Origin of the sequence: Pseudomonas sp. GD04015, from assembly GCF_029837675.1 — a bacterium.
Taxonomy (GTDB): Bacteria; Pseudomonadota; Gammaproteobacteria; order Pseudomonadales; family Pseudomonadaceae; genus Aquipseudomonas; species Aquipseudomonas paralcaligenes.
Window position 1 is genome coordinate 1 of sequence record NZ_JAOEEE010000006.1, and the last position, 57,671, is coordinate 57,671.

47 protein-coding genes (1 of these 47 running past the window's edge) are annotated in these 57,671 nt (G+C 67.4%); 30 read left to right on the top strand and 17 right to left on the bottom strand.

Annotation, left to right across the window (positions count from 1 at the left end):
• From N7640_RS06675 to N7640_RS06725, 11 genes are all read left to right on the top strand, one after another.
• A partial coding sequence (locus tag N7640_RS06675) for an LLM class flavin-dependent oxidoreductase (protein ID WP_279906188.1) occupies window positions 1–771 on the top strand: 771 nt, incomplete at its 5' end.
• An 89-nt stretch (window positions 772–860) separates the two neighbouring features.
• Window positions 861–1,916, top strand: coding sequence for an NADP(H)-dependent aldo-keto reductase (locus N7640_RS06680; protein ID WP_279902367.1), 1,056 nt, complete (start codon window positions 861–863; stop codon window positions 1,914–1,916).
• 16 nt (window positions 1,917–1,932) lie between these two features.
• A complete protein-coding gene (locus N7640_RS06685; RefSeq protein WP_279902368.1) occupies window positions 1,933–2,817 on the top strand; it encodes an ABC transporter permease in 885 nt (294 codons plus the stop codon).
• Window positions 2,814–4,472, top strand: coding sequence for an ABC transporter ATP-binding protein (locus N7640_RS06690; protein ID WP_279902369.1), 1,659 nt, complete (start codon window positions 2,814–2,816; stop codon window positions 4,470–4,472). The genes N7640_RS06685 and N7640_RS06690 overlap by 4 nt, the downstream gene beginning before the upstream one ends.
• Window positions 4,450–5,874, top strand: coding sequence for an LLM class flavin-dependent oxidoreductase (locus N7640_RS06695; RefSeq protein ID WP_279902370.1), 1,425 nt, complete (start codon window positions 4,450–4,452; stop codon window positions 5,872–5,874). The genes N7640_RS06690 and N7640_RS06695 overlap by 23 nt, the downstream gene beginning before the upstream one ends.
• 77 nt (window positions 5,875–5,951) lie before the next feature.
• On the top strand, window positions 5,952–7,154 hold the full coding sequence (locus N7640_RS06700; protein ID WP_347815575.1) for an acyl-CoA dehydrogenase family protein: 1,203 nt from the start codon (window positions 5,952–5,954) through the stop codon (window positions 7,152–7,154).
• Between the two features lie 124 nt (window positions 7,155–7,278).
• On the top strand, window positions 7,279–8,613 hold the full coding sequence (locus N7640_RS06705) for an MFS transporter (RefSeq protein WP_347815576.1): 1,335 nt from the start codon (window positions 7,279–7,281) through the stop codon (window positions 8,611–8,613).
• 252 nt (window positions 8,614–8,865) lie between these two features.
• Complete coding sequence (locus N7640_RS06710) at window positions 8,866–9,411, top strand: GNAT family N-acetyltransferase (RefSeq protein ID WP_279902372.1); 546 nt, start codon at window positions 8,866–8,868, stop codon at window positions 9,409–9,411.
• 32 nt (window positions 9,412–9,443) lie between these two features.
• Window positions 9,444–11,276 carry an ABC transporter ATP-binding protein gene (locus tag N7640_RS06715; protein ID WP_279902373.1) on the top strand — a complete coding sequence of 611 codons (1,833 nt, stop codon included), beginning with the start codon at window positions 9,444–9,446 and terminating at the stop codon, window positions 11,274–11,276.
• A gap of 96 nt (window positions 11,277–11,372) precedes the next feature.
• The gene (locus N7640_RS06720) at window positions 11,373–12,380 is read left to right on the top strand and encodes an aldo/keto reductase (protein WP_279902374.1); all 1,008 of its coding nucleotides are present in this window, start codon (window positions 11,373–11,375) and stop codon (window positions 12,378–12,380) included.
• Window positions 12,377–12,838, top strand: coding sequence for an AAA family ATPase (locus N7640_RS06725; protein ID WP_279902375.1), 462 nt, complete (start codon window positions 12,377–12,379; stop codon window positions 12,836–12,838). Before N7640_RS06720 ends, N7640_RS06725 begins: the two co-directional genes overlap by 4 nt.
• Here the strand turns inward: N7640_RS06725 and N7640_RS06730 are convergent, their stop codons facing one another.
• Entirely contained in the window at window positions 12,839–15,418 is a 2,580-nt protein-coding gene (locus tag N7640_RS06730) for a PAS domain-containing protein (protein ID WP_279902581.1), read from the bottom strand. It lies immediately after the preceding gene.
• A gap of 213 nt (window positions 15,419–15,631) precedes the next feature.
• Here N7640_RS06730 and N7640_RS06735 point away from each other — a divergent pair, with 213 nt between their 5' ends.
• From N7640_RS06735 to N7640_RS06765, 7 genes are read left to right on the top strand one after another with little or no spacing between them, the layout of a single operon-like run.
• Window positions 15,632–16,108, top strand: coding sequence for a chemotaxis protein CheW (locus N7640_RS06735; protein WP_279902376.1), 477 nt, complete (start codon window positions 15,632–15,634; stop codon window positions 16,106–16,108).
• Window positions 16,095–17,585: a CheR family methyltransferase gene (locus N7640_RS06740; protein WP_279902377.1), complete on the top strand. Its 1,491-nt coding sequence runs from the start codon at window positions 16,095–16,097 to the stop codon at window positions 17,583–17,585. The genes N7640_RS06735 and N7640_RS06740 overlap by 14 nt, the downstream gene beginning before the upstream one ends.
• Window positions 17,582–18,208, top strand: a complete 627-nt coding sequence (locus N7640_RS06745) for a chemotaxis protein CheW (RefSeq protein WP_279902378.1) — start codon at window positions 17,582–17,584, stop codon at window positions 18,206–18,208. The genes N7640_RS06740 and N7640_RS06745 overlap by 4 nt, the downstream gene beginning before the upstream one ends.
• Window positions 18,209–18,221: 13 nt before the next feature.
• A complete protein-coding gene (locus N7640_RS06750; RefSeq protein ID WP_279902379.1) occupies window positions 18,222–19,850 on the top strand; it encodes a methyl-accepting chemotaxis protein in 1,629 nt (542 codons plus the stop codon).
• A 7-nt stretch (window positions 19,851–19,857) separates the two neighbouring features.
• The gene (locus N7640_RS06755; protein ID WP_279902380.1) at window positions 19,858–22,056 is read left to right on the top strand and encodes a response regulator; all 2,199 of its coding nucleotides are present in this window, start codon (window positions 19,858–19,860) and stop codon (window positions 22,054–22,056) included.
• 10 nt (window positions 22,057–22,066) lie between these two features.
• On the top strand, window positions 22,067–23,131 hold the full coding sequence (locus tag N7640_RS06760; RefSeq protein WP_279902381.1) for a chemotaxis protein CheB: 1,065 nt from the start codon (window positions 22,067–22,069) through the stop codon (window positions 23,129–23,131).
• A 2-nt stretch (window positions 23,132–23,133) separates the two neighbouring features.
• Window positions 23,134–26,775, top strand: a complete 3,642-nt coding sequence (locus N7640_RS06765) for an EAL domain-containing protein (protein ID WP_220814053.1) — start codon at window positions 23,134–23,136, stop codon at window positions 26,773–26,775.
• Here N7640_RS06765 and N7640_RS06770 read toward each other — a convergent pair.
• The 4 genes from N7640_RS06770 to N7640_RS06785 form a co-directional block, all read right to left on the bottom strand.
• The gene (locus tag N7640_RS06770) at window positions 26,720–27,229 is read right to left on the bottom strand and encodes a DUF4142 domain-containing protein (protein ID WP_279902382.1); all 510 of its coding nucleotides are present in this window, start codon (window positions 27,227–27,229) and stop codon (window positions 26,720–26,722) included. The two genes, N7640_RS06765 and N7640_RS06770, sit on opposite strands and share 56 nt — an antisense overlap.
• Window positions 27,230–27,784: 555 nt before the next feature.
• The gene (locus tag N7640_RS06775) at window positions 27,785–28,555 is read right to left on the bottom strand and encodes an alpha/beta fold hydrolase (protein WP_279902383.1); all 771 of its coding nucleotides are present in this window, start codon (window positions 28,553–28,555) and stop codon (window positions 27,785–27,787) included.
• Window positions 28,542–29,651, bottom strand: coding sequence for a DUF3182 family protein (locus N7640_RS06780; RefSeq protein ID WP_279902384.1), 1,110 nt, complete (start codon window positions 29,649–29,651; stop codon window positions 28,542–28,544). Before N7640_RS06780 ends, N7640_RS06775 begins: the two co-directional genes overlap by 14 nt.
• Complete coding sequence (locus tag N7640_RS06785) at window positions 29,636–30,064, bottom strand: hypothetical protein (RefSeq protein ID WP_262880220.1); 429 nt, start codon at window positions 30,062–30,064, stop codon at window positions 29,636–29,638. The genes N7640_RS06780 and N7640_RS06785 overlap by 16 nt, the downstream gene beginning before the upstream one ends.
• A 203-nt stretch (window positions 30,065–30,267) precedes the next feature.
• Between N7640_RS06785 and N7640_RS06790 the strand changes: the two genes are divergently transcribed.
• Together N7640_RS06790 and N7640_RS06795 are read left to right on the top strand one after the other, a co-directional pair.
• Window positions 30,268–30,597, top strand: coding sequence for a DUF2513 domain-containing protein (locus N7640_RS06790; protein ID WP_279902385.1), 330 nt, complete (start codon window positions 30,268–30,270; stop codon window positions 30,595–30,597).
• A 10-nt stretch (window positions 30,598–30,607) separates the two neighbouring features.
• Entirely contained in the window at window positions 30,608–33,061 is a 2,454-nt protein-coding gene (locus N7640_RS06795; RefSeq protein WP_279902386.1) for a glycogen/starch/alpha-glucan phosphorylase, read from the top strand.
• 132 nt (window positions 33,062–33,193) lie between these two features.
• On the opposite strand, the gene N7640_RS06800 is transcribed toward N7640_RS06795, so the two are convergent.
• A complete protein-coding gene (locus N7640_RS06800) occupies window positions 33,194–33,538 on the bottom strand; it encodes a 50S ribosome-binding protein YggL (RefSeq protein ID WP_279902387.1) in 345 nt (114 codons plus the stop codon).
• A gap of 197 nt (window positions 33,539–33,735) precedes the next feature.
• Between N7640_RS06800 and dacB the strand changes: the two genes are divergently transcribed.
• Window positions 33,736–35,169, top strand: a complete 1,434-nt coding sequence (gene dacB, locus N7640_RS06805) for a D-alanyl-D-alanine carboxypeptidase/D-alanyl-D-alanine-endopeptidase (RefSeq protein WP_279902388.1) — start codon at window positions 33,736–33,738, stop codon at window positions 35,167–35,169.
• A 94-nt stretch (window positions 35,170–35,263) separates the two neighbouring features.
• Here dacB and N7640_RS06810 read toward each other — a convergent pair whose 3' ends face one another.
• Window positions 35,264–36,469, bottom strand: coding sequence for a benzoate/H(+) symporter BenE family transporter (locus N7640_RS06810; RefSeq protein WP_279902389.1), 1,206 nt, complete (start codon window positions 36,467–36,469; stop codon window positions 35,264–35,266).
• A complete protein-coding gene (locus tag N7640_RS06815) occupies window positions 36,469–37,083 on the bottom strand; it encodes a LysE family translocator (protein WP_279902390.1) in 615 nt (204 codons plus the stop codon). Before N7640_RS06815 ends, N7640_RS06810 begins: the two co-directional genes overlap by 1 nt.
• A gap of 138 nt (window positions 37,084–37,221) precedes the next feature.
• On the opposite strand from N7640_RS06815, the gene N7640_RS06820 reads away from it, so the two are divergent.
• Window positions 37,222–37,845 carry a hypothetical protein gene (locus N7640_RS06820; RefSeq protein WP_279902391.1) on the top strand — a complete coding sequence of 208 codons (624 nt, stop codon included), beginning with the start codon at window positions 37,222–37,224 and terminating at the stop codon, window positions 37,843–37,845.
• Here N7640_RS06820 and N7640_RS06825 read toward each other — a convergent pair whose 3' ends face one another.
• Entirely contained in the window at window positions 37,846–38,298 is a 453-nt protein-coding gene (locus N7640_RS06825) for a MarR family transcriptional regulator (RefSeq protein ID WP_279902392.1), read from the bottom strand.
• 82 nt (window positions 38,299–38,380) lie between these two features.
• Here N7640_RS06825 and N7640_RS06830 point away from each other — a divergent pair, with 82 nt between their 5' ends.
• Together N7640_RS06830 and N7640_RS06835 are read left to right on the top strand one after the other, a co-directional pair.
• Window positions 38,381–39,541 (top strand): PLP-dependent aminotransferase family protein, encoded by a 1,161-nt coding sequence (locus tag N7640_RS06830; protein ID WP_279902393.1) that lies wholly within the window; start codon window positions 38,381–38,383, stop codon window positions 39,539–39,541.
• 2 nt (window positions 39,542–39,543) lie between these two features.
• Window positions 39,544–40,146 (top strand): glutathione S-transferase family protein, encoded by a 603-nt coding sequence (locus N7640_RS06835; RefSeq protein ID WP_279902394.1) that lies wholly within the window; start codon window positions 39,544–39,546, stop codon window positions 40,144–40,146.
• A 342-nt stretch (window positions 40,147–40,488) separates the two neighbouring features.
• Here the strand turns inward: N7640_RS06835 and N7640_RS06840 are convergent, their stop codons facing one another.
• The 3 genes from N7640_RS06840 to folE all read right to left on the bottom strand — a co-directional run bounded on the left by N7640_RS06840 (window position 40,489) and on the right by folE (window position 46,454).
• A complete protein-coding gene (locus N7640_RS06840; protein ID WP_279902395.1) occupies window positions 40,489–40,887 on the bottom strand; it encodes a hypothetical protein in 399 nt (132 codons plus the stop codon).
• Window positions 40,888–40,890: 3 nt separating this feature from the next.
• Window positions 40,891–44,235 (bottom strand): RHS repeat-associated core domain-containing protein, encoded by a 3,345-nt coding sequence (locus N7640_RS06845; RefSeq protein ID WP_279902396.1) that lies wholly within the window; start codon window positions 44,233–44,235, stop codon window positions 40,891–40,893.
• A gap of 1,655 nt (window positions 44,236–45,890) precedes the next feature.
• The gene (folE, locus tag N7640_RS06850; RefSeq protein WP_220814069.1) at window positions 45,891–46,454 is read right to left on the bottom strand and encodes a GTP cyclohydrolase I FolE; all 564 of its coding nucleotides are present in this window, start codon (window positions 46,452–46,454) and stop codon (window positions 45,891–45,893) included.
• A 279-nt stretch (window positions 46,455–46,733) separates the two neighbouring features.
• Between folE and N7640_RS06855 the strand changes: the two genes are divergently transcribed.
• The gene (locus N7640_RS06855) at window positions 46,734–47,144 is read left to right on the top strand and encodes an MAPEG family protein (RefSeq protein WP_220814070.1); all 411 of its coding nucleotides are present in this window, start codon (window positions 46,734–46,736) and stop codon (window positions 47,142–47,144) included.
• 45 nt (window positions 47,145–47,189) lie between these two features.
• Here N7640_RS06855 and N7640_RS06860 read toward each other — a convergent pair whose 3' ends face one another.
• Window positions 47,190–47,480: a hypothetical protein gene (locus N7640_RS06860; RefSeq protein ID WP_220814071.1), complete on the bottom strand. Its 291-nt coding sequence runs from the start codon at window positions 47,478–47,480 to the stop codon at window positions 47,190–47,192.
• 127 nt (window positions 47,481–47,607) lie between these two features.
• A complete protein-coding gene (locus N7640_RS06865) occupies window positions 47,608–47,880 on the bottom strand; it encodes a hypothetical protein (RefSeq protein WP_220814123.1) in 273 nt (90 codons plus the stop codon).
• 145 nt (window positions 47,881–48,025) lie between these two features.
• Between N7640_RS06865 and N7640_RS06870 the strand changes: the two genes are divergently transcribed.
• The 4 genes from N7640_RS06870 to htpG all read left to right on the top strand — a co-directional run bounded on the left by N7640_RS06870 (window position 48,026) and on the right by htpG (window position 52,233).
• Complete coding sequence (locus tag N7640_RS06870; protein WP_279902397.1) at window positions 48,026–48,487, top strand: PaaI family thioesterase; 462 nt, start codon at window positions 48,026–48,028, stop codon at window positions 48,485–48,487.
• Entirely contained in the window at window positions 48,487–48,933 is a 447-nt protein-coding gene (locus tag N7640_RS06875) for a PaaI family thioesterase (protein WP_220814125.1), read from the top strand. The genes N7640_RS06870 and N7640_RS06875 overlap by 1 nt, the downstream gene beginning before the upstream one ends.
• A gap of 32 nt (window positions 48,934–48,965) precedes the next feature.
• Window positions 48,966–50,219 carry an MFS transporter gene (locus tag N7640_RS06880; RefSeq protein ID WP_279902398.1) on the top strand — a complete coding sequence of 418 codons (1,254 nt, stop codon included), beginning with the start codon at window positions 48,966–48,968 and terminating at the stop codon, window positions 50,217–50,219.
• A 94-nt stretch (window positions 50,220–50,313) separates the two neighbouring features.
• Entirely contained in the window at window positions 50,314–52,233 is a 1,920-nt protein-coding gene (htpG, locus tag N7640_RS06885) for a molecular chaperone HtpG (RefSeq protein WP_279902399.1), read from the top strand.
• Between the two features lie 772 nt (window positions 52,234–53,005).
• Here the strand turns inward: htpG and N7640_RS06890 are convergent.
• Complete coding sequence (locus tag N7640_RS06890; protein ID WP_279902400.1) at window positions 53,006–53,311, bottom strand: hypothetical protein; 306 nt, start codon at window positions 53,309–53,311, stop codon at window positions 53,006–53,008.
• 339 nt (window positions 53,312–53,650) lie between these two features.
• Here N7640_RS06890 and N7640_RS06895 point away from each other — a divergent pair, with 339 nt between their 5' ends.
• A complete protein-coding gene (locus tag N7640_RS06895) occupies window positions 53,651–54,079 on the top strand; it encodes a hypothetical protein (protein WP_279902401.1) in 429 nt (142 codons plus the stop codon).
• Between the two features lie 116 nt (window positions 54,080–54,195).
• Here the strand turns inward: N7640_RS06895 and N7640_RS06900 are convergent, their stop codons facing one another.
• On the bottom strand, window positions 54,196–55,584 hold the full coding sequence (locus N7640_RS06900) for a TolC family protein (RefSeq protein ID WP_279902402.1): 1,389 nt from the start codon (window positions 55,582–55,584) through the stop codon (window positions 54,196–54,198).
• Window positions 55,581–57,671, bottom strand: the 3' portion of a protein-coding gene (locus tag N7640_RS06905) for an efflux RND transporter permease subunit (RefSeq protein ID WP_279902403.1). 1,092 nt of this gene lie beyond the right edge of the window; only the last 2,091 of its 3,183 coding nucleotides appear in the window; its start codon lies off the right edge, out of view; the stop codon is at window positions 55,581–55,583. Before N7640_RS06905 ends, N7640_RS06900 begins: the two co-directional genes overlap by 4 nt.

Below are 57,671 nucleotides of genomic sequence, written 5' to 3' on the forward strand. Positions count from 1 at the left end.
GTCGGCAAGCACTTCTCGGTGCGCGGGCCGCTCAACGTGCCGCGCTCGCCGCAAGGCCGCCCGGTGATCGTCCAGGCCGGCTCGTCAGAGGGCGGCAAGACGCTCGGCTCGCGTTACGCCGACGCCATCTTCACCACCCAGACCACCCTGGCCGATGGCCAGGCCTTCTACCAGGAGATGAAGAACCGCGCCCGCGCCTGGGGCCGCAACCCGGACCACCTGAAGATCATGCCCGGCCTGTCCACCGTGATCGGCAGCACCGAGGCCGAGGCCCGGGCGCGCTTCGACCGGCTCAACGACTACCTGGGCGAGAGCAGCCTGGTCCAGCAGATCGCCTTCCGCATCGGCATTCCGCTGGACGAGCTGGATCTGGACGCCGAGCTGCCCTGGCAGCGCATCGGCCCGGTCAGCGAGTTCAAGGGCTCGCATGGCTTCCTCGAGGCGCAACTGAACCTGGCGCGGCGCGAGAAGCTCAGCGTGCGCGAGCTGTCGCGACGCATCCTGGTCGGCCACCGGCTGATCGTCGGCACGCCGGAGCAGGTCGCCGACACCCTGGAGGAATGGTTCCTGGCCGGTGCCGCCGACGGCTTCAACATCATGCCGGACAGCTTTCCCTCCGGCGTCGAGAGCTTCGTCGACGAGGTGGTGCCGCTGCTGCGCAAGCGTGGGGTTTTCCGCCACGAATACAGCGGTCGCACCCTGCGCGACCACCTGGGCCTGCCGCACCCGCGCAGCCAGTACGAACGTACCGACCAGGCCGCCTCGGCCTGAATCCGTAGGGCGGGTGCAACCCTACGCCGCCTGGTTGGCGGGTTGCACCCGCCCTACGCCAAACAACCGCCATTGCGTGAGACACATCCATGAAATACCGCCCACTCGGCAACAGTGACATCCGGGTCAGCGCCATCGGCCTCGGCAGCATGACCTGGGGCCACCAGAACAGCGAAGCCGACGCCCACCAACAACTCGACTATGCGCTGTCCCAGGGCGTCAACCTGGTGGACACGGCGGAGATGTACCCCACGCCGACCCGCGGCGAGACCTGGGGCAGTACCGAGCGCTTCATCGGCTCCTGGCTGGCCAGGACCAAGCGCCGCCAGGACATTGTGCTGGCCAGCAAGATCGTCGGCCCGCCCCGGTTTCCGTCGCAGAACCACATCCGCGAGGGCAAGAGCCGGCACGACGCGAAGAACCTGCGCCTCGCGCTGCTGGGCAGCCTCGACCGCCTGCAGACCGACTACCTGGACCTCTACCAGCTGCACTGGCCGGACCGCAGCACCAACTTCTTCGGCCTGCGCGACTACCCCTGGGTGGAGAACGAGGAGAGCGTCGCCATCGAGGAGACCCTGTCCGCCCTGGCGGACCTGGTGCAGGAGGGGCTGATCCGCCATATCGGCGTGTCCAACGAGACGCCCTGGGGCGTGGCCCGCTTCCTCCAGGCCGCGGAGCGCCTCGGCCTGCCGCGCATCGTCAGCATCCAGAACCCCTACAGCCTGCTCAACCGCCAGTACGAGGGCGGCCTGGCCGAGTTCAGCCACCGCGAGGGGGTGGGCCTGCTGGCCTATTCGCCGCTGGCCTTCGGCGTGCTCACCGGCAAGTACCTGGACGGCGCCCAGCCGGAGGGTGCGCGGCTGTCGGCCGGCTCGCCCTATGGCCGCTTCGGCCGCTACGCCAGCGAGGAGGCCGGCCGCGCCGTGCGCGCCTACGTGGAGCTGGCGCGGTCGCGCGGCCTGTCGCCGGCGCAGCTGGCGCTGGCCTTCGTCCTCGATCGTCCGTTCGTCACCAGCGCGCTGATCGGCGCCACCAGTCTGGCGCAGCTGGAAGAGAACCTGGGCAGCCTGGAGCTGGCCCTGGACGACGGCCTGGTGGAGGCGATCGACGCCATCCACGCGCGCCTGCCCAACCCGTCGCCGTGAGCCGGAGGAACGCGCCATGAGTCTTTCCGCTCCCGACACCCTGGCCGGCCCGCGCGCCGTGCCGAGCTGGCGCCTGCCGGCCTGGTCGCTGGTCGCCCTGCGCCGCCCGGGGCTGCTGCTGGCCGGCCTGTTCGTCCTGCTGTTGCTGCTGGCCAGCCTCGAACCGGCCTGGCTGGTGCGCAGCGACCCGCTGGCGGCCAGCGCCCGCGAGGCCTTCCAGGCGCCCAGCCTGGCCCACTGGCTAGGCACCGACGAGAACGGCCGCGACGTGTTCGCGCGCCTGGTCCACGGCGCCCGCGCCTCGCTGCTGATGGGCGTGGCGGCCACCCTCATCGCGCTGCTCGGCGGCGTCGCCTTCGGCCTCGCGGCCGGCCTCGGCCACCGTTGGGTGGACGCGGCGATCATGCGCTTCATCGACGTGCTGCTGGCCTTCCCGGACCTGCTGCTGGCCCTGCTGATCATCACCTTCTGGGGCCAGGGCATGCTCAACGCGATCATCGCCATCGGCATCGCCGGCATCCCGCGCTTCGCCCGCATGGTCCGCGCGCAGACCCTGGTGGTGCGCCGCGCGCCCTACGTGGAGGCGGCGCTGACCCTGGGCCTGCCGCGCCCGGTGGTGATCCTGCGCCACGTGCTGCCCAACGCCATCAAACCGATCCTGATCCTCGCCACCATCAGCATCGGCGGCAACATCGCCGCCGGCGCCTCGCTGAGCTTCCTCGGCTTCGGCGCGCCGCCGCCGGCGCCGGAGTGGGGCTCGATGCTCTCGGTGGGGCGCAACTTCCTGGCCAACGCCTGGTGGCTGGTGGCCGCGCCCGGCGTGGCCGTGACCCTGACCGTGGTGGCGATCACCGCGCTGGGCCGCGCCCTGCTGAAACACAGCGAGGGCAAGGCGCCATGACCACGTTGATCGCACCGCTCGCGCCGCTGGTCGAGGTCAACGACCTGCGCGTGGGCTTCGCCGGCGCCGAGCCGGTGGTCAAGGGCGTGTCCTTCCAGCTGTACCGGGGCGAGTGCCTGGCCCTGGTCGGCGAGTCCGGCTCGGGCAAGAGCGTCACCTCGCGCACCCTGGTCGGGCTGTCGGGGCAGGGCGCGCAGGTCCGGGCCGGCCACCTGCGCTTCGACGGGCAGGACCTGCTGGCGCGCCGCCCGCGCGACTGGCAGGCGATCCGTGGCGGGCGCATCGGCTTCGTCATGCAGGACGCCCTCGGCTCCCTCGACCCGCTGCGCCCGGTCGGCCGCGAGATCGACGAGGCGCTGCGCCTGCACACCACGCTGAACCGCGAGGAGCGGGAGGCGCGGGTGATCGAGCTGCTGCGCTCGGTGGGCATCCCGCAGCCGGAGCTGCGCGCCCGGCAGTACCCGCACCAGCTCTCCGGCGGCCTGCGCCAGCGCGCGCTGATCGCCTCGGCCATCGCCTGCGAGCCGGACCTGCTGATCGCCGACGAGCCGACCACGGCGCTGGACGCCACGGTGCAGGCCCAGGTCATGGCGCTGCTGGAGTCCCTGCGCAGCCGCGACCGGGCCATGCTGGTGGTCAGCCACGACATGGCCGTGGTGTCGCGCCTGGCCGACCGGGTGGCGGTGATGCGCCACGGCGAGATCGTCGAGCAGGGCCCGGTCGAGCAGGTGCTCTACGCGCCGCGCGAGGCCTACACCAAGTCGCTGCTGCGCGCCGCCGCGGCGGTGCACGTGCGCCGTGACCCGGCGCTGTCCAGCGACAACGCCGACGCCTTCGCCGAACGCCCGGCGGTGGTCGAGGCGCGGGACCTGGCGAAGAGCTTCGTCGGCCCCGACGGTGAGGCCCGCGCGGCGGTGACGCCGACCTCCTTCGTGCTGCGCGCGGGGGAGACCTTGGGCATCGTCGGCGAGTCTGGCTCGGGCAAGACCACCCTGACGCGCATGGTGCTGGCCCTGGAGCGGCCGGACGACGGCGAGGTGCTGCTGCGCGGCCGCCCCTGGCGCTCGTTGTCCGCCCCCGAGCAGCGCCGCGAGCGGCGGCGCATCCAGGTGGTGTTCCAGGACCCGCTCGGCTCGTTCGACCCGCGCTACACGGTCGGCCGGGTGCTGGACGAGGCCCTGGCGGTGGCCGCCGTTCCCGCCGGCGCCCCGCGCCGGCAGCGGGCGGAGGAGCTGCTGCGGCTGGTCCAGCTCGACCCGGCGCTGCTGGCGCGGCGGCCCATCGAGCTGTCGGGCGGCCAGCGCCAGCGCGTCGCCATCGCCCGGGCGCTGGCGGCGGAGCCGGAAGTGCTGGTGTGCGACGAGCCGGTGTCGGCGCTGGACGTGTCGGTGCAGGCGCAGATCCTCCAGCTGCTCGCCGACCTCAAGCAGCGCCTGGGCCTGGCCTGCCTGTTCATCTCCCACGACCTGGGCGTGGTGCAGCAGGTCAGCGACCGCGTGCTGGTGATGAAGGACGGCACGGTGGTCGAGAGCGGCCCCGTGCGCGAGGTCTTCGCCCGGCCGCGCCACGCCTACACGCGCACCCTGCTGGCGGCGATTCCCTTCCTGTACATCCACGAGGAGCGCGGCGTCCGTGTCGAAGCAATTGCTCATTAACCTGTTCGAGATGAACTGCGTCAGCCACATCGTCCACGGCCTGTGGGTGCACCCGGAGAACAACCGGCACCGCTTCAACGACCTGGACTACTGGACCGAGCTGGCGCAGTTGCTGGAGTTCGGCACCTTCGACGGGGTGTTCCTGGCCGACGTGGTCGGCGCCTACGACCAGTTCCGCGGCGGTCCGGAAACCGCTCTGCGCGAGGCGGTGCAGATACCCAGCAACGACCCGCTGCTGGTGATCCCGGCGATGGCCGCGGTGACCCACCACCTGGGCTTCGGCGCCACCTTCTCCACCACCTACGAGCCGCCGTTCGCCTTCGCCCGGCGCATGAGCACTCTGGACCACCTGACCAAGGGGCGGGTCGGCTGGAACATCGTCACCTCCTACCTGCCCAACGCCGCGCGCAACTTCGGCCTGGACGGCGAGGTGCCCCACGATCACCGCTACGAGATCGCCGACGAATACCTGGACGTGCTGTACAAGCTCTGGGAAGGCTCCTGGGACGACGACGCGGTGCTGCTGGACCGGGCCAACCGGGTCTACACCGACCCCGCCAAGGTGCGCTACATCGACCATGTGGGCGAGCACTTCAGGGTGGCCGGGCCGCACCTCTGCCAGCCCTCGCCGCAGCGCACCCCGGTGCTGTTCCAGGCCACCGGCTCGCCGGCCGGCATGGAATTCGCCGGGCGCCACGCCGAGGTGGTGTTCACCGGCGGCGCCACGCCCGAGGCGGTGCGCCGCAACATCGAGCAGATGCGGGCGAAGGCGCGGGCCCACGGCCGTGACCCGGCGGGGCTGAAGTTCATCGTCCAGGCCGGGGTGATCGTCGGCCGCACCGACCTGGAAGTGCAGGACAAGCTGCGCAGCTACCGCCGCCTGCACAGCGTCGAGGGCGCCCTGGCCCACATGCAGGCGCCGCTGGACCTCACCGCGTTCCCGCCCCAGGCGCGGCTGGCCGACGTGCTGCCGCAGGACGGCGCGACCTGGGGCCTGCTGCGGCACAACGACCCGAACGCCACGGTGGCCGACGCCCTGGCGCGGATCAACGGCTTCAACGAGGGGCGCTTCTTCGTTGCCGGCACGCCGAAGACGGTGGCCGACGAGATCGAGAAGTGGCTCGACGAGGACGGCATCGACGGCATCAACCTGCGCCAGTACCTGTCGTTCGAGACGGCGCGGGACTTCATCGAACTGGTGGTGCCCGAACTGCGTCGGCGCGGGCGCTTCCGCGACGCCTATACGCCTGGCGAGACCCTGCGCGAGCGCCTGTTCGGCGCCGGCCGCGCGCGGTTGCCGGGCGACCACCACGGGGCGCGCTACCGCGACCCGGCGGCGCTCGGCGCCGCCCGTGAACCACTGCGTTTCCCGCCCGAGGCCCTGGCGGCCGTGGGGGCATGAACATGAGAAAGAAACAACGCCAGGGAGCCAGCCGCACCGCCGCGGCACTGCGCACCCTGCCTACCGGGATGATCGATATGAGCCTGCAGCTATCCAGCATTACTTCCAAGGGTTTCCTCGGCGTGGTCGAGCTGCGCCGGCGCGCCGTCACGCGCCTGGCGCGGATAGGCGAGGGCGCCGCCGAGCGCGAGCGCCAGCGCGAACTGCCGCACCGGCAGATTCGCGAACTGGCCGAGGACCGCCTGCTGACCTGGCGGATTCCCCAGGCCTACGGCGGCAGCGGCGCCAGCGTGCGCGAGGTGGTGCAGTTCGTCGTCGACCTGGCGGCGGTGGACTCCAACGTCGCCCAGGCGCTGCGCCCGAGCTTCTCCTTCATCGAGGGGCTGCTGGTGCGCGGCAGCGAGGAGGAGCGCGAGCGCTGGTTCCCGCGCTACCTGGCCGGCGAGGTGTTCGGCAACGCCGGCTGGGAAATCGGCGGCGCCAACGGCGCCATCAGCGCGCGCATCGTGCGCGAGGGCGACCACTACCGGGCCAGCGGCAGCAAGTTCTACAGCACCGGCTCGCTGTACGCCGACTGGGTCAGCGCCGTGGCGCTGGACGAGAACGAGCAGCCGGTGTCCTTCATCCTGCCGCGTGACCGCGAGGGGCTGGTGCTGCTCGACGACTTCGACGCCATGGGCCAGCGCCTCACCGCCAGCGGCACCACCGAGCTGAACGACGTGCTGGTGCACGCGCACGAAATCCGCACGCGGCCGAACGAGGAGGGCCAGCGCTCCATCGTCACCCCCTTCCTGCAACTGTTCCTCGCCGCGGTGGAGGCGGGCATCGCCCGCAACGCCCTGAACGACGCGGTGAGCTTCGCCCGGGACCACGCCCGGCCGATCAAGCACAGCAGCGCCAGCCGCTCGGTGGACGACCCCTACGTGGAACTCGCGGTGGGCGAAATCTCGGCCCGCGCCTTCGCCGCCGAGGCCCTGGTGCTGCGCGCCGCCGACAGCATCGACGCGGCCTGGGCCGAAGGGCTGAGCCAGGAGGCGGTGACCCGCGCCTCGGTGGACGTGGCCCAGGCCCAGTACCTGGCGGTGGAGTCGGCGCTCAAGGCCGGCGAGCTGCTGTTCGACGTCGGCGGCGCCTCCACCACCGGGCGTGGCCACAACCTCGACCGCCACTGGCGCAACGCCCGCACCGTGGCCAACCACAACCCGCGCCACTGGAAGGCCGCGGCGGTCGGCGCCTGGCGCCTGAAGGGCACGGAGCCGCCGAACTCCGGGCTGTTCTGAGGTGGGCCGCCGGGAGCCCCTGGAGGTCGACCGGGCCGAGCCGGCGGCGCCATCGGTGGTCCCGCCAGTGGAGGCCCCACCGTTCCGCCGCGCGGTGCCCACCATCATCGGCTGCGCGCTGTTCATGGAGCTGCTCGACGCCACCGCCGTGCTCACCGCGTTGCCGCAGATGGCGGCCGAGTTCGGCGAGCCGACGGTGCGCATGAACCTGGTGGTGTCGTTGTACCTGCTGGCGGTGGCGCTGTTCGTGCCGGTCAGCGGCTGGGCGGCGGACCGCTTCGGCCCGCGCCGGGTGTTCGTCTTCGCCATCGGCCTGTTCATGGCCGCCTCGCTGGCCTGTGCGGCTTCCACCTCGCTGCTGCAGCTGTCGTTGTCGCGTCTGCTGCAGGGCGCGGCCGGGGCGATGATGGTGCCGGTGGGGCAGGTGATCCTGCTGCGCTGGGCGCGCCGCGAGCACCTGCTGCAGGCCATGGCGTTCCTCTCGATTCCGGCGCTGATCGGCCCGGTGCTGGGCCCGCCCCTGGGCGGGCTGCTGGTCAGCGTGCTGTCGTGGCACTGGATCTTCCTGATCAACCTGCCCATCGGCGTGCTCGGCATCCTGATGATCCGCCGCCACGTGCCGGCCCACCCGGGCCAGCCCGGGGCGCGGCTGGACGGGCGCGGCTTCCTGCTCAGCGGGGTCGGCCTGGCCTGCCTGGTGTTCGCCTTCGAGGCCATCGGCCACGGCCTGCTGCCGCTCGCCTGGGCCGTCGTCCTGCTGCTGGTCGGGCTGGCCAGCGCGTCGCTCTACGTGCGCCATGCGCGGCGCGTGGCGCAGCCGCTGATCGACCTGCGCCTGTTGCGGGTGCCGACCTTCGCCACGGCGATCTGGGCCGGCAACCTGTTCCGCCTGGGCAGCGCCTCGCAGCCGTTCCTGCTGGTACTGCTGTTCCAGGTGGGCTTCGGCCTCAGTCCGCTGGTGGCCGGCCTGCTGACCCTGGCCGGCGGGGCGGGCGCGCTGACCATCAAGTTCCTCTCGGTGCGCATCGTCCAGCGCTTCGGCTTCCGCCGCACGCTGATGGGCAACGCGCTGCTGGCCGGCTGCTCCATCGCCCTGTGCGCGGTGTTCGAGGCGCAGACGCCGTACTGGCTGATCGTCCTGCTGCTGTTCGTCGGCGGCATCATCCGCTCCCTGCAGTTCAGCACCCTGGGCGCGCTGACCTTCTCCGACGTGCCGGCGGAGTTGGCCAGCCGCGCCAGCAGCCTTTCGGCGATGTCCATGCAGCTCAGCATGAGCCTGGCCGTGGGCCTGGCGGCGGTACTGCTGAGCGCGATCATGAACCTGCGCGGCCACACGGACATCCAGGCCTCGGACCTGAGCCTGGCGATGCTGCTGTGCGGCACGCTGTGCGCGTCGTCCTGGCTGCTGTTCCGCCGCCTGGGTCGACAGGCCGGCAGCGCCGTCACCGGTACCCGGTAGGGTGCGCCGTGCGTACCACAGGTACGGAGCAGGGCGAGCCCTGTGTGCCTGGAGGTCCTGTGGCGGTGCGCGCGGCGCACCCTACGGGGGAGACCAAGCGCTGCCCGCCCGCGGACAGCGATTCAGCAAACTGTGCCGGAGTGCCAGCTCGGAATCCCCTCTGCGCCTCGCCAGGCCCCGTGTTTCCTGGGCTGGCGACTTGGCACGGGGCCTGCTTTGACGGCTGCCCCCAGATCGACCGTGGAAACCGAGATGACCGCCGCTCCAGTCCCCGTCCTGATCCGCCCGGCCCGGCTGGAGGACGCCCGCGCCATCGCCGCGCTGCATATCCGCAGCTGGCAGGCGACCTACCGGGGCCTGCTGTCGGCGGGCTTCCTCGCCGGGCTGGACACCAGCCTGGAGCGCCGCGTGGCCTGGTTCGAGAAGGCGATCGGCGAGGGCGTGCCGACGATCCACGTGGCCGAGGCCGAGGGCGCGTTGCTGGGCTGGTGTTCCTGCGGCGCCAGCCGCGACGAGGACGTGGCGCCGGCCACCGGCGAGCTGATGGCCATCTACCTGCAGCCGGAGGCCTGGGGCCGGGGTGTCGGCGGCCGGCTCTGGCGGGTCGCGCGTCAGGCCCTGGAGGAGGCCGGCTTCGCCGCCGTCACCGCCTGGGTGCTGGACGGCAACCTGCGCGCCATCCGTTTCTACCAGGGCGCCGGCTTCGTCGCCGACGCCGCCAGCCAGCGCACCTTCGAGGAGAACGGCGAACCGCTGCCCCTGACCCGCTTCCACCTGCCGCTCCGCACTTCCGCCTGACTCCGTTCCCTGCCGCAAGGACATTTACGCCGATGAGCGTCTTCAGATTCACCCCGCGCGCGCCTAGCGCCTTGCTCGACTGGAACATCCGCAGCCTGCCCGACACGCCGCTGAAGTTCGTGCTGTTCTTCGTCCGCCACTACCGGCCCTGGTACCTGGCCATCCTGCTGCTGCAGGTCGCCGCGGTGGTCTGCACCATCCTCGTTCCCTGGGGGCTGGGCCAGATCACCCGGCTGGTCAGCGAGGGGCTGAGCGCCGAGCGCGCGCTGGTGGTGCTGCAGTGGCCGGTGCTGGCCTTCGCCGCGCTGGTGCTGCTGGAGGTGCTGTTCACCCGTGGCGCCACCGGTGTGCATATCCGGGTGCTGCCGCAGCAGCGGCGCACCGTCACCCACGCGGTGTACGCCTACCTGCAGCAGCACTCCCACCGCTTCGTCAGCAGCGAGTTCGCCGGCGCGCTGGCGCACCGGGTGGCCGAGGTGGCGCTGGGGGTCAACCAGACCCTGAGCATCCTGCTGTTCGACCTGATCCCGCTGATCGTCACCCTGACCCTGGCCACCGCGCTGCTGTGGACGGCCTCGGGGCTGCTGGCGGCGTTCATGTTCGGCTGGTCGGTGCTGTTCATCGTGGTCTGCTACCACCTGGCCAAGCGCAGCCATCCGCTGGCCCAGCACTACTCCGCGGCGCGCAGCACCAGCACCGGCAAGGTGGTGGACGCGGTGAGCAACCTGACCAACATCCGCCTGTTCGCCCGCCACTCCTACGAGCACGGCTACCTGGGCGACTACCTGGAGCGGGAAGTGGGCGCCGCCTACCGTTCGTTCGGCTACATGGAGAAGATCCGCTGGTTCCAGTCGGTCTCGGGCATGCTGCTGAAGGTCGGCGTGCTGCTGCTGTCGCTGTACCTGTGGCGCAGCGGGCAGATCAGCATCGCCACCTTCGTCATGTCCACCAGCCTGTCGCTGCTGATCATCAATGACGTGGCCAGCCTGTCGCGGCGCTTCCTGGAGTTCTTCGAGGCTACCGGCAACATCGCCAACGGCGTGCGCACCCTGATCCGCCCGCACGAGGTGGTGGACAGACCGGATGCCAGGCGGCTCGAAGTCAGCCGCGGCGAGGTGGAGTTCCGCGACGTGGCCTTCGGCTACTCGCCGGACCGGCCGATCTTCCAGAACCTCAACCTGCGTATCCCGGCGGGCCAGCGGGTCGGCCTGGTGGGCTCCTCGGGCTCGGGCAAGTCGACCCTGCTCAACCTGCTGCTGCGCCTGTACGACGTGAACGCCGGCCAGGTGCTGATCGACGGCGTGGACGTGCGCGAGGTGACCCAGCACTCCCTGCACCAGCAGATAGGCCTGATTCCCCAGGAGCCGGGGCTGTTCCACCGCAGCATCCGCGAGAACATCCACTATGGGCGCCTGGACGCCTCGCCGGAGGAAGTCGCGGCGGCCATCCACCGCGCCGGGGCCAGTGCCTTCATCGAGTCCATGGACAAGGGCTACGATTCGCTGGTCGGCGAGCGCGGGGTCAAGCTCTCCGGCGGCCAGCGCCAGCGCATCGCCATCGCCCGGGTGCTGCTGAAGAATGCGCCGATCCTGGTGATGGACGAGGCCACCTCCAGCCTGGACTCGATCACCGAGCGCTTCATCCAGGACAAGCTGGACGAGATCATGGACGGCAAGACGGTGATCGTCGTTGCCCACCGCCTGTCCACCGTCGCCCACCTGGACCGTATCCTGGTGTTCGACAAGGGCCGGGTGGTGGAGGACGGCAGCCACCAGGAGCTGCTGAAGAAGCGCGGCTACTACTTCCGGCTGTGGAGCCGGCAGTCCGACGGCTCCTTCCACGAGGACTCCGCCGAGGCGGTGTGAGCCATCCACATGTGGGAGCGGGCTTGCCCGCGAATGACACGACACAAGCGCTTCGCGGGCAGAGCCCGCTCCTACAATCCACCACAGGAGAATGCAATGAGTCACCGTCCCCTGGGCCGCTCCGGCCTGCTGGTCTCGCCCCTGACCCTCGGCAGCATGATGTTCGGCGGGCCGACCGACGCCGACACCTCGCGGCGCATCATCGACACCGCCTTCGACCAGGGCATCAACTTCATCGACACCGCCGACGTGTACAACGCCGGGCGCTCCGAGGAGATCGTCGGCCAGGCCATCGCCGCCCGGCGCGACGACTGGGTGCTGGCCTCCAAGGTCGGCATGGGGCCTGCTGATGGGCCTGCCAACCGGCGCGGCCTGGGCCGCAAGCACATCCTGCGCTCCATCGAAGCCAGCCTGCGCCGGCTGGGCACCGATTACCTGGACATCTACTACCTGCACCGCGAGGACCACCAGGCGCCGCTGGAGGAGACCGTCTCGACCCTCGGCGACCTGCTGCGCCAGGGCAAGATCCGCTACTGGGGCGTATCCAACTTCCGCGGCTGGCGCATCGCCGAGATCGTCAACGTCGCCGAGCGCCTGGGCGTGGCCAGGCCCATTGTCAGCCAGCCGCTGTACAACCTGGTCAACCGCCAGGCCGAGGTGGAGCAGATCACCGCCGCCGCCTTCCACGGCCTCGGCGTGGTGCCCTACAGCCCGCTGGCGCGCGGCGTGCTCAGCGGCAAGTACCGGCCGGGCGAGGCGCCGGACGGCGACAGTCGCGCGGGGCGCCAGGACAAGCGCATCCTCGAGACCGAATGGCGCGACGAGTCGCTGCACATCGCCCAGCGGGTACGGGAGCACGCGGAGCGGCGCGGCGTCGGCGTGGTTGAGTTCGCCATCGCCTGGGTGCTGCACAACGCCGCGGTCGCCTCGGCCATCGCCGGCCCGCGCACCGAGGAACACTGGGCCACCTACGCCAGGGCGCTGGAGGTGGCGATCACGGCGGAGGACGAGGCCTTCGTCGATGCCCTGGTGACGCCGGGGCACGCCTCGACGCCGGGCTACAACGACCCGACCCATTTCGTTTCCGGGCGCCCGCTGCGGTGACAGGGCGAGTCGTCGACCCCGACGCCTACCTGGAGACGCCGCAGGGGCGGGTGTTCAGCGCCGAGCGCAACCGCCAGGCCTGGGAGCGGGCCTATGCGGATGTGGAGACGCTGCTGGCCGACGCCAGCCGGCTCTATCTGGTCATGGGTGTGCAGGGCGCCGGCAAGTCGAGCTGGATCGCGCGGCATGCCGCCGAACTGGAGGAGAGCGCCGTGTCCTTCGACGCGGCGCTGCCGACAGCCCGCCACCGTGCGCCGCTGCTGGCGCTGGCCCGGGCGCGGGGCGTGCCGGTGGTGGCGGTGTTCGTCCAGGCGACCCTGGAAGAGGCACTGGCCCGCAACGGGTCGCGCACGCCGGACAAGGTGGTGCCGGAGCAGGCGCTGCGCAGCGTATTCGGGATGCTGGAGCCGCCCACCGTCGAGGAAGGCTTCGCGTCGGTGCTGCGGGTCGACGCCTGATCAGCCGGCTGCACTGACCAGCTGGGCCAGCCGGGCGGCAAGCTCGGCCCGGCGGAACGGCTTGGCCAGCACCTCGAAGCCGCTGATCTGCGCGGGCGTGAGGTTGGCGTAGCCGGTGATGATCAGCACCGGCAGGGCGGGGAAGCGCCGGCGCAGCTCCTGGGCCAGTTGGGCGCCGGTCTTGTCGGCCATGAGGTGGTCGGTGACCAGCACGTCCGGGGTCAGGCCCGATTCGATGGCGCGCAGCGCGGCGGCGGCGGATGACGCCTCGGTGACCTGGTAGCCCAGGTCGCCCAGCTGCAGCGCGGTGGTCTGGCGCACCAGCGCTTCGTCGTCCACCAGCAGCACGTGGGCCGGCCGTGGCGCCACCGGGGCCTCCGCTGGGCCGTTGTCGACGCTGGCCGCCTCGCACGGGGCGATGGGCAGCCAGACGTTGACCCGGGTGCCCTGGCCGCTGTGGGAGACGATGTCGAAGCCGCCGCCGGACTGCGCCGCCAGCCCCTGGACCATGGACAGGCCGAGGCCGGTGCCCTTGCCCACGCCCTTGGTGGAGAAGAACGGCTCGACGCAGCGGCTCAGGGTCTCCTCGCTCATGCCGCTGCCGTTGTCCGTTACCGCCAGGCACACGTAGCGGCCGGCCGCGAGGCCGTGGACCTGGCCCTCGACCACCTCGTCCAGGCCGGCGCCGATCTCCAGCCGCCCACCGTCCTCCATGGCGTCGCGGGCGTTCACCGCCAGGTTGAGGATGGCCAGTTCGAGCTGGTGCGGGTCGACCACCACGGCCGGCAGCCGGTCGGAGATGTCGATGGCCACGTCGATCATTGGGCCGAGCGAGCGCTCGATGAGATCGCGCATGTCGTTGACCAGTTCCTCCAGGGCTACGGCGCGGGGCCTGAGGGTCTGCCGGCGGGCGAAGCTCAGCAGGCGGCCGACCAGGATGCGCGCGCGGTCGGCCGCCTGCAGCGCGCCGTCGATGAGGCGGGTCGAGCGCTCGTCGTCGAGGCGCCGGCGGAGCAGTTCCAGCGAGGCCATGATCGGCGTCAGCAGGTTGTTGAAGTCGTGGGCGATGCCGCCGGTGAGCTGGCCGATCATCTCCATCTTGCGCGCCTCGTGCAGCTGCGCCGCGGCCGTCTCGCGCTGGGCGACCATGGCCGCGACACGCTCCTCCAGGCCCTCGTTCAGCTCGCGCAGATCGGTCTCGGCGCGCACCCGCTCGCTGATGTCCACGCACACGCAGAGCAGGCCGCCGGGCGCCTGCTCGCCGACCAGCGGGGTGATCTGGTTCTGCACCCAGACCGGCGTGCCGTCGGGGCGGGTGTAGCGCTTGGTGATCTCGAACGAGGCGCCATCCTCGACCTGGCGCTCGCACAGCGGCGCGTGGCTGGCGAGGTCGTCGGGGTGGGTGATGTCGTGCATGCGCAAGCCCAGCAGCGCTTCGCGCGGGCGGCCGACGATCTCGCAGTAGCGGTCGTTGACCCGGGTGAAGTGCCAGGCGTGGTCGCACACGGCGATACCGGCGCTGGCCTGGTCGAACATCGCCGACAGCTGCGCCGAGCTGGCGCGCAGCGCCACTTCGGCGCGGGCGTGGACGATCGACACCCAGGCCAGCTTGGCCGCCTCCTCGACCAGCCGCCGCTCGTGCTCGGAGAAGGCGTGGGGCCGGTTGTAGTGGATTGCCAGCACGGCCTCCAGCCGGCCGTGGCGCAGCAGCGGGACGTGGAGCGCGGCGGCCAGGTCGAGGCCGGTCGCCAGCGCCTTCTCGCCGGCGTTCAGCAGGGCCTCGCGGGCGATGTCCTCGCGCACCACCGAGCCGCCGGCGCGCAGCACGGGCAGCAGCTCCCGGCCGAAGTCCCGGTAGCGGTGGCGGCCGATCATCGGGCCGCCGTCGCGCACGTAGGCCTGGCGTACCTCGAAGGTGGCGTCGTCGCCGTTGTCCTCGCCGTAGAACACCCGCGAAGCGCCCAGGGCCTCGCCGAGCCTGCGCAGGGCGATGTTCTGGATCTGTTCGGGCTCGCGGATCGACGGCAGGGTCTGGCCGAGTTCGAGGAGGAACGCCTGGCGCCGCTCGAACTGCACCCGCTCGGTGGTCTCGGTGACGATGCACAGCACGCCGCCGATCGAGCCGTCCGCCTCGCGCACCGCGGAGTAGGAAACGTCGAAATAGACGGTCTCGCCAAGACCGTGGCGCTCTATATAGAAGGGACGGTCTCGGGCGGCGAAGGTCTCGCCGGTCTCCAGCACGCCGCGCAGCAGCGGTTCGAGGTCGTCCCACAGCTCGGCCCAGTTCTCGATGCCGGGCCGGCCCAGGGCGCGGGGGTGCTTGGTGCCGATGGTCGGCGCATAGGCATCGTTGTACAGCGCCACCAGCTCGGGCCCCCAGAACACCACGATCTGCGCGCTGGCCGGCAGCACGGTGGCCATCAGGATCTTCAGGGCGGGCGTCCAGCCGGCGGGCGGCCCGAGGGGCGAATCGCTCCAGTCGCGTTTCTTCAGCAGCGCGTCGACCGACCCGTCATGGCGGGAGGAACCCGGATGTCCGACGGAGGCTCCGTCTGGGGCGATAGCGGAGAGCAGTTGCATGGCTTGGGTGCTGGAGAGGCCAGGTAAGGGGTTCGTGCTCGCGAGCATGATTCCGACACCCCCTATGAGGCTCGAAGGGGGGATTGCGTTCAATCCATTTGGCGGGTGGACGGTGGCCCGCTTTCCCGGGAGACGATCCGGGCCGGTGCGCTGGACGCCATGCCGCGCTGGGCTAGGGTAATGGAGTACCGCTTGCGGCAACTGGACGCTTCTATGGATAGATTCTTCGTGCTGCCCTTCAGACTGGCGGGGCAGCACCTGGCCGTGCCTCTGGACAGTGTGGTCCGGGTCATCCCGGCCCTGCAGTGCACGCCGCTGCCGGGGGCGCCGCGCACCGTGCTCGGCCTGGCCAACGTGCGCGGGCAGATCATCCCGGTGCTGGACCTGGCCCGGCGCTTCGCCTGGCCGGCCGCGCCACTGGCCCTGTGGCAGCCGTTCCTCTGGCTGCGCAGCCGCACGCGCGAGCTGCTGGTGCCGGTCGAGCAGGTGGAGACGGCCGCCCGTTGCAGTGTCGCCGACCTGGTCGAGGCGGCCCAGCCGGCGGTGCCCACCGAACTGCTGCGAGGCGTGTTGCGGACGGAGGAGGGGCTGTTGCTGATCCAGGATGTGGAGCAACTGCTGTCCGATGCCGACGAAGAGGACCTGCAACGGGCCCTGGACGCCAGCGGAGCGGGACATGCGCCAGGCTGAGCCGCTCTGCTCGCCGCGCCTGCTCGACGTGCTGGCGGGCAAGGTGCACCAGCACCTGGGCCTCGACTTCTCGGGGGCGCGCAGGGCCGATCTGGAGCGGCGCCTGGGCCAGCTGGCCCAGGAGCAGGAGGGCGCGCCGGCGACCTGGCTGGAAGACCTGGCCTTCGCCGACTGGGACGATACCCGCCTGCAGCTGCTGACCCCCGCGTTCACCGTCGGCGAGACCTACTTCCGCCGCGATGCCGAGGCCCTGGACTGGCTGGCGCGTCGCCACCTGGCGCCGCTGCTGCAACGGCGCCGGGCCGAGGGGCATCGCTACCTGCGCATCTGGAGCGCGGCCTGTTGCACCGGCGAGGAGGCCTACAGTCTGCTGTTCCTGCTCGACGACCTGCTCGGCGGCGAGCGCGGGGACTGGAACCTGGACGTGCTGGCCAGCGACATCAACGCCGGCTTCCTGGCCCGGGCCGAGCAGGGCCGCTACGGCCAGAACGCCTTCCGCCGCAACGAGGAAGCCTTCCGCACCCGCTACTTCCAGGCCGAGGGCCGGACCTGGCGGGTGCGCCCCGAATGGCGTGGGCGTATCCGCTTCCTGCGCCACAACCTGGCCAGCGGAACCCTGCCCGACCCGGGGCGCGGCCTGGCCGCCGTCGACCTGATCCTCTGCCGCAACGTGCTGATGTACTTCTCCGCCGGGCAGGCGACGGCGGCGCTGCGGCGCCTGCTGGACTGCCTGGGCGGCGACGGCATGCTGGTGCTCAGCGCGGTGGAGGCCGGCCTCGCCACCCAGGCCGGCCTGAGCGGATTCTGGGCGGGCAGCAACTATGCGCTGTCGCCCGGCGGGCAGGCGCGGGAGTCCGCGCCGCCGGCATTCGTCGCGCCCGTGCAGGCGCCGCCGTCGCCCAGGCCCGTGGCGATCCCGGTGCCGCCTCCCGCGCTGCCGCTCGTCGAGGTGCCTGCCGCGCCGGACCCCGACAGCCTGCTGCGCGACGCCGAGGCGGCGCTGGCCCAGGGCCGCCACGACCCGGCCCGCGACCTGCTGCGGGCCTGCCTGGCCAGCCCCGGCCTGGCCCAGCCCCGGCGCTATCGGGCCTGCCTGCTGATGGCGCGCAGCTGGGCCGACCAGCAGCACGGGGGCGAGGCGCGGGAGTGGCTGCAGCGTGCCGTCGAACTCGATCCGGTGGCGCTGCCGGCCCACTGGCTGCAGGCCCTGCTGGCCCGCCAGGAGGGCGACGGACAGGCCGCGCTGAAACTGCTGCACAAGGTGCTCTACCTCGATCCCTCCTGCGCCATGGCGCATTTCCAGCAGGGCCTGCTACTGCGCGAACAGGGCCGCCGGGAGGCCGGCGACAGGGCGCTGCGCACCTGTCGTGACCTGTTGGAGCGCGCCGCCGCCGACGCGGCGGTGCCGCTCGGCGATGGCCTGAGCCATGGCCGCCTGGGCCAGTTGTGCGACCAGTTGCTGGAGGGCCGGCCATGAGCGAATTGCCGCAGGATGACCGGGCGCAGGGCGACGACGCGCGCTGGGGGCTGATCCGCGAGCGCCTGGCGGAATTCGAGCGGCGCATCGACGAAGGCTTCTCGCTGGACCCGGCCGAGCGCGAGGCGCGCCTGCTGGAGCGCACCCGCGAATGGGCCCGCAGCGTCGAGGAGGCGCGCCCGGACGGTCTGCTCGAAGTGCTCCGCTTCACCCTCGGCGAGGAGGTCTACGCGGTGGAAAGCAGGCATGTCGCGGCGGTGCTGCCGCTGCCCCAGTTCACCCCGCTGCCGGGCACGCCGCCCTTCGTGCTGGGCATCGTCAGCGTGCGCGGGCACATCGTCTCGGTGCTCGACCTGCGGGTGTTCTTCGAGCTGCCCATCGACGGGCTTTCCGACCGCAACTACCTGGTGATCCTGCGTGGCGAGGAGATGGAGTTCGGCCTGCTGGCCGACCGCATCCTCGGCATCGAGCAACTGCAGCGCGACGGCCTGCAGGCGGGGCTCGCCAACCTCACCGGCATCCGCGCCAGCTACCTGCTGGGCGTGACCGAGGACCAGAAGACCGTGCTCGACGGCGCGCGCCTGCTCGGCGACCCCGCCCTGCGCATCCGGGACGATGACTGACCAAGGAGAAACCATGTTGGCAAACCTGTTCGACCTGCGCATCGGCACCAAGCTGATGCTGGCGTTCGCGGCACTGATCCTGGGCTTCGCGGTGCTGCTGCTGACCACCCTGGAGCAGTTCGTCGCCCTGCAGAAGGCCGAGGAGGAGCAGTTCGCCCGGCGCTACGAGAGGGTCAGCGACGTCAAGGACCTGCTGGTCAACATCAACCTGCAGCGGGTGGAAATCCTCACCGCGGTGGGCGGCGACAGCCAGGGGCTGCTGGAAAGCGTGCGCGACGGCAGCGAGCAGAACGACCGCCTGCTGCGGCGCCTGCAGGAGGAGGTGCAGGGGGACCAGCTGACCTCGGAACTGTTGGAGCGGATGCAGGAGGTGCGCGCCGCCTACCTGCGCAGCCGCGATACCGAGCTGGTGCCGATGATCCAGGCCGGGCGCATCGACGAGGCCCGGGCGCTGATCGCCGGCGCGCAGAAGCAGCGGGCGGAGCGCCTGCACGAACTGGCCGGGCAACTGGTGGCGCGCACCAACCAGCGCATCGCCGAGAGCATGGCGCAGTCGGAACAGACCATCGAGGCGCTGCGCAGCAGGATCTTCCAGGCGGGGATCGCCCTGGTACTGGGCGGCGCGCTTCTGGCCTGGCTGCTCAGCCGCCACATCGCCCAGCCGCTGGCGCGCCTGACCGGCCTGGCCGAGCGCATAGGCCGTGGCGAGATTCCCCGCGAGCTGCCCGACGAGACCCGCCAGGACGAGGTGGGGCGTCTGGGCCAGGCCTTCGCCAGCATGGGCCAGTACCTGCGCGAGCTGGTGCAGGAGCTAAACGAGAGCATCTCGGTGCTGGCCAGCGCCAGCGAGGAGATTCTCGCGGTCACCACCCAGGTGGCCGCCAGCACCCAGGAGACCGCGACGGCGATCAGCGAGATCGCCACCACGGTGGAGGAGGTCAAGCAGACCGCGGTGCTGGCCGGCAGCAAGTCGCAATCGGTCAGCGAGAGCGCCGAACGCACCCGCCAGGTGGCGCAGAGCGGGCGCCAGTCGGTGGAGGAAAACCTGCGCGGCATGGGCCTGATCCGCGAGCAGATGCAGGTGGTGGCCGAGAGCATCATGCGCCTGGGCGAGCAGAGCCAGACCATCGGCGAGATCGTCGCCTCGGTCAACGACCTGGCCGAGCAGTCCAACCTGCTCGGCGTCAACGCCTCCATCGAGGCGGTCAAGGCCGGCGAGGCGGGCAAGGGTTTCTCGGTGGTGGCGCAGGAGGTCAAGATCCTCGCCGACCAGTCCAAGCAGGCCACCGCCCAGGTGCGCGGCATCCTCGGCGAAATCCAGAAGGCCATGACCAAGGCGGTGATCCAGGCCGAGGAGGGCAGCAAGACGGTGGAGGGCGGCTACCAGCGTGCCCAGGTCAGCGGCGACGCGATCCGCACGCTGAGCAGCAGCGTCGAGGAATCCAGCGAGATCGCCCTGCAGATCGCCGCCACCAGCCAGCAGCAGATGATCGGCATGGACCAGATCGGCAGCGCCATGGAAAACATCCGCCAGGCCAGCCAGGACAACGTGGCCGGCGCGCGCCAGGTCGACACGGCGGCGCGCAACCTGCACCAGCTGGGTCTCAAGCTCAAGGGCCTGGCGGCCCGCTTCAAGCTGTGAGCCGCGCATGACCCTGGATCGGGAGGCCCTCAGGCAGCGCCTGCTGGCCAGCTTCCGCAGCGAGGCGGCCGAGCGCCTGGCCACGCTCGCCGACCTGCTGGCTAACTGGCGCGAGGGGGGCGCTAGCGAAGATGCGATCGAGTCGCTGTTCCGCGAGGTACACAGCATCAAGGGCGCCTCCCGCGCCGCCGGGGTTGGCGAGATCGAGCAGCTCTGCCACGCCTGGGAAAGCCTACTGGGCGCGGTGCGCCACGGCGACCTGGAGCTGACCGCCGAGCGGGTCGAGCTGTGCCGCCTCACCCTGCGGCTGGTGCAGCGCCTGCATGCCGGCCAGGCGGTGGAGCGCAACGAGCTGCTGCAGGTGATCGACAGCCTCGACGACAGCGTCCAGGGCCTGGACGTGGAACTGCCCGCGGTTCCCGCCGCCGCGCCGGAAGCGCCCCAGGACCTGGCCCGGGTGCGGGTGGCCGCCGAGCATCTGGATGCCCTGCTGTACCACGGCGAGGTGCTGTTGCAGCACAAGCTGGAGGCCCAGGCCCACGCTCGCGGCCTGCAGGAGCACGCCCAGGCGTTCGACCCGCAGCGGGCCCGGCGGATGCTCGGTTCCGCGGCGCTCCGGCAGCTGCGTGACAGCCTCGACGAGATGCCCGCCAGCGCCCGTGACGGCCTCAAGAGCCTGCTCGACCACCTCGACTGGAGCCTGGCACAGCTCGATCGCCTGCATGCCGGCGCCAGCCGCCTGGCCAGGGCCGGAGGGCACCTGGCGCTGGGCCTGGGGCAACTGTCCGACGCACTCAACGGCGAGCTGCAGGCCCTGTTGCTGCTGTCCGGCAGCAGCCTGCTGGAAGGCATGCCGGCCATGGTCCAGGACCTCGCCACCCAGGCCGGCAAGCGCGCCGAACTGCGCGTGCGCGGCGAGAGTCTGCAGGTCGACAAGCGCATCCTCGACGAGCTGCGCAGCGTGCTCACCCACCTGCTGCGCAATGCCGTCGACCACGGCCTGGAAAGTCCCGACCAGCGCCTCGCGCAGGGCAAGGCGGCGGCGGGCGTACTGCAGGTGGAGCTGGTCCAGGAGTCGGCCGATCGCTTTGAACTGCGGGTCGCCGACGATGGCCAGGGCATCGACGCGCGGCGCCTGAAGGCCAGGGCAGAGGAGGTGGGCCTGCTCACCCCCGAGCAGGCCCAGGCCATGACCGAGCGCGAGGCCCTGGCGCTGATCTTCGCCTCCGGCCTGTCCACCAGCCGGATGATCACCGACATCTCCGGGCGCGGCCTGGGCATGGCCATCGTCCAGGAGACGGTGGAACGGCTCGGCGGGCGCATCGAGCTGGAGTCCACCCCGGGCTCCGGCACCTGCTTCCACCTGCACCTGCCGCTCAGCCTGTCGACCTTCCGCGCCGTGCTGGTACGCAACGCCGAGCGCACCTTCGCCGTGCCCGCGCTGGCGGTGGAGCGCTGCCTGCGCCTGCCGGCGAGCGCCATCCGCACCCTGGAGAACCGCCCCTCGGTCACCCTCGACGGCGAGGTGCTGCCGCTCTGGCCGCTGGGCGACGTGCTCGGCCTGGCGCAGCCGGCGCTGGGCGAGGGCGAGCAGACCCTGCTGCTGCTCAAGGTGCGCGGCGAGCGCTTCGTGCTGCTGGTGGACGAACTGCTCGGCGACCAGGAGATCATCGTCAAGAGCCTCGGCCGCCAGCTTGTGCGGGTGCGCAACCTTATGGGCGCGACCCAGCTCGGTGACGGCCAGCTGGTGCCCATCCTGCACCCCGGCGACCTCTACCGCAGCGCGCTGCAGGCCCAGGGCTCCAGCCTCAGCCAGCAGGCCCGGCCACGCGACGGCCAGGCGGCGCGGCGCCTGCTGATCGCCGAGGACTCCTTCACCTCACGCGGGCTGCTCAAGGCGATCCTGGAGGCCGCCGGCTACCGGGTGACCACCGCCAACGATGGCCTGGAGGCCTGGAACGCGCTCAAGCAGGGCCAGTTCGACCTGCTGGTGTCAGACGTGGAGATGCCGCGCCTGGACGGCTTCACCCTGACCAGCCGCATCCGCGCCGATCGCGAACTGGCGGAGCTGCCCGTGGTGCTGGTCACCGCCCTGCATTCCGCCGAGGACCGCGCCCGCGGCCTGGAGGCCGGGGCCAACGCCTACCTGGCGAAGAGCGGCTTCGAGCAGGACAGCCTGCTCGAAGCCATCCGCCGACTGATATGAGGAGACGGGGATGCGTGTACTGATAGTCGACGATTCGCCGGTCAGCCGCATGCTGGTACGCGCGGTGCTCGAAGGCGAGGGCTACGAGGTACGCGAGGCGGACTCCGGCGAGGAAGCCCTGCGCCTGCTCGCCGGTTTCACGCCGGACATCGTCACCATGGACGTGCACATGCCCGGCATGGATGGCTACGAGGCCACCGAGCGCATCCTCGAACAGTACGCCCTGCCGGTGGTGATCCTCAGCGCCAGCGTCGATCACCAGGCCTCGGCCACCGCCATGCGGGCGCTGGAGGCCGGCGCCCTGGCGGTGCTGGAGAAGCCCTCCGGACCCAGCGCCGAGGACTTCAACGAGCGCATCGACACCCTGCTGCGCACCCTGCGCAGCATGGCCCAGGTCAAGATCGTGCGGCGCAAGCGCCGGGTCGCTGCCGGCGCCGCCGACGAGACGCCGCCGCTGGTGGCGCAGACCGTCGCCGGCGCGCCGCAGCTGGTGGCCATCTCGGCATCGGCCGGCGGGCCGATGGCGATCAAGGCCCTGCTGCAGCGGATGGCGCCGCAGCGGTACTGGCCGCTGGTACTGGTGCAGCACATCGCGCCGGGCTTCCTGCCGAGCTTCCGCGACTGGCTGGCGAGCCTGACGGCGATGCCCGTGCTGGTTGCCGAGCATGGCCAGCGGCTGCTCCCCGGCACCCTGTACCTGGCGCCGGACGGGCATCACCTGGGCTTCGCCGTCGATCGCAGCGTGAACCTCGACGACGGTCCGCCGGAGGAGCACGTGCGACCGGCCGCCAATTACCTGTTCCGCTCGGTGGCCCGCCGCTTCGGCCGCCAGGCGATCGGCATCCAGCTGTCCGGCATGGGCCGCGACGGTGCCCAGGGCCTGGCCGAGCTGCGCCAGGCCGGCGCGCTGACCCTGGTGCAGGACCCCGCCACGGCGGTGGTCGACTCCATGCCCAGGGCGGCCATCGATCTGCAGGCGGCGAGCCAGGTACTGGCGCCGGAAGGAATAGCGGAGCTGCTCAACGCGATCGCTGTCCACATGTCCGTGGTGAATGGAAGCAAAGGGAGGGAGTGATCATGTATGCGGATGCCGAAATCCTGGTGGTGGAGGACAGCCCCACCCAGGCCACCGAACTGCAGTACATGCTCGAAGCCGTCGGCTGCAAGGTGCGGGTCGCCGGCAACGGCCGCGAGGCGCTGGAGATGGTCGCGTTGCGCAAGCCGACCATCGTCATCAGCGACATCGTCATGCCGGAGATGGACGGCTACGAGCTGTGCCGGCAGATGAAAAGCTCGGCGCAGACCCAGAACATCCCGATCATCCTGGTCACCGCCCTGGCCGACGCCCGCGACGTGGTCCACGGCCTGGCCTCGGGGGCGGACAACTTCATCGTCAAGCCCTTCGACGAGAAGTACCTGATGTCGCGCATCCGCTACTTCCTGGTCAACCTGGAACTGCGCACCCACGAGCGGGTGCAGATGGGCGTGGAGGTGGTGCTGGAGGGTGAGCGGCACTTCATCACCGCCAGCCGCCAGCAGATCCTCGACCTGCTGATCTCCACCTACGAGCAGGGCGTGCGCCTGAACCACGAGCTGCAGACCAAGCACGACGAGCTGGCCCGGACCAACTCGCTGCTCAACTGCCTGTTCCACTTCACCAGCGGCCTGACCGACGCCAAGAGCGAGCGCCACGTGATCGACGCCGCCCTGCGCCGCATCCTGGAGTTCCCCGACGCCAGCGGCGCCTGGCTGCTGCTGGCCGACGCCGGCGACCCCGGCGAGCGGGCCCACGTGGCCGGCGCCCGCGCCCGCGGGCAGAACTACGCGAAGGAGGAACTGGACCAGTGCGCCGCCAACTGCCCCTGCCGCCACGCCTGGCTGCGTGACAGGCTGTCGCAGCCGAGCAACATCGGCAACTGCCCGGCCCTGGCCGGCAAGTCCGGCGAGGGCATCCACGCCAGCATCCCGCTGCAGATGGGCAACGAGATCATCGGCATGCTCAACGTGGTCCAGCGCGACGCCAGGCCCTGGCCGGAGGAAGCGCTCAGCGCGCTGGCCTCGATCGGCCGCCAGCTGGCCATGGCGCTGGGCCGGGTGCGTCTGTTCGAGAGCATGGAGCAGCTGGTCGAGCAGCGCACCCGGGCCCTGACCAAGAGCGAGGAACTGCTGCGCAAGGTGCTCGACAGCCTGCCGGTGGGAGTGCTGGTGACCGACCAGCAGGGCCGCCTGATCATGAGCAACCCGGAGAGCAGCCTGATCTGGGGCGGGCCCCATCCCAGCGGCTCGGAGGGCTACGGTCACTACCGGGGCTGGTGGGCGGAAACCGGCGAGCGCATCACCGAGGCGGACTGGTCGATGATCCGCGCCGTGCGCCAGGGGCTGGTGTCGCGCAACGAGGTGATCGACATCGAGACCTTCCGCGGCGAGCGCAAGACCATCCTCAACTCGGCGGCGCCGTTCCTCGACGCCGACAAGGTGATCCAGGGCGCTATCGTGGTGATCCAGGACATCACCGGGCAGCGCCGCCGCGACCAGGAAATCCGCACCCGCACCCGGGCGGTGGAGGCCAGCGTCAACGCGGTGATCATCACCGACGCGCGCCAGCCGGACCAGCCCATCGTCTACGCCAACCCGGCCTTCGAGCGCATCACCGGCTATTCGGTGGACGAGGTGATGGGGCGCAATTGCCGCTTCCTGCAGGGCGACGACCATGACCAGGCCGGGCTGGACGGCATCCGCCGGGCGCTGGCGGCCGAGGAGGAGGGCGCGGCGCTGCTGCGCAACTTCCGCAAGGACGGCTCGGAGTTCTGGAACGACCTGCGGGTGGCGCCGGTATTCGACGACCGCGGCAAGGTCAGCCACTTCGTCGGCATCCTCCACGATGTCACCGACAGCAAGCGCTACCAGGAGGAACTGGAACACCAGGCCAACCACGACAGCCTGACCGGCCTGGCCAACCGCAACCTGCTGGGCGACCGCATCGGCCAGGCCATCGCCTTCGCCAGCCGTGGCAGCGGCCAGTTCACCCTGGCGTTCATGGACATCGACCACTTCAAGGTAGTCAACGACAGCCTCGGCCACGGCGCCGGCGACCAACTGCTGGTGGAGGTCGCCGAGCGCCTGCGCGGCTGCGTACGCGAGATCGACACGGTGGCGCGCCTGGGCGGCGACGAGTTCATCATCCTGCTCGCCGACACCGAGCAGCTCAGCGAACAGCTCGGCCGCATGGAGCGGATCAAGGACAGCGTCGCCCGGCCGATGCTGCTCGACGGCCAGGAAGTGGCGGTCAGCTGCAGCATCGGCTTCTGCTGCTACCCCGCCGACGGCCGCGACGCCGGCACCCTGCTGCGCAACGCGGACACCGCCATGTACCAGGCCAAGCACCAGGGTCGCAACCGCATCTGCGCCTTCATGCCGGCGATGAACGAGCAGGTCCAGGCGCGCCTGGCGATGGAGCAGCAGACCCGCCACGCCCTGCAGAACCAGGAGTTCATCGTCTTCTACCAGCCGCAGCTGGACCTGCAGAACGGCCGCCTGTGCGGCTTCGAGGCGCTGGTGCGGTGGAATCGCGGCGGCACTATGGTCTCGCCCGGCGAGTTCATCCCCCTGGCCGAGGAGACCGGCTGGATCGTCGCCATCGACTTCTACGTGTTCGAGGTGGTCTGCCGGCAGCTGGCGATCTGGCGCGAGAGCTTCAGCCAGCAGGACCTCAGCGTGGCGGTGAACTTCTCCGCCATCAGCTTCGCCGACGAGCACTTCATCGAGCACGTGCTGGGCGTGCTGCGGGCGGAGGGCATTCCCTCGCGCTGGATCAAGATCGAGCTGACCGAGACCATCCTGGCCAGCGACGCCGACGTGGTGCAGCGCAGGATGGAGCACCTGTGCGAGCAGGGCGTGCGCTTCTCCATCGACGACTTCGGCACCGGCTACTCGTCGCTCGGCTACCTCAAGCGCTTCCCGTTCAGCCAGTTGAAGATCGACCGCAGCTTTATCACCGACATCCTCTCCGAGCCGGACAGCGCCTCGCTGGCGCGCTCGATGATCTCCATCGGCCACAACCTGGGGATCAAGGTGATCGCCGAAGGGGTCGAGCAGGCCGAACAGATGAGCTTCCTGCGCGCCGCCGGCTGTGACGAGCTGCAGGGCTACTTTTATTCGCCGCCGCTGCCGCCGCTGGCCTGCATGCAGTTCCTGCAGAGCGGCGGCCCGCTCAGCCTTCCGGCCAACATCATCGACGGCAGCGCGCGCTACCTGCTGGTGATCGACGGCAACCGGGCGGCCCACGAACTGCTCAGCCGCACGCTGCGCCTGGAGAGCTACAAGGTGCTGACCGCCAGCGATGGCGCCGATGCGCTGAAGATCATGGCCACCTACCCGGTGGACGTGGTGCTGAGCGAGTTGCTGCTGGGCGACATGAGCGGCGTCGACTTCCTGCGCAGGATCAGGTCGATCTACCCGGAGGTGATCCGCATGCTGCTGACCAGCGCGGCGGAGGTGGGCAACATCCTCAAGGCGGTCAACGAGGGCGTTATCTACCGCTTCGTCACCATGCCGTGCGAGCCCGAGGACCTGCGTAACCAGCTGCGCGAGGCCTTCCAGCAGCGCGAGCTGCACCGCGAGAACAAGCGCCTGCGCCGGCTCGCCGGCGCGGCGCCGGCCGGGGTCAGGAAAGCGGATGGGCCCGAGTCAGCATCCTGGCCATCTGCAGGTGATGCTTGAGCACCGGCAGCTTGGCCCGGGCGAAGGCCTGCAGTTCCTCGTCGCCCTGTTCGGCGGCGTCGGTGTAGAGCGCCAGGCTGCTTTCGTAGCGGCGCATCTGCCAGTCCGCGTACAGGGCGTCGAAGTTGTCGCCGGCCAGCTCGCGCAACTCCGCTTCGGCCTGGGCGAGCAGGTCCTCGTCGGCCGGCACCTCCACCGTGCGGCTGCGGGCGAAGGCCTGCAGGTCGGCGTTTTCCCGGGGATGGTGGTCGATCACCTGCTGGGCGAAGGTCTTGACGTCCGCCGACTGGCTCTGGCGCAGCGCCAGCTGCGCGGCCTGGATGTCGGCCACCCGGGCGGCCACGGCCTGCTCGACGAACGTCTGCGGATCGACCTTGGGTGCGGCCAGCAGCGGTGTGGCGAAGAACAGCAGCAGCCACAGCATGGCGCCGCGCGGGGTGAAGTGTCTGGACATGGCAGATCCTCCCGTGCCGTTACGGAGTGTAGGGTTGTGACGGAGTCGGGCGGGCAGGGTTCAGCCTTTCTGTCGCCGGTGGGCGCGTGGCATCCCCGGCTGTGGGTTGAAAACCGCGCCGCGGCCCAACGCGGGTTTCACCCGCCCTACGGACGTAGGGTGCGCCGCGCGCACCGGCAACCTTGGAGCGGCTCGTTGCTGCACAGGGGGCACCCTCTGACAGCCCTTCCTCGTCACTCCCGCGCAGGCGGGAGCCCAGGTGCGGCGGCCTCTGGATTGCCGCCTACGCACGTAGGGTGCGCTGTGCGCACCGACAGCCTTGGAGCGGCTCGTTGCTGTGTAGGGGGCACCCTTTGGCAGCCATTCCCCGTCACTCCCGCGCAGGCGGGAGCTTAGGTGCGGTGGGCCTCTGGATTGCCGCCTGCGCGGCAATGACGATGTTCCTCAAAGGTGCCTAAGGCCTCGCCGCGGCGGGGTGAGAAGATCGTGTAGGGCGGGTGCAACCCGCGTGATCGGCGATGCGGGTTTCACCCGCCCTACGGCCGGGCGTGCCGCTCAGGAATAGATCGCCAAATGATGCGGGTAGTCGCCCACCCGGGCGCCGATGACCATCTCGCTGATCCAGCTGGTGAGGATCGAGGTATAGGCGCGCTGGTCGCTGTCGTTGCGCAGGGAGTGGTCGGCGCCGTCGACGATGCGGTGGGTCAGCGAGTGCGCCTTGACGAAGGCGGCGCGGTAGCTCATCAGGGTGGTGTGCGGCACGTAGTCGTCGTGCTCGGACTCCACCAGCAGCACGTCCCCCTTGAACTCGGAGCAGGCTGACAGGGCGCGGTTGCCCTGGGGCGGGACGAAGGTGCGGCGGTACTCGGCCAGCTTCTCGCGGTCGAGCATCTGCTTGGGTGATTCCCACTCGTCGTCCCAGTACAGCGCCGGCACCCGCAGCGCCAGCCACTTCACCGGCCGCAGGGTGCTGAGGATCGCCGACAGGTAGCCGCCATAGCTGGTGCCGATCACCGCGATGGCCCCGGTGTCCGTGGCCGGGTGGCTAGCCAGTCGGTCGTAGGCGGCGACCAGGTCGGCCAGGTTCTGCTCGCGGGTCACGCTCTGCTTACGCGACTGGGTCAACTCATGGCCGCGCATGTCGAAGGTCAGGCACACGCAGCCCAGCCCGGCGATGCCCTTGGCCCGCGCCAGGTCGCGCTGCTGACTGCCGCCCCAGCCATGCACGAAGAGCACGCCGGGCACCTTGGTCTGCGGCGAGACCATGGTGCCCGCGAGCACATCGTCATCCACCCGGATCTCCACTTGTTCGCTAAGGGACGGCATGGGGCTCCACCTTGACGTACTTGCTGATCCGACCGATTTCCGGCTCGTCGCCCTCGTACAGGGGCAGCGCGTCGTCGGGCGGCAGGTTCTCGCCGTAGCACTCGTAGGTCGAGGCGCGCACGCAGTCGAGCCGCGGGTCGCCGGCGAAGGCTTCCAGGGCGAAGATTTCCGCCGCGCTGGCGCCGCCGACGCGCCAGGACTGCTCCAGCACGCCGGAGCGCGGGTCGCCCCGGTCATCGACGCCCTGGGCCACGTCGTAGTTGCGCCGCGAGGCGCTGAGGCCGAAGGCGGCGAAGGCGGCGCGCTCGTAGACCTGGGCCTGGGAGACCGCCAGGCGGATCGTCTCCGGCATGTCCAGGCGCATCAGCTCGGCGTAGTCGCCGCGCACCACGGTCAGGTCGGAGCCGCCGTATACCTCCTCGCCGAGGTTGTCGCGGGTCAGCCGCTGGCTGCCGTAGTAGCTGGCGAGCTGGTCGCCGACCTGCACCTGGCCGACGCTGAAGGTGACCACTTGGTTCAGGTTCTCTTCCAGTACCAGACCCCACTCGGCGACTTCCTCGGCGTTCTGCGCGGCCAGGTGCTCGGCCAGCGCCTGGCGGTCGCGGATCACCTGCTGGCCGCGACCGGCCTTGGCCAGCACCGGCTTGAGGCGGATCGTGCCGCGTTCCAGCAGCCGCTCGCCGGCCAGCTGGGCGTCGGCCAGGTCGAACACGGTGACGCCGCCGAGGATGGCGTTGGCCACCTCCTCGGAAAACCTTCCAGACCAGCCCTCCGGCACCCGCCGCGCATGCTCGGGCAGGGGATGGGTGATGGCCTTGGTCGCCATGAACGGCCGCTCCACCATGCCGCCGAAGAAGTCCTCCGGCCCGTGGATGCCCCGCTGGCGGGCCTCGGCGACGGTCAGCGCCTCGCCGGGGATGAAATAGAAACGGCCCTGGCCGTGGTGGGCCGGGTCGAATTCACCGAGGAAGCGGGTGCCGAGCAGGGCGGCGATCTTGCGCCCGAGGATGTGGTGCACCGCCAGCTCGTGCCGGCTCACGCCGCAGTCGCCGGGCAGCAGTACCACGCCCTCCCTGGGGTTCAGCGGTCCTGCCATTTGCCGCCGCCCCGTTCGCAGTCGCTGCGGGCCTGGGTGCGATCCTCCAGGCCGTAGAAGTAGGTCACCACCTGGGCCTCGTCCGGCACGTTCGGCTCGTTGGCCGGCGGGTTGGCGCTGGACGACTTGTGGTTGGCCAGGGTCTCCTGGGTCATGGCGGCTGTACAGCTGGCGTCGTAGTCGGCCTCGCAGCGGGCCACCTTCTCTTTCTGGGTGCCCAGGGTTTCCTGGCTCTCGTTGCTGCACGACCAGTTGATCGAGCCGTCGGGCATGCCCTTGAACTCGTAGCAGCTCTCGGTCTCCACCGCCTCCACGCCGGGGCTGGCGGAGCGGGTGAGAACGTGGCAACCCTCGGCCATGGCCAGCGAGCCGAACAGGCTGCCGACCAGCAAGACAGCGATCCTGGCGATCATGAACGGCCTCCAGTGCGTTTTTCGGAACCTATGGTTTCCGAACCGGCCACGGAGGCGGAAGTTCAGACTTTCTCCCCGTCCGATACCCGAGCGATACCCGAGCCGATACCCGAGTGAGAAAAGGGGAACTAAGCGCGGCCGGGCGCGGCCTGTATCTGAGTTGGAGCCACTACACGCTCGTAGCCCGCAGGAGGGACGTTGTAATGAAACGAGATTGGGAGCTGATCAAGGCATTGATGCTGGAAATCGAGAGCCGCGAGCAGGGCCGCTACTTCATCCCCGAGGCCTTCGCCGGACACGACCTGGCGTCGGTCAAGTACCACCTGCACCTGCTCGACCAGGCCGGCCTGGTGGAGTGCGAGTTGGACGAGCCGTGGGACGGCGAGCCGTGCCTGATCGGTCGCAATCTGACCCTGCTCGGTCATGACCTGCTGGACAGCCTGCGCGAAGGCGTGGCCCGTCCGCTGCAGCCGGTTCCAATCCTGACGCAAGTGGCGGAAGTGGCCCGGGAATCGCTGCGCCGCAGTGCCTGAGGAGGTGGCGATGGCCGAGCAAGAGCGCGCGGCGGAGGCGGATGTCGCCGGCTTCCGGCAGAGCATCCTGGCCAAGCTCAAGTACGCGGTCGGCAAGGACCCGAGCAACGCCTACGACCATGACTGGTTCGAGGCGGTGGCCCTGGCCGCGCGCGACCACGTCATCGACCGCTGGGAAGAGGCCTCGGTCGAACTCGACCGGCGCGCCCAGAAGCGCGTCTACTACCTCTCCCTGGAATTCCTGATCGGTCGCCTGCTGATCGACAACCTGAGCAACCTGGGCCTGCTGGAAACCGCCCGCGAGGCCTTGGCCGAGCTGGGTGTGGACCTGGAGCGCATCCGCCAGGTCGAGCCCGACGCGGCGCTTGGCAACGGCGGCCTCGGCCGCCTGGCGGCGTGCTTCATGGAGAGCATGGCGACCCTCGGCCTGGCCGCCCACGGCTACGGCATCCGCTACGAGCACGGCCTGTTCCGCCAGGTGATCGCCGACGGCTTCCAGTTGGAGCAGACCGAGAGCTGGCTGGACTTCGGCAATCCCTGGGAATTCGAGCGCCCGGAGATCGCCTACAGCGTCGGCTTCGGCGGCAGCGTGCTGAGCCAGGTCGACGACGGCGACGTGCCGCGCCAGGTCTGGCAGCCGATGGAGACCATCCGCGCCATCGCCTACGACACCCCGGTGGTCGGCTGGCGCCGCTCGGCGGTGAACAGCCTGCGCCTGTGGCGTTCCCGCGCCGAGGAAGACCTGCACCTGGAGCGCTTCAACGCCGGCGACCATCTCGGCGCCGTCGAGGACGTGGTGCGCGCCGAAAGTATCTCCCGCGTGCTCTACCCGGCGGACAGCACCGAGGCCGGCCAGGAGCTGCGCCTGCGCCAGGAATATTTCTTCGTCTCCGCCTCACTGCAGGACCTGCTGCAGCGCCACCTGCGCGAGCAGGGCGACGTCGCCAGCCTGCCGCGGCATGCGGCGATCCAGCTCAACGACACCCACCCGGCCATCGCCGTGGCCGAGCTGATGCGCCTGCTGGTCGACGTGCACCAACTGCCCTGGTACGACGCCTGGCAGGCCACGGTGGCGACCCTGTCCTACACCAACCACACCCTGTTGCCGGAGGCCCTGGAATCCTGGCCGGTGTCGCTGATGGAGCGCCTGCTGCCGCGGCACATGCAGATCATCTACCTGATCAACGCCTACCACATCGACTCGCTGCGGGCCCAGGACATCCACGACTTCGCCCTGCTGCGCTCGGTCTCGCTGATCGAGGAGGATCACGGCCGCCGGGTGCGCATGGGTAACCTGGCGTTCCTCGGCGCGCACAGCGTCAACGGCGTCTCCGCGCTGCACACCGAGCTGATGCGCAAGACGGTGTTCCGCGACCTGCACGGCCTCTACCCGACGCGGATCAACAACAAAACCAACGGCGTGACCTTCCGCCGCTGGCTGTTCCAGGTGAACCCGGGCCTGACCGGCCTGCTGGTGGAGACCCTGGGCGCCGAGGTGCTCGACTCGCCCGAACAGGTGCTGCAGGAACTGGAGGCCCACGCCGACAAGAAGGCCATGCACCGGCGCTTCGCCGAACTGCGCCAGCACAACAAGGCGGCGCTGGCCGCCCTGGTGCAGGAACGCCTGGGCGTGGTGCTCGACACCAGCGCGCTGTTCGATGTGCAGGTCAAGCGCATTCACGAGTACAAGCGCCAGCTGCTCAACCTGCTGCACACGGTGGCCCTGTACCAGGCTATCCGCAACGACCCGGCCACCGAGTGGACGCCGCGGGTGAAGATCTTCGCCGGTAAGGCCGCGGCCAGCTACCACCAGGCGAAGCTGATCATCAAGCTGGCCAACGACATCAGCCGGGTGGTCAACGACGACCCGACGGTGCGCGGCCGGCTCAAGGTGGTGTTCATCCCAAACTACAACGTCAGCCTGGCCGAGACCATCATCCCGGCGGCCGACCTGTCGGAGCAGATATCCACCGCCGGGCTGGAGGCCTCCGGCACCAGCAACATGAAGTTCGGCCTCAACGGCGCGCTCACCATCGGCACCCTGGACGGCGCCAACGTGGAAATGCGCGAGCGGGTCGGCGGCGAGAACATGTTCATCTTCGGCATGACCGCCCAGCAGGTCGAGGAGCGCAAGCGCGCCGGCGAGCTGAACATGGCCTCGGTGATCGCCTCGTCGCCACGCCTGGAAGCGGCCCTGGAAGCGATCCGCGCCGGCGTCTTCTCGCCCGACGACCCCGCCCGCTACGTGGGGCTGGTGGACGCGCTGGTCTATGACGACCGCTTCATGGTCTGCCCGGACTTCGACGACTACTGGCTGGCCCAGCGCCGGGTCGACGAACTGTGGCGCTCGCCGGCGCGTTGGTGGCGGGCGGCGGTGCTCAATACCGCGCGGATGGGCTGGTTCTCGTCGGATCGCACCATCCGCGAATACGCCCGCGATATCTGGGGCGCGATGCCGCGCTGAGGGATGTTATCCGGGCGATGTTCCCAATGCGGGCGACACGGGCGGGCCGCGTGTTCAACCGGCACCGACATAAAAAAACGCCGTCTTCTCTCGGGAGAAGACAGCGCCTTGTTCTACCGATCGGTCGAACCATCAGCCCTGCGGGTTGATCGGGTTCTCCGGGTACCACACGTCCAGCAGCGGGCTGAGGGTGTAGCCGCTCAGCTCCTTGCGATCCTTCAACCAGGCCTCGAGCCGGGAGCGCTGCTCCTCGCTGACCGAGCCACGGCTGGACAGGCAGACGAAGCCGTAGTCCTCGCCGCCGACGTAGCCCAGGCCGTTGCCCTCGATGGCGTCGCGCAGGAAGGCATCGAGGAAATCGTCGATCTCGGCCTCGCCAAGGCCCTCGCGCAGGTCGAGGGTCAACTCGCAGCCCAGCTCCTGGAATTCGTCGACGCACAGCTTCTTGCGCAGGCGGCGGGAACGGTTGGTGGCCATAAACACTCCTAGATACTCATGATTGCAACGGGCGGCACTCTAGCAGGTTGCCGCGCCAGCTGCCCGCCCGTTCGGAAAAAAGCCCGCGCAGCCGGCTTTCAGGGCCCCGAGGACGAGATGCATGGGGCATAATGCGCGACAAAATCACTCCAGCTGCACCCTCTTTTCGCCCTTTTTTCTGCCTGGGCCCGTGCCAAATGATCAGAACGCTGCGCAACATCGTCATTGCTTCGCTCCTCCTCCCGGTCACTCTTCCCCTCTCCGCCGCCCAGGTCAGCAGCACACTGCCGGCCAAGGTGCAGCAGGCGCTCACGGCCAACAAGCTGAAGGCCGGCAGCCTGTCGCTGGTGGCCCTGCCGCTGGACGGCAGCGGCGAAGGCATCATCCACAACGCCGACGTATCGGTGAACCCGGCCTCGACCATGAAGCTGGTCACCACCTACGCCGCCCTCGAACTGCTCGGCCCCACCCACCAGTGGCGCACCGAGTTCTACGGTGACGGCCCGCTGAAGGACGGGGTGCTAAACGGCAACCTCTACCTCAAGGGCGGCGGCGACCCCAAGCTGAACATGGAAAAGCTCTGGCTGATGATGCGTGACCTGCGTGCCAACGGCGTGCAACGCATCACCGGCGATCTGGTGCTGGACCGCAACCATTTCAACCACCCGCAGCTGCCGGCCTTCAACGATGACGGCGGCGACCCGAACAAGCCGTTTCTGGTCACCCCCGACTCGCTGCTGGTCAACCTTAAGGCCGTGCGCATGGTCACCCGCACCAGTGGCGGCAAGGTCAGCGTGATGATGGAGCCGCCGCTGACCAACGTGCGCATCGACAATCAGGTCAAGGCCCTCGGCGCCGCCAAGTGCCCCGCCTGGCCGGACGTGCGCTACAACCCGGTCACCCAGTTCGACGGTACCACCCTGGTGGTGACCGGCAAGCTGAACGAGGGCTGCAGCGCGCAGACCTACCTGGCCCTGCTCGACCACCCGGGTTACGCCGCCGGCGCCGTGCGCGCCATCTGGCAGGAACTGGGCGGCAGCATCCTCGGCAAGGACCGGGTCGGCGATGTGCCCAAGAAGGCCCAGCTGCTGGCCCGCACCTTCTCGCCGGACCTGGTCGAAGTCATCCGCGACATCAACAAGTACAGCAACAACACCATGGCCCAGCAGCTGTTCCTCAGCCTGGGCCAGACCTTCCGCGATCGCGCCGACCCCGACGACGCCAAGGCCGCCCAGCGGGTGATCCGCGGCTGGCTGGCGAAGAAGGGCATCACCGCGCCGCACCTGGTGATCGAGAACGGCTCCGGCCTGTCCCGCGCCGAACGGGTCAGCGCCCGGGAGATGGCCGGCATGCTGCAGGCGGCCTGGCACAGCCCCTACGCCCCGGAATTCATCGCCTCGATGCCGCTGGTGGGCATGGACGGCACCATGCGCAAACGCCTCAAGCGCACCGGCATGGAAGGCCAGGCCCATATCAAGACCGGCACCCTGAACAACGTGCGCGCCATCGCCGGCTTCACCCGCACGGCCAAGGGCCAGAACTGGGTGGTGGTCGCCATCCTCAACGACCCACGCCCCTGGGGCGCCTCGGCCATCCTCGATCAGGTGCTGCTGGACATCTATCGACGCTGAGTCGCGGTTATAGGCTTGCTCATCGTCGCAGATGTGCACGGCACACCCTGGCGGAGGGTCAGTTTCGCTCCGGGAGTGCCGCGCGCACCAGCACTCAGCCCTTGCGCCAGTTGAGTATCAGCAGGGTGACGGCACCGCCGACCAGCCCCCAGAAGGCGGAACCGATGCCCAGCAGCGTCATGCCCGACGCGGTGATCATGAAGGTGATCAGCGCCGCGTCCCGTTCGGCCGGCACCTGCATGGCCTGGGCCAGGCCGTTGACGATGGAGCCGAGCAGGGCCAGCGCGGCAATGGACAGGATCAGGGCGCTCGGCAGGGCGGCGAACAGTGCCGCGAGGGTGGCGGCGAAGATGCCGGCGATGCCGTAGAACAGCCCGCACCAGAGCGCGGCGGTGTAGCGCTTGCGCTTGTCCTCGTGGGCCTCGGCGCCGGTGCAGATGGCAGCACTGATGGCCGCCAGGTTGATGCCGTGGGAGCCGAACGGTGCGAGCAGCAGCGAGGCGAGCCCGGTGCTGGCGATCAGCGGCGAGGGCGGGACCTGGTAGCCGTCGGCGCGCAGCACGGCCAGGCCGGGGATGTTCTGCGAGGCCATCGCCACCACGAACAGCGGTATGCCGATGCTGATTGCCGCGCTCAGGGAGAAGCTCGGCGTGGTCCAGACCGGCACCGCCACCTCCAGCTTGAAGTGGCTGAAGTCGAGCATGCCCTGCGCGCCGGCCAGGACGCCGCCGACCACCAGCGCCACCATCACCGCGTAGCGCGGCACCAGCCGCTTGCTGATCAGGAAGCTGAAGAACATTGCCAGCACCAACGTGGTGCTGGTCTGCGCGGCGACGAATATCTCGCTGCCGATGCGGAACAGGATGCCGGCCAGCAGCGCCGCCGCCAGCGAGCCGGGCAGGTGGCGCATGACCCGCTCGAAGGCGCCGGACAGGCCGAGCAGGCTGAGCAGCACGGCGCACACCACGAAGGCGCCGACCGCCTCGGGGTAGCTCACGCCGGGCAGGCTGGTGATCAGCAGGGCCGCGCCGGGGGTCGACCAGGCCACCACGATGGGCGTGCGGTAGCGCAGCGACAGGGCGATGGTGCACACCGCCATGCCGATGGACAGCGCCCACAGCCAGGAGGAAATCTGCGCGGCGCTGAGCCCGGCGGCCTGGCCGGCTTGGAACATCAGCACCAGCGAACTGGTGTAGCCGGTGAGCGCCGCGACAAAGCCGGCCACCACGGCGGAGGGCGAGGAGTCGGCGAGCGGGCGAGGGCGGCTGGAAGTGTCCATGGCTTCCGTGGCGTCGTTCATCAGAAGGTACCCTTGACGTCGGCCAGGATAGGGTAGAGCGAGGCCACCAGCAGCAGGGCCATGCCGATGTTGAACGCGCGCAGCACGCGCGGCCGGTCCAGCCAGCGGCGCAGCAGGCTGCCGGCCACCGTCCATAGGCCGACGCTGGGGCAGTTGACCAGGGCGAACAGCGCGGCGATCAACAGCACGTTGACCAGGAAACCTTCCTGCGGCGTGTAGGTGGTGATCGCGCCGATGGCCATGATCCACGCCTTGGGGTTGACCCACTGGAAAGCCGCGGCCTGGAGGAAGGTGAACGGCTTACCGGTGCTCTTGCCCTCGGCGTCGGGGGCGCCCGAGCCGGCGATCTTCCAGGCCAGGTACAGCAGGTAGGCGGCGCCGAGGTAGCGCAGCGCGGTGTACAGCGGCGGGAAGCGCTCGAACAGCTGGCCGAGACCGAGGCCCACGGCCGCCACCAGCACCATGAAGCCGAGGCTGATGCCGAGCATGTGCGGCACGCTGCGACGCACCCCGAAGTTCACCCCCGAGGCGAGCAGCATCATGTTGTTGGGGCCGGGCGTCACCGAGGTGACGAAAGCGAAGAGGACGAAGGCGATCAACAGTTCCAGGGTCATGGCGGTTCTCCGTGAATGCTGGCAGCCTATGCGCAGCCCGTCCGGGCGTCGCCGTACAGCGGCACCGACAATCGCCGGTACAGTCGCGCGGGATCGGCGAGGCTCGAATCACTGTTCCCATCACAGCAAGGAAGTGGCATGGACCCGAACAATCCCTACGCGGCACCCCGGGTGGAACTGATCGACGCTCGTCGGCCCCAGCAGTTGCCGGGCTGGAGCTCGGGCCAGCTGCAGGTGCTCGGCTGGCTCAACCTCGCCTACCTGGTCGCCACCGTTGCAGTGATCGGCCTCGCCTTCGCCCCGGAACTGAAGATGACGGGCGACTGGCTGAGCGTGGCCAGTACGCTGCTGGGCAGCTACCTGGTGGTGCGCCTCAAGGCCTTCCTGGAGGCGCGCTTCGGCGCCACCGGCCTGACCTGGCCGGTGTGGCTGAGCGTGGGATTGAGCCTGGTGCTGGAGGCGGTCCAGCTGTACTGGGGCGACGACGCGCTGGCGGAGCTCAGCCTGCAGTCGGCCCTCTACTTCGGCCTGCTGGCGCTGCTCGGCCTGGTCATCCTGTGGCTCGGCATCGCGCTGCTCAGGATCACCGATGCCTATCCCGTCGTGCGCGTGCTGGCCTGGCTCAACATTGCCAGCGGCGTGCTGGTGGCCTCGGTGATCCTGATGCTGGTCGGGGTGCTGCCGATGCTGGCGGCCATGGTCGCCAGCGCCCTGGTGTTCTTCCAGGGCGCCAGGGAGCTGAAGGGCGGCCAGGCGGCCTGATCAGTTCTCGTCGCCCGCCAGGCGGGCCCGGCCCAGCGCCTGGTTGATCGCCAGCCAGGCCTGCACCGCCGGCTCGCCGGCCTCCCGGAACACCCGGGCGAGCAGCCGCGACTGCTCGCGCCGCAGGGCCTGCTCCAGCCTGGCACCTTCGGCGGTGAGGCCGAGCTGGCGTTTGCGCTTGTCGTCGCTGGCGGCCACGCTCTCCACCATGGACATCTCCTGCAACTGGCGCAGCGGCGTGTTCAGCGCCTGCTTGGTCACGCCCAGGTATCCCAGCAATTCCTTCACGCTCAGCCCGGGGTGGCGCGCGATGAAGAACAGGATGCGATGGTGCACGCGCGACAGGCCACGGCGCGCCAGCATCTCGTCGGCCTTGGCGGTGAACGCCTGATAGCCGAAGAAGAAGGCTTCCATGGCGATCTGTTGGGAACTTGGCTTTTTCAGGTCAAGCATATTGACGTATCTGTCCTGGCCGTCGTAGTTTCGGTCAAACAGTTTGACCCAATTCATCCTGCCTGTGCTACCGGTGACTCCCATGGCCTTCTCCGAACGCGTTGCCCGCCTGAAAAGCTCCCTGATCCGTGAAATCCTCGCCGCGGCGCAACGTCCGGAGGTGATGTCCTTCGCCGGCGGCCTGCCGGCCGAGCCGATGCTGCCGAAGGTGGACTGGAGCGAGATGCCGGCCTCCATCGGCCAGTACGGCATGAGCGAGGGCGAGCCGGCGCTGCGCGAGGCCATCGCCGCCGAGGCCAGCAAGCTGGGCGTGCAGTGCGATGCCAGCCAGGTGCTGATCACCTGCGGCTCGCAGCAGACCCTGGACCTGGCCAGCAAGCTGTTCATCGACCCGGGCACCGAAATCCTCGTCGAGGGGCCGACTTACCTGGCCGCGCTGCAGTCCTTCCAGCTGTTCGGCGCCGACTGCCTCACCGTGCCCCAGGAAGCAGACGGCCCGCAGCTGGAGGCCCTGCGCGAGTGCCTGCAGAAGCACAAGCCGGCCTTCGCCTACCTGATCCCCACCTTCCAGAACCCTTCCGCCGTGCGCTACAGCGAGGCCAAGCGCGACGCGGTGGCGGCGCTGCTCGACGAATTCAACGTCACCCTGATCGAGGACGAGCCGTACCGCGAACTGGTGTTCGACGCCGGCAGCGCAACCCCCATCGTCAGCCGCCTCAAGCGCGCCAGCTGGATCTACACCGGCACCGTGTCCAAGACCCTGCTGCCGGGGCTGCGCGTCGGCTTCCTGATCGCCACCCCGGACCTGTTCCCGCACCTGCTGCGCCTGAAGCAGGCCGCCGACCTGCACACCAACCGCATCGGCCAGTGGCAGGCGCTGCAGTGGTTCGGAACCGAGAAGTACCGGGCCCACCTGGCCGAGCTGCGCGACTTCTACCGGGTGCGCCGTGACGCCATGCAGGTGGCGCTGGAGGAGCATTTCGGCGACCTGGCGACCTGGCAGGTGCCGCAAGGCGGCCTGTTCTTCTGGCTGACCCTGAAGAACACGCTGGACACCCGCACCCTGCTGCAGCCGGCCATGGCGCAGAACGTCGCGTTCATGCCAGGCGAGCCGTTCTTCAGCGAGCCGGACGACAACCTCGGCCATCTGCGGCTGAACTTCAGCCACGTGCCGCCGGAGCGCCTGGGCGAAGGCCTGCGCCGACTGGCCGCCGTGATCCGCGAAGCGCAGGAGGGCCGCTAGTCATGTTCAAGGTCTACGGCGATTACCGTTCCGGCAACTGCTACAAGGTCAAGCTGATGCTGCATCTGCTCGGCCACGAATATCAGTGGCTGCCGATCGACATCCTCAAGGGCGAGACCCAGACCGCCGAGTTCCTGGCCAAGAACCCCAACGGCAAGATTCCGGTGCTGGAACTGGAAGACGGCACCTTCCTGTGGGAGTCCAACGCCATCCTCAACTTCCTGGCCGACGGCAGCGAATTCATCCCGAGCGAGCCGCGCCTGCGCACCCAGATGCTGCAATGGCAGTTCTTCGAACAGTACAGCCACGAGCCCTACGTGGCGGTGGCCCGCTTCATCCAGCTCTACCAGGGCCTGCCGGAAGCGCGCAGGGCCGAGTACGAGGAATGCCACGTGCGCGGCTACAAGGCGTTCAAGGTGATGGAGCAGCAACTGCAGCGCACGCCGTACCTGGTGGGCGAGCACTACACCCTCGCCGACATCGCCCTGTACGCCTACACCCACGTGGCCCACGAGGGCGGCTTCGACCTCTCCGGCTTCCCGGCGATCAACGCCTGGCTCGAGCGCGTCGCCAGCCACCCACGGCACGTGGCGATGCTCGACTGACGAAAAAACCGGCCTAGGCCTTGCGCGATCGACTTAGCGAGGCCACTTCTCCGTCATCGGTTCCCCGTCGGCAAGCCAACCCAACGCCTCTATCGAACGGAAGGCCTGGGCCGCGGAACGCTCGACCTCGGACGGACAGAAGGTTGGCGTCGTCGAGGGTGGTGGGGTGGATGATAAAGGGCATGGGGGACTAAAGCGGTATGACAGAGCAACCTGAACGCCGTGTCGGTCGAACCTGGCACCCTGAACCGAAAAGATCTGAACGGCTGCTGGGAGTTTGATAGGCGGTAGAGTCGGTAGAGCGCTATCGCAAGATCTGCAATAGCGCTCTATTCAGTAAGCTTATAGTGGCTTCCGCAATAGATCATCCAGAATGCTGATGGTGCTATTGCAGCTATCCCATTGCTTTGCCTTGATCAAAGAGATGAATTCGCGAGCCGCCCTACTTATCTCTGTAGAAAATTCAGATAGCTCTCCAGAGACGAGCGCATTGGCATGGAAAAAGTATATTTTGCCATTGCTTACTTCTACGGAGATTGGCTCTGGCTCTTCTAGAATTGAGATATTTGCCGAGCCCTCTTTGGTGGGCAGCGATGAAAATTGCAGTAGAGACAATAGCCATGAATCAATGTATGTATTCTCTATGCGAATCTCGCCTTGATCGTCACAAATTTTCAGGTCTCCAAGTGGCTCCGAATCTGTTGGGCTTGATGGGTCCAGCAGGTACTCAATCTTGAACATGGATTAGTCCACTATGTAAACAGTTCTAATATTATTCGATGAGTTGACCATAACTCTTACTGGAACGGACTTCCCTCCGATTGTAGCATTTGTTTGATAAGCGGATCGGCCGCCAGAGGCACCAACAAAATTACTCGGATTACTTGCTGTTCTTTGCCCTAGATTGACTTGGTTCTGCAAGGTAAAGGCTGGATCCAGCTGCTGGAACTGTGGCAGATGCTTTCCAGTGTGTTTCAAATTTTTGTTGCTGATTCCTGGGCATTGATCTGGGTTGAAATCTTGTTTGCATATAGGATCGTTAGGGTAGAGCAAGCAGTAGTCTCCATTCCCTCCACCGGCAGACGCAGTGCTACTCCCACCTGTGGGTGTGGACCCAGTCATTAGCATTGATGACCCGACAAGAGCTGTCCCTGTAAGAGCTGTTCCTGTCAGTAAAACGCCTGTGCCGGTGGAGGCTGTCGTCCCTGTGCCTGCGAAAAGGAACCCTAAGAACCAAACTGCCCGACCGTCTGGGTCGAAGTTGTTGATCGGATTCTGATAGGTATACCCGTAAGTATTTAGCCCACCCTCAAGCCCAATCGGATCACTCTCGACATACCGCCCAGTCTGCGGGTCGTAATCCCTGAAGTAGTTGTAGTGCAGCCCACTCTCGCTGTCGTAGTACTGCTCCGGGAAGCGCAGGTTGACGATGGTCGCCAGGCCGTTGCCATCCGGGTCTTGAGAGGGTGAGGTTTCGCCAAACGGCGTGCTGTCCCAGCGCCACACCACCTGACCGCCCGCATTGGAAGCACGACGAGGCGTTGCCAGGTGATCGGTGTGGAGGAAGATAATGTCCCCGCCTGCCTCCACTTGTGCCAACGGTTGTCCGTCGAGCCAGATGTAATCGCGCAGCCTGGCGCTTGCGTTGGTTTCAGCAATCAGCTCGCCGTCCAGGCCATAGTGGTAGAGGGTGGTACCGCTGTTGGTAATCTTCTGCACGCGCTGACCGAGTCCGTTGTAGACATAGGTCGCCACAACGAGCCCGTGCTCCAGCACCTGATACAGGCGATTGGCCGAGTTGTAGGTGAGTGTCCGCAAACCATGGCTGGTTCGGTTGCCAGCTTCATCATGGCTGACCGGCGACCCTGCTCGACTGAGCAGGCGGTTGGAGGCATTGAAGTAGTCATGCTGATACGTCGCCCCGTTGAGGGTTTCACTCAGGCGGTTGCCGTTCTTGTCGTATGTGTACGAGGCGGGCGACAGGTTGCCGATAGTGAAACCATCCAGGCGGTCAAGCTCGTCGTATTCGAACTGATCGGTGCCTGCTGGAGACTGGCGAAGCGTCAGGTTGCTGTTCCAGTCGTATTCGTGGTTCCAGACCTCGCCCGCGAGATTGATCTGCTTGAGCCGGCCCGACAGGTCATAGCTGCGCGACTCCACCAGACCATTGCCAAAGAACTGTGCTGTGGGCAGCCCATCGGCCCGGTAGTTACGGCCACTGATCAGGGCCTTCTGCTGCCCATCGACGATGGCCCTGACACCGATGACTCTGCCCAGGTCATCCCGGGTATAGGTCGCCTGTGTCCCGGAGGAGGCCGTGACCTGACTGACCCGATTGCCTGCGTCATAGGTGTACTCGGTGATAAAGCTTCCCCACGTCCCGCTGCGGGTGTGCTTGAGGACATTGCCGAAGCCATCATGCTCGAACACCTGGGTGCCGCTGCCATCGATGACCTGGCAGCGACGCCCGATCGAGGTCGGGCAGTCGTAGCCGAATTGCACATCCTCTGCCGATCCGGGGTAGTCGACGGCGGTGACGCGATTGAGGGCGTCATAGCTGAAGAGTGCGGTAACTCCACGTGCATCCTGACGGCTGATCAGATTGCCAGCGGCGTCATAGGCGTAATGCGTGAGGCCACGATCCGGTGAGTCTTCGGAGAGTCGGTTACCGAGGTCATCGTAAGCGTAGGTAGTCACTGCATTGTTGGGCGCTGCGACGGCAATGACTTGGTCATTGACGTCGTAGTCGTAGCTGGTGATACCGAACCTCACATCAGTAGTGCGGAACAGCCGATTGAGGCTGTCGTACTCGTGATGGGTGGCAAGGGTGCCACCCGCTGCGTTGGTATTGGGATCCTTCTCGGAAAGCAGATTGCCCACCGCATCGGAGACCAATGTCGTGATGCTGGTCCGGGTCGCATCGATGTCATTGTTGAGGCTCTGGACGCGGTTACGCAGGTCGTATGCGTAGCTGCGGCTGTTCACCTGAGTGCCGTCGGGGTTGAAGAGATCTTCCTTCGTGCGATTGCCCCGAGAGTCGTAGTCGTACTCAACCTTGTTGCCATGCGAGTCGGTGACACTACGCAGCTTGCGAGCGGCATCGTAGGTGTAGGTCAGTTGCACGCCATCCGGCTGAGTGACGGTGGCGATGTCTCCGGCGGGGGTATAGGTAAGCGCCGTGGTGCGCGAAGCCCCGCCGCTGGAGGCCACGGTCTGGCTTACCCGGCCAACAGGATCGTAGGTGTAACTGGTGGTGAGCCCATTGGGAGCAACGATGCGTCCGACACGGCCAGCCGCATCGTAGTCTTCGTATCGGGTGATCTGGCCGAGGGCATTGGTAACGGTACGCAGCTGACCGCAGTTGCCGCCGGTGTTGCAGAGGTAGTAATCGTACCGGGTGACATCGGCCACATCGGTACGGGGGCCGTCGATTTCGGATACCTGGCCATTCAGGTTATAGGTCACACCTACCGTGCGAGAGACCGACGCACCTGTCGGCGTATAGCCGGACTGCGTGATGCTGGTTGGCAGGCTTGGAAAGCGGATGTCCTGATAGCTGATGGCTGTACGCGATTTCTGCCCGGCGTACACGCTGGGCTTCTCAACCAGGGTAGGGAGATCGCTCAGGTCATTCAGGTACTGGTAGGTCGTGGTGCGAGCCTGAGGCGTACCGTCCGCCTCGGTCATGCTGGTGCGGTGGTAGGTGTCGTAGGTGTAAGAGGTTTTGTTGCCGCGCTCATCAGTTACCGAAGTTAACTGTCGGCTGGAGAGGTCATAAGCGAGTGCCCGCGTGCCATAAGGACCCACCTCGCGAGATACAAAACGTTGACCTGCTTGAGGCTGCACGAAGTGGTAAGTGGTAGCGGTTCCGTTTGCATCTTTCACTGTAGTTGTGGCATTGGAATTATAGGCAAGCGTATGACGCTCCATGCCTCCCGCATGCTCAGTCGAGACTGCACGCCCCAGATTGTCATAGCCAAAGGTACTGTAGCGAATACCGTTAAATGAAACACCCGTCAGATGACCAAGAAAGACGGAATCCTCGTAGTGATAACTGCGAACATTGCCATCTGGCTGAGTGACACTCACTAGGTAGTTATCGGCATAAGCAAATTGTACGTGGCGACCGGTGTTGTCAGTGACAGCTGCCAGCTTTGCATCCGGATGGTAAGTGAATGTGAGCTTATGCCCATGGGCCTGTTACCTGTTGGAGGTGTCCAGCAGGATCATAAGTAAGACTGACAGTCTCTCCAGTTGCCGATTCCCTTCGAAGCCAACGGCCGTCGCTACCAAAGCTGTCGGTTACACCATCAGGATGAGTAACAAACCAATTACTACCAGTTCGGCGCGCTTGTCTACCAGTGCCCCAATCAGAAACATAGACTCCAGGCTGAAGAAATCGGAACGTCTCGAACTGCCCGCTTGCCCAGCTAATGCCATAGAGGTTATTCGCGCTTGCTGCGATAAGTCGTGCTGAATATGAATGGGTCCAACCAATGCCTAATGAGCTCTCATGCTGGGAGACATGGAGAGAGTTATAAGAGCGGGTAAAGTCTAGCCCCGTACGCGGCCCCAAATCACTAAAGTCGCGTTCTGTTTCGTTTTTATTGCCGTTAGCGGGGTTGCAGGGGTTGCCAATCTGCGGGTTTCGATGCTGATCACATGGGGAGGCTATTGCCTTGCTTGTAATTGTTCCCTTGGTAGGATTTTGACAGCCTTCAGACAGAAGTATGTATTGCTGACCGGAGGGCTTTTGAAGTGCCTCTGTATATTCGACATGTTCAAGCTTGTGGTTGGCTGGGCAGCTTAAGTCTTTGTTGCGTATGAGAAAGGTGCTGGCCTTGGACGGCTTCGATTGATTAGGGCAGCTAACCTCGATGATGTAATCTATGCGTTCCTCGGCGCTCCCTCCCCAGTACAAGACATACTCTGGCCCAGCGGGGATATTGGGGTATATGGGGTGCCAGTCACTTGATGGGTACACATCGACAATACAATTAGCGTTGGTACCGTTTTTTGTAGTCCATTCATACAACTTCTGGGCTGCTTGCTGCTCGCTGTCGTACCACTCGCTAGTTGTCTGAAGCTGGGCACGATATTGCCATGCGCTAAGGGACGCTGGGACAGGAGGGACCCGATATCGTCGACTGCTTCTATTGGCGAGGTGCGAAAACTGCAGCTTTTCATACATCGAGACTTGGCCCCCAACAGTCGTGACAGGTTGCCCTCGCATAGCCTCTTCTGCCGCCTCTAGCGACTTGAATGTTCCCCCTAGACTAGCAACCGTAAACTCTACTGCTTCGGGAGTAGCCGCGATAGCAAGGGAAGGAGTGATTGCAATGCAGAGACTCGATACAAGCCCGATAGGTATAAGCAGTAGAAGAAGACGAGATAGTAAAAGCTTCATTATCAGAAACATCCCTGTAGAAATTGGATGTGAGAGATTGCATGTGCAGAAGTCTCTCTGACTAGCACTTCCTTGATGTGCTCAGTGAGGCTGGGCATAAGCTTGGTGAGACGGAATATTCAACGTTTCTTAGGGATGGGTACCTTCTCGGCAAGCGTACTAATCAACTGCCAGTGCATAAACAATTTAGAATAGTGGAGTCAGCTGAAATTTTGGGCCAGTCAAAACTCAAAACCTGCGGGCGGAGCGGGCATCCTTGCCGACACAGCCGTGCTCACGTGGGCGCGGTCAATGTTGCTTGCACAATGACTGCCGAAGCCGGCTTTCTTTACCATGTTCAGTCTTTGATCAGGCTGAGGAATTCGCTGCGGGTGGCAGCGTTCTCGCGGAACTCACCGAGCATCACCGAGGTGACCATGGAGGAGTTCTGCTTCTCCACGCCGCGCATCATCATGCACATGTGCTGGGCCTCGATGACCACGGCCACGCCCTGGGCACCAGTGACCTGCTGAATGGCCTCGGCGATCTGCCGGCTGAGGTTTTCCTGGATCTGCAGGCGGCGGGCGTACATGTCGACGATGCGCGCCACCTTGGACAGACCGAGCACCTTGCCCTTGGGCAGGTAGGCCACGTGGGCCTTGCCGATGAAGGGCAGCAGGTGGTGCTCACACAGGGAATACAGCTCGATGTTCTTGACCAGCACCATCTCGCTGTTGTCGGAGCTGAACAGCGCGCCGTTGGTGACTTCCTCGATCGTCTGCTGGTAGCCGCGGCAGAGGTACTGCATGGCCTTGGCGGCGCGTTGCGGAGTGTCGAGCAGGCCCTCGCGGGAAACGTCCTCGCCGAGTTGGCCGAGAATCGCGGTGTACTGCTGAGCCAGTTTCTGAGTGCTAGATTCCATGAGGTTTCCAGGGCTGTTGAAAGAGTTCCGTATCGTCCGTCCGCGCGGCCGGCGCACTGCGGGCGGCGGCCCGGCGCGGATGACCACGCAGGCAATGAAGCTCCGCATCATACCCGCCCGCGGACGCGGAGTCGCGCAGGCCGCACGTGTATCGTGCATCCGGCCGCGACCGCAGCCATGATTCAATTGCAACAAGTGGCAAGCCAGGCGGCTCGAAAGGCTACCGGCATGTCGCCATCGGATCACGCGGCCCAGCGCCGAATAACAAGGAGAAAGGCAATGAGCATTCCGTTCTGGTGTGTGTTTATCGCGGCCCTGCTGATCTACGCCGCCAAGCTGCCCGTGGCGCGGGCGATGAACGCCGAGTCCGGCGGCTATGACAACCACAACCCGCGCGCCCAGCAGGCCCGGCTCACCGGCCTCGGCGCCAGGGCCCACGCGGCGCATCTGAACAGCATCGAGATGTTCCCGCTGTTCGCTGCCGGCGTGCTGATGGCCCACACCACCAACGTGTTCGGCTGGTGGGTGGACCTGTTGGCGATCCTGTTCATCGTCGCGCGGGTGCTCTACCTGCTGTTCTACTGGCGCGACCTGGCCTGGCAGCGCTCGCTGGTGTGGACGGTGGGCCTGGTCTGCTGCCTGCTGCTGATGCTCAGCCCGGCGCTGCGCTGGTTGCTCGTGACGGTCTGAAACGACGAAGCCCGCCGAGATGGCGGGCTTCTTTCATGCGGTGCCTCAGCGGCCCTGGACGGCGTCGCCTATCTCGTCGGCGGCGCCTTTCGCGGCATCGGACGTGTCTTCGGCCGCCTCATCCAGGCGTTCGCCCAGCGTGGGTTCGTGGCCCGTGGCCTGGTCGACCTTCTTCTCGATGGCCTCGCCGGTGTCCTCGGCGGCATTGCCGAGCGACTCCATGGCTTCGGAAACGTTTTCCTTGGCCGATTCCATCTTGTCTTCCGGAGTCTTCTCGCAGGCGGCCAGACCCAGGGTCATGGCGAGGAGGAGGGCGTAGGTAAGGGGCTTGTGCACGATTCGATCTCCTGTTCGATGCGGATGCGCGTGTACGGCACCCGTCTCGCTTGGAGCGAAGCGGCGCAGGTGAAGTTCCTGAGGGGAGGGGACCGATGCCCGCGGCTGGCGCGGGCATCGGCGGGAATCACTGCTGTTGCTGGCCGGCGGGAGGCGGCGGGGCGGGGATGGTCGGGTTGGCCGGCGGCACCGCCTCGTTGTTCTCCTTGGCGCGCTCACGGGCCGCTTCGTCCGCCGCGCGGGCGGCGTCGTTGCTGTGCTCGGCGGCGTCCTTCAGCGATTCGCGGGCTTCCTCTTGCGCTTCGCGCGCCTCTTCCGCCTTGTCTTCGGACGGTTTGTCGCAGGCGGCGAGGCCAAGCGTGGCAGCGAGCATGAACGCATAGGCGATTGGTTTGTGCATGGGCTGTTTCTCCTTGTGGTAAGGCCATCGCTCTTTCGAGACGGCCCCCGCGGGGAAGGTTCAGACTGTTTTGCCCGCGGCTATGTGCGCGGCGGCCGCGCCGCTATCATGGGCGGATTTTCCGCATCGCCACGAGGTATCGACGATGAGCGACAACGCCGTTCTGCAGAGGGCCCAGCGCTTCCTGTCCGCCCTGCGCCACTGCCAGGTCCTGGGCCTGAGCGTGCACGAGGCCGGGCCGGAGGGGCTGACCCTGCGCCTTCCCTACAGCACCCAGATCATCGGCAACCCCGAGAGCGGGGTGATCCACGGGGGCGCCATCACCACCCTGATGGACACCACCTGCGGCATCTCGACCGTCTGCGTGCTGCCGGAATTCGAGATCTGCCCGACCCTGGACCTGCGCATCGACTACATGCGCCCGGCCCAGCCGCACATGGATGTCTATGGATTCGCCGAATGCTACCGGGTGACCGAGAACGTCATCTTCACCCGCGGCTACGCCTACCAAGACGACCCGGCCGAGCCGATCGCCCACGTGGTCGGCGCCTTCATGCGCATGGGCAAGCCGGGCGGCCCGAAGACGCCCGCCCAAGGAGCCGCGTGATGACCTCGCTGAACTTCAACGCGCTGGTGCGCGAAGCCCACGAGAAGAACGAGTACGACGCGCTGATCAGCCTGATCCCCTATGCGCGGATGATCGGCATCGAGTGCCTGCGCCTGGGCGACGACATGGTATTCCGCCTGCCGGCGAACAAGGACAACATCGGCAATCCGACCCTGCCCGCGCTGCACGGCGGGGTGATCGCCGGCTTCATGGAGCATGCCGCGATGCTCCACCTGCTGATGTTCATGGGCATCCCACATTTGCCGAAAATCATCGACTTCTCGATAGATTACCTGCGCGCCGGTCATTATCGTGACACCTACGCCCAGTGCCAGGTCTGGCGCCAGGGACGCCGGGTGGCCAACGTCGCCATCACGGCCTGGCAGACCAGCCAGAGCGAACCCATCGCCACCGCCCGCGCCCACTTCAAGGTCGACGAACCCTGATCGGAGCGGGCACATAACAACAAGGAACTCGAATGGATGCGTTGCTGATCCTCGGCGGCCTGCTGCTGATTCTCGCCGGCCTGGTGTGGCTGGTGATGCGGGCCTTCTCCACCAGCCTGCTGTGGGGCTGGGGCAGCCTGATTCCTCCCATCACCCTGATCTACGCGCTGCGCCACTGGCGCAGCGCCAGGCAGGCCGTGATGCTGGCCGCCCTGGGTATCATCCCGCTGGTGGTGGGCATGGTGCTGATGGCCAGCCAGGATGCCGCCCGCCTCGAGGCGATTCTCAGCCTGCGCTGGCTGAAGGAGCCGCCCAAGGCGCCGGCGGAGCTGGAAATCCGTCTGTATGGCGAACTCAACGGCGAACCCTTCGCCCCGCAGTACGCCGAGCTGATCGACGGCGTGCTCAGCCTGCGTGAAGGCGAGGACTTCTTCGCCCGCCGCGAGGTGGCGATCCGCCTGCCGAGGACGCAGAAGACACCGGTGCAGCTGGACGTGCTGCCGGAAGACACCGGCGGGCCGGAAGTGGAGATCAGCTGGCTGCTGCCCGACCAGGACCTGCCCGAGGCCCGGCGCCTGAGCCGGGGCTACACCCTGCACCTGAACCTGCAGCCGCTACCGCCGAACAAGCTGCAGGGCGACTTTCACCTGGTCCTGCCGCCGTCCTTCAAGACCAGCCTGAGCGGCCGCCTGGAGCTGTTCGCCGACCGTCTGCGCTACCAGCACGGGCGCCTCGATGCCCGCTTCGACTCGCGGGAGACCCTGGCCAAGGTCATCGACGACTACCTGCAGCGCCGTTTCGCCACCCGCCTGGTGCAACTGGCCGAGCTGCCGGAGGTGAGCTTCCCGGCCACCCGCCTGCCGATCACCGTCCAGGCGCGGATCAACGGCAAGGAACAGAGCCTGGACCTGGTGCTGGAAAAGACCGCGCTGGGCTGGCAGGTGCAGGGCGACAACCATCCGCCGCTGGACGAGACGCGCACCGCGGAGCCGAGCAAGGTGGCCGAGCCGGCGGCGGCCGAGGTCGTGGCGGCGCAGAACCCCCGTCCTGCGCTGGACCGCCGCCAGCGCTTCTCCCTGCCGCGCCTGCAGCGCAACCCGGAGCAGTACCGCAACCTCGCGATGCGCGTGAGCAAGGCGGGCGGCGGCACGGTGGAGGGGCGCTTCGTCGGCCTGGATGCCGATGGCAGCCTGCGCCTCATCCAGCAGATCGGCAGCGGCGGCGGCCAGGCCAGCTTCAGCTTCAGGCCGGAAGACATCGGCGGCATCGAACTGCTGGAGCCCTGATTTTCGCAAGGCCTTGAAATCCCTCCCGAACACCCCATCTGTATGACACCCGCCGCCATCGCGCGGCCTGTCATGCATGTGGAGTTCGACGACCATGAGTGTGGAGACTCAAAAAGAAACCCTGGGCTTCCAGACCGAGGTGAAGCAGCTGCTGCACCTGATGATCCATTCGCTGTATTCCAACAAGGAAATCTTCCTCCGCGAACTGATTTCCAACGCCTCCGACGCCGCCGACAAGCTGCGCTTCGAAGCGCTGGCCAAGCCGGAACTGCTCGAAGGCGGCGCCGATCTGAAGATCCGCCTGTCCTTCGACAAGGACGCCAGGATCGTCACCCTCGAAGACAACGGCATCGGCATGAGCCGCGAGGACGTGATCGCGCACCTCGGCACCATCGCCAAGTCCGGCACCGCCGACTTCATGAAGAACCTCACCGGCGACCAGAAGAAGGATTCGCACCTGATCGGCCAGTTCGGCGTGGGCTTCTATTCGGCCTTCATCGTCGCCGACAAGGTGGACGTGTTCACCCGCCGCGCCGGCCTGCCCGCCACCGAGGGCGTGCACTGGTCGTCGAAGGGCGAGGGCGACTTCGAGGTCTCGACCATCGACAAGCCCGAGCGCGGCACCCGCATCGTCCTGCACCTGAAGAGCGGCGAGGAAGAGTTCGCCGATGGCTGGCGCCTGCGCAACGTGGTCAAGAAATACTCCGACCACATCGCCCTGCCGATCGAACTGCCGAAAGACCCCATCTCTTCTCAAGAGCACGGCGAAGAGGCGGGCAAGCCGGCCGAGCCCGAGTGGGAGACCGTCAACCGCGCCAGCGCCCTGTGGACCCGCAGCCGTACCGAGGTCAAGGACGAGGAATACCAGGAGTTCTACAAGCACGTCGCCCACGATTTCGAGAATCCGCTGAGCTGGAGCCACAACAAGGTCGAGGGCAAGCTGGAATACACCTCGCTGCTCTACGTGCCGGGCCGCGCGCCGTTCGACCTGTACCAGCGCGAGGCGCCCAAGGGCCTCAAGCTCTACGTGCAGCGCGTGTTCATCATGGACCAGGCGGACGAGTTCCTGCCGCTGTACCTGCGCTTCATCAAGGGCGTGGTCGACTCCAACGACCTGTCGCTGAACGTCTCCCGCGAGATCCTGCAGAAGGACCCGGTGATCGACTCCATGAAGTCGGCGCTGACCAAGCGCGTGCTGGACATGCTGGAGAAGCTGGCGAAGAACGAACCCGAGCAGTACAAGCAGTTCTGGAAGGCCTTCGGCCAGGTGCTGAAGGAAGGTCCGGCAGAGGACTTCGCCAACAAGGAGAAGATCGCCGGCCTGCTGCGCTTCGCCTCCACCCAGGGCGACGACGGCGAGCAGTCCGTGGGCCTGGCCGACTACATCGGCCGCATGAAGGAAGGCCAGGACAAGATCTACTTCCTCACCGGCGAGACCTTCGCGCAGATCAAGAACAGCCCGCACCTGGAAGTGTTCCGCAAGAAAGGCATCGAGGTGCTGCTGCTCACCGACCGCATCGACGAGTGGCTGATGAGCTACCTGACCGAGTTCGACGGCAAGCAGTTCGTCGACGTGGCCCGTGGTGACCTGGACCTGGGCAAGCTGGACTCGGAAGAGGACAAGAAGGCCCAGGAAGAAGTCGCCAAGGCCAAGGAAGGGCTGCTGGAGCGCCTGAAAGGCGCGCTGGGCGAGCAGGTCGCCGAGGTGCGCGTGTCGCACCGCCTGACCGACTCGCCGGCGATCCTCGCCATCGGCGAACAGGACCTGGGCCTGCAGATGCGCCAGATCCTCGAGGCCAGCGGGCAGAAGGTGCCGGACGCCAAGCCGATCTTCGAGATCAACCCGCAGCACCCGCTGATCGAGAAGCTGGACGCCGAGGCTGACGAGGATCGTTTTGCCGATCTGTCGCACATCCTCTTCGACCAGGCCGCCCTGGCCGCCGGCGACAGCCTCAAGGACCCGGCCACCTACGTGCGTCGCCTCAACAAGCTGCTGGTCGAGCTGTCCGCCTGACCTGTGGCCGCTCATGAAAAAGCCCGCTTCGGCGGGCTTTTTCATGGCTATGTACCCGGTTACGTGTTGGTGGCGTAATTCTGCTCTTGTGGGAGCGACCTTGGCCGCGAAATTCGCGGATAAATCCGCTCCCACAAGGTGTGCAAGGGGTCATGCCGAGATAAGGAGAAAATTCATTTATTTTGTCTGTATGCATATTTTTTTAAACGATATTTTATAAAGAAAAAGCTGTTCCAGATGCGTGGTTTATCTTTTCCGATTGGCTCAGGAAAGGAGTGATCCATGGCATCCCTCGAACGTACCGCCTATCCAGTTCTTTCGTGCTCGTATTCGAGGGCCGAGTTGCAACGCGAATTCACCTTTTCCGAGGAAGAAGTTACCTGGATTAAAAGTCGCGCCAATGCTGCATAGTTGATCAATGTGTTTTCACCGATCCAGTTGGAGCTGATTTTTTGTCTGCACTGCAATGTGCAAATGTATGAGCGGAGAAAGAGAAAAGGGGGGCGGCAAAGAAGGCGCCAATATTTTCTGTAAACATTGCGACCATAAACACTTTATTGTTCCGTCTCGGGGCAGACAGCAGCGCTGCTGCGTGTAGGCCATGCGTAGCTCGGCGGGTACAAGAGGAAGCGCGCAAAGAACAGGATTTCAGAGAGAAAATTCGCACTTATTGGCTGCCGCGGGCGCTACTCAGTATGAGAGTCTGGATTTCGAAGATAAATATATTTATCATCTTTGATAAAGGCTCAGGCAGATCTTAAGTTTTCAATAGTTAGATCAGTCTCTGCGCGCAGTCGAGACGTAAGGCTCGCTCCGTCAGAAACTCAAGAAGATGAGATTTTACGTTTGCTCTATTCTGCGCCGCCGTCTCGTCTGCGCCAATATCGCGCAGCGCGGCCAGTATCTCGGCGAAGTGCCGCAGGCTGGAGGCGACTCGCTCGGCGTCCCAGCGTCCGGCGCCATGGGGCGCGTAGTAGACGGGAAAGCCTTGTGCTTCTTCGTCGAGATCGATGAAGAACGGGTCGCCGAAGTCGTTCGGGCTGCCAGGCGCCAGGCGAGGTGCCGACCAGGTCCTCACCGGTTAGACCGTGGCGGCGGAAGCCGATCTGCCAGCCATCCCAGTCTTCCTGCCGTGGGTAGCGGCAGGGCAGGGGCATGCTGCCCGGCGCGATGGCCTCTTCGATGAACTGGCGGACGGCGGTGGGCAGGATCGGCATGGCGGTTTCCAGGGGTGAGCAGGGCGCTTGATCGTTCCCAGGCTGGTCGCGAGGTAATAGCCGTCCCATCATATAGAACCGCTATGGATTCGAGCGTCACATGGATACGACTCACTGTCCCGAAGCTCCCAGCCGCTATGCCGTTGCTGCCGACGGCGTGCCCGTGGGCGCCGATGCGATTCATCCGGAGCCTTGGGTGAGTGAATAAGGTCTTCGAATTGCCGCACCCGGCGGGTCTGCATATTGCGCCAGGCTTGGAGGAGTCGTTTCTGGTGGGAAGCCATGGGAGCTTGATCCTGCATGGGCGCGAGACCGGGCCGGGCTGGGTCTGGTACCGGCTCGAACCGTGGCTGGACGGAGATTTCCGGCTGGGCATCGAGCTGGCCTTCCACCAGGGTGCGCTGGTGGAGTGCGTGCTGTTCCACGATGACGAAAGCGCCTATGGCCGTGGCTGGGATGAATGGTCCGAGCCCAAGGAGCGTCGTCGCGCCAAGGCACTGCGCGAGTGGCTGGCCGTGCGCGGCTGGGCGCCCGGCCTGTATGGCTGGGGCGAGGTCTGGGCCGGTTATGATCCGCGCGCGGGCTTCGGTGGAGGTGGAGTCAGGTACTCGCGCGCAGGAGATGTCTGAAGACAAAAAAATCCCCACGGACAGGAGCTGAACCGTGGGGATGCGCAATGGCCGACAAAGGGCAGTGTCGGCCCAGGAGGATCATGCCGCCCGCCGTGGCGGACGGGCTCGATGGATCAGGCGCTGGGCTGCCAGCCGCCGCCGAGCGCCTTGTAGATGGCGACGATGCCGCGATACAGCTCGACTTCCGCCTGGGCCTGGGCGTCTTCGGCGGCCAGGCGTTCGCGTTCGGCATCGAGCAGCACCAGGAAGTCCTCGGTGCCTTCGCGATAGCGCACCGCGGCCTGGGCCGCCGCCGCGCGGCTGGCCTCGGACTGGCGGACCAGCGAGACCAGGCGCTGCTGGCGCTTGGCGTAGTCGCTGAAGGCGTTTTCCGATTCTTCCAGGGCCAGCAGCACCTGCTGCTCGTAGCTGGCCAGGGCGCCCTCGGCCTCGGCTTCGGCGCCGCGCAGGCGGGCCCGCACGCTGCCCAGGTCGAACGCAGCCCAGCTGATGGTCGGCGCCACGCCCCAGGCCCGCGCATCGGCGGCGCCGAGCTGCGAACCGCGGCCGGCGGTGAAGCCGAGGAAGCCGGACAGACTCACCCGCGGGAAGAGGTCCGCCGTGGCGACCCCGACATTGGCGGTGGCGGCGGCCAGCTGGCGCTCGGCCACACGCACATCGGGGCGGCGGCGCAGCAGTTCGGCAGGATCGCCGATGGGCAGGGCCTTGGCGATCACCGGCAGCGGCCGGGGCGACAGGTCCACGCTGAGCTGTTCCGGACGCTGGCCGAGGAGGGTTGCGATGCGATGGCGGGCCCGCGCTTCCTCGGCCTGCAGTTGCGGTAGGCTGGCCTCGGTGGCGGCCAGGCGGGCGTCGGCGCGCAGCACGTCCAGCTCGCTGCCCACGCCGGCGTCACGCAGCTGCTCGGTGAGGCCGCGCGACTCCTGCTGGTTCTTCAGGTTGTCGCGGGCGATGCGTTCGCGCAGCTGTGCACCGCGCAGGTTGCCGTAGGCGTCCACCAGTTCGGCGATCAGGCTGACCTGCAACTGGTACAGCTCGGCCTCGGCGGCTTCGCTTTGCGCGTCGCTGGCCTCGATGGTGCGCTGGATGCGGCCGAACAGGTCGAGTTCCCAGGCCATGTCCAGGCCGAGGTCGTAGCGTTCCTGGCGCACGCGCTCCTCAGTGGTCGGCGGTTGCTGGGCCTTGCCGAACTCGCCGCTGGCGCGGCTGGTGATCACCGGCATCTGGTCGTTGCCGACATCGTCACGGATGGCGCGGGCGGCGCGCAGGCGGGCGAAGGCCACGCGCAACTCGCGGTTTTCCTTGAGCGACTGTTGCACCAGCTGGCTCAGGGTCGGGTCGTCGAACTGCTGCCACCAGGCCGATTCGAAGCCGGTACGGTCATAGTCGCCGGCTTCCAGGCTGGCGATCTGCGCCGGCCGGGTATCCGGCGCCTGGTAGTCCGGGCCGACGGCGCAAGCACTGACCGCGAGGGCGAGCAGGGCGGGAATCAACGGCTTCATGCATGCACCTCATGGGCGATCTGGTTGGCCTTGCGCGCTTCGCGCTTCTCCACGAAGGCGCGGATCAGCACGTAGAACACCGGGGTCAACAACAGGCCGAAGAAGGTCACGCCGATCATCCCGCTGAACACCGCCACGCCCATGGCATGGCGCATCTCGGCACCGGCACCGCTGGAGAGCACCAGGGGCACCACGCCCATGATGAAGGCGATGGAGGTCATCAGGATCGGGCGCAGACGCAGGCGGCAGGCTTCCAGTACCGCGGCGACGCGATCCAGGCCTTCTTCCTGCTTCTCCTTGGCGAACTCGACGATGAGGATGGCGTTCTTGCACGCCAGGCCCACCAGTACGATCAGGCCGATCTGGGTGAACACGTTGTTGTCGCCGCCGGCCAGGATTACCCCGACGATGGCGGAGAACAGCACGGTCGGCACGATCAGGATCACCGCCAGCGGCAGACTCCAGCTTTCGTACTGGGCGGCCAGCACCAGGAAGGCCAGCAGCACGCAGAGCGGGAAGATGAAGATCGCGGTGTTGCCGGCGAGGATCTGCTGGTAGGTCAGCTCGGTCCACTCGTAGGTCATGCCGTTGGGCAGTTCCTCCTTGAGCAGCTTGGCGATGGCCGCCTCGGCCTGGCCGGAGCTGTAGCCGGGTGCTGCCGCGCCGTTGATCTCGGCGGTGAGGAAGCCGTTGTAGTGCATCACCCGATCCGGGCCGGCGCTGTTTTCCACCTTGACGAAGGTCGACAGCGGGATCATCTCGCCACGGTTGTTGCGCACCTTGAGCTGACCGATCTGCTCCGGCTCCAGGCGGAACTGCTGGTCGGCCTGGACGTTGACCTGGTAGGTGCGGCCGAAGCGGTTGAAGTCGTTGGCGTACAGCGAGCCCAGGTACACCTGCATGGTGTCGAAGATGTCGCTGATGGCCACGCCGTGAGTCTTGGCCTTCTCGCGGTCGATGGCCGCATCCACCTGGGGCACGTTGACCTGGTAGCTGGTGAAGATCGACATCGGGTCCAGTTCGGGCAGCTGGCGCGCCTTGGCGATGACGTTCTGGGTCTGCTTGTACAGCTCCTCGTAGCCCAGGCTGCCACGGTCCTCCACCTGCAGGCGGAAGCCACCGATGGTGCCGAGGCCCTGCACGGGGGGCGGCGGGAAGATGGCGATGTAGGCATCCTGGATGTCGGCGAACTGGGCATTCAGTTCGGCGGCGATGGCAGCGGCTGACATCGACGGGTCTTTGCGCTCGTCGAACGGTTTGAGCGGGGTGAACACGATGCCGCTGTTCGGGCTGTTGGTGAAACCGTTGATCGACAGGCCCGGGAAGGCCACGGTGTTCTCCACACCCGGATGCTTGCCGGCGATTTCCGACATGCGCTTGATCACGTCCTCGGTACGGTCGAGGGTGGCGGCATCCGGCAGCTGGGCGAAGGCGACCAGGTACTGCTTGTCCTGCTGCGGCACGAACCCGCTCGGGGTGCTGGAGAAGCCCAGGTAACCGAGCGCCAGCAGGCCTGCGTAGACGAACAGGGCGATGGAGCTGCCGCGCAGCACGCGCTTCACGGTGCCGACGTAACCATGGCTGGCACGGTCGAAGAAGCGGTTGAAGGGGTTGAACAGCCAGCCGCCGAAGAGCTTGTCGAGCACCCGGGAGAAACGGTCCTTCGGCGCGTGGTGGTCCTTCAGCAGCACGGCGGCCAGGGCCGGCGACAGGGTCAGCGAGTTGAACGCCGAGATCACGGTCGAGATGGCGATGGTCAGCGCGAATTGCTGGTAGAACTGCCCGGTGAGGCCGGAGATGAACGCGGTCGGCACGAACACGGCGCACAGCACGAGGGCGGTGGCGACGATCGGGCCGGTCACTTCCTTCATGGCCTGGCGGGTGGCGTCGATGGGCGACTTGCCGAGGCCGATGTTGCGCTCGACGTTCTCCACCACGACGATGGCGTCGTCCACCACGATGCCGATGGCCAGCACCAGGCCGAACAGCGACAGGGCGTTGAGCGAGAAGCCGAACAGGTGCATCACGGCGAAGGTGCCGATCAGCGACACCGGCACGGCGGCCAGCGGGATGATCGAGGCGCGCCA

Coding starts and splice junctions, on each gene's coding strand:
- N7640_RS06880 (WP_279902398.1), top strand. CDS start 48,966: ATGGATGCGTTGCTGATCCTCGGCGGCCTGCTGCTGATTCTCGCCGGC.
- N7640_RS06755 (WP_279902380.1), top strand. CDS start 19,858: ATGACCCTGGATCGGGAGGCCCTCAGGCAGCGCCTGCTGGCCAGCTTC.
- N7640_RS06825 (WP_279902392.1), bottom strand. CDS start 38,298: ATGCTTGACCTGAAAAAGCCAAGTTCCCAACAGATCGCCATGGAAGCC.
- N7640_RS06715 (WP_279902373.1), top strand. CDS start 9,444: ATGAGCGTCTTCAGATTCACCCCGCGCGCGCCTAGCGCCTTGCTCGAC.
- dacB (WP_279902388.1), top strand. CDS start 33,736: ATGATCAGAACGCTGCGCAACATCGTCATTGCTTCGCTCCTCCTCCCG.
- N7640_RS06785 (WP_262880220.1), bottom strand. CDS start 30,064: ATGATCGCCAGGATCGCTGTCTTGCTGGTCGGCAGCCTGTTCGGCTCG.
- N7640_RS06815 (WP_279902390.1), bottom strand. CDS start 37,083: ATGACCCTGGAACTGTTGATCGCCTTCGTCCTCTTCGCTTTCGTCACC.
- N7640_RS06705 (WP_347815576.1), top strand. CDS start 7,279: ATGGAGCTGCTCGACGCCACCGCCGTGCTCACCGCGTTGCCGCAGATG.
- N7640_RS06830 (WP_279902393.1), top strand. CDS start 38,381: ATGGCCTTCTCCGAACGCGTTGCCCGCCTGAAAAGCTCCCTGATCCGT.
- N7640_RS06770 (WP_279902382.1), bottom strand. CDS start 27,229: ATGTCCAGACACTTCACCCCGCGCGGCGCCATGCTGTGGCTGCTGCTG.
- N7640_RS06765 (WP_220814053.1), top strand. CDS start 23,134: ATGTATGCGGATGCCGAAATCCTGGTGGTGGAGGACAGCCCCACCCAG.
- N7640_RS06745 (WP_279902378.1), top strand. CDS start 17,582: ATGAGCGAATTGCCGCAGGATGACCGGGCGCAGGGCGACGACGCGCGC.
- N7640_RS06685 (WP_279902368.1), top strand. CDS start 1,933: ATGAGTCTTTCCGCTCCCGACACCCTGGCCGGCCCGCGCGCCGTGCCG.
- N7640_RS06750 (WP_279902379.1), top strand. CDS start 18,222: ATGTTGGCAAACCTGTTCGACCTGCGCATCGGCACCAAGCTGATGCTG.
- htpG (WP_279902399.1), top strand. CDS start 50,314: ATGAGTGTGGAGACTCAAAAAGAAACCCTGGGCTTCCAGACCGAGGTG.
- N7640_RS06760 (WP_279902381.1), top strand. CDS start 22,067: ATGCGTGTACTGATAGTCGACGATTCGCCGGTCAGCCGCATGCTGGTA.
- N7640_RS06870 (WP_279902397.1), top strand. CDS start 48,026: ATGAGCGACAACGCCGTTCTGCAGAGGGCCCAGCGCTTCCTGTCCGCC.
- N7640_RS06810 (WP_279902389.1), bottom strand. CDS start 36,469: ATGAACGACGCCACGGAAGCCATGGACACTTCCAGCCGCCCTCGCCCG.
- N7640_RS06790 (WP_279902385.1), top strand. CDS start 30,268: ATGAAACGAGATTGGGAGCTGATCAAGGCATTGATGCTGGAAATCGAG.
- N7640_RS06730 (WP_279902581.1), bottom strand. CDS start 15,418: ATGCAACTGCTCTCCGCTATCGCCCCAGACGGAGCCTCCGTCGGACAT.
- N7640_RS06735 (WP_279902376.1), top strand. CDS start 15,632: ATGGATAGATTCTTCGTGCTGCCCTTCAGACTGGCGGGGCAGCACCTG.
- N7640_RS06900 (WP_279902402.1), bottom strand. CDS start 55,584: ATGAAGCCGTTGATTCCCGCCCTGCTCGCCCTCGCGGTCAGTGCTTGC.
- N7640_RS06775 (WP_279902383.1), bottom strand. CDS start 28,555: ATGCCGTCCCTTAGCGAACAAGTGGAGATCCGGGTGGATGACGATGTG.
- N7640_RS06820 (WP_279902391.1), top strand. CDS start 37,222: ATGGACCCGAACAATCCCTACGCGGCACCCCGGGTGGAACTGATCGAC.
- N7640_RS06690 (WP_279902369.1), top strand. CDS start 2,814: ATGACCACGTTGATCGCACCGCTCGCGCCGCTGGTCGAGGTCAACGAC.
- N7640_RS06740 (WP_279902377.1), top strand. CDS start 16,095: ATGCGCCAGGCTGAGCCGCTCTGCTCGCCGCGCCTGCTCGACGTGCTG.
- N7640_RS06865 (WP_220814123.1), bottom strand. CDS start 47,880: ATGCACAAACCAATCGCCTATGCGTTCATGCTCGCTGCCACGCTTGGC.
- N7640_RS06780 (WP_279902384.1), bottom strand. CDS start 29,651: ATGGCAGGACCGCTGAACCCCAGGGAGGGCGTGGTACTGCTGCCCGGC.
- N7640_RS06835 (WP_279902394.1), top strand. CDS start 39,544: ATGTTCAAGGTCTACGGCGATTACCGTTCCGGCAACTGCTACAAGGTC.
- N7640_RS06710 (WP_279902372.1), top strand. CDS start 8,866: ATGACCGCCGCTCCAGTCCCCGTCCTGATCCGCCCGGCCCGGCTGGAG.
- folE (WP_220814069.1), bottom strand. CDS start 46,454: ATGGAATCTAGCACTCAGAAACTGGCTCAGCAGTACACCGCGATTCTC.
- N7640_RS06795 (WP_279902386.1), top strand. CDS start 30,608: ATGGCCGAGCAAGAGCGCGCGGCGGAGGCGGATGTCGCCGGCTTCCGG.
- N7640_RS06680 (WP_279902367.1), top strand. CDS start 861: ATGAAATACCGCCCACTCGGCAACAGTGACATCCGGGTCAGCGCCATC.
- N7640_RS06840 (WP_279902395.1), bottom strand. CDS start 40,887: ATGTTCAAGATTGAGTACCTGCTGGACCCATCAAGCCCAACAGATTCG.
- N7640_RS06875 (WP_220814125.1), top strand. CDS start 48,487: ATGACCTCGCTGAACTTCAACGCGCTGGTGCGCGAAGCCCACGAGAAG.
- N7640_RS06720 (WP_279902374.1), top strand. CDS start 11,373: ATGAGTCACCGTCCCCTGGGCCGCTCCGGCCTGCTGGTCTCGCCCCTG.
- N7640_RS06700 (WP_347815575.1), top strand. CDS start 5,952: ATGAGCCTGCAGCTATCCAGCATTACTTCCAAGGGTTTCCTCGGCGTG.
- N7640_RS06855 (WP_220814070.1), top strand. CDS start 46,734: ATGAGCATTCCGTTCTGGTGTGTGTTTATCGCGGCCCTGCTGATCTAC.
- N7640_RS06800 (WP_279902387.1), bottom strand. CDS start 33,538: ATGGCCACCAACCGTTCCCGCCGCCTGCGCAAGAAGCTGTGCGTCGAC.